The sequence below is a fragment of the Stieleria mannarensis genome, from assembly GCF_014154935.1.
Classification (GTDB): domain Bacteria; phylum Planctomycetota; class Planctomycetia; order Pirellulales; family Pirellulaceae; genus Stieleria; species Stieleria mannarensis.
The window spans coordinates 57,672-115,342 of record NZ_JACEHH010000027.1; the positions used below are offsets into that span (position 1 = coordinate 57,672).

Below are 57,671 nucleotides of genomic sequence, written 5' to 3' on the forward strand. Positions count from 1 at the left end.
CAGCGTCTGCAATCCCCTGACGATCTGATTCAGTTCGTTTCGTGCCCGAAAGGTTGCTTCGGTGATCGCGGCTGCATCATCGGGGCGGACGCCATATTCGTGATTCATCATCACCGAGGCGATCGAGCCGCCCATGTGAAACACGGTCGGCTTGGTGTAGCTCGGTTTGTAGCCGCCGCGTTCGATTTCGGCGCGGAAGCGGTCCTTGTGTTTTCCGTCGCTGCTGCCGGCACGCGTGTACTGGTGCAGCAATTCGGGCGGCGCCGAGATCACTCCCATCAACGACATCGGTTGGCAGGGACAGTCGTCTGCGCCAGCGCTATCACCAATTTCAAACTCACAACCGGCCAGCGCCCCGACGTCTCCGTCGCCCGTCGCGTCGATGACCACATCGGCCATCCAGGCTTGTCGGCCCGATTTGGATTCGGTCATCACACCCCGAATCCGATTGTTCGGGTCGAGATCCACCGCGACGACACGGGTGTGCAATTGGACGCCGATGCGAAGTTCGCTGACGAGCGTTTCCAACACCCACTTCATCGTTTCCACGTCATACATGTACGACAGCCACGTCCGCGGCCTCAGCGGGACGTGTCCGTACTGGTTGTTCGCCTGGTCCAGGCGGCGGATGAGTTCTTTGTTGAACCCCGGTTTGTCGGCATCGATGACATACGACAACATGCCGCTGGTCCAGACCCCGCCGAGACATCCGTGACATTCCAACAGTTGCACCGACGCACCGGCTCGGGCGGCGGCGATCGCCGCGCTGACGCCGGCCGGACCGCCGCCACAGACCAGCACGTCGCTGCGGCCGGCGATCGGTGTTTGGCGTTGTGGTTCGGTGATGGAATGGGGGGCGTGTCCCGATCCCGGCGCTTTCGAATCGGCTTCTGCCGACACCGCGAGTGCGTTCGCCGATCCGAGCACCGCGGCGGTTCCGAAAAGCATCTCACGTCGCTGTAGGGGCATGGTATTCTCTGGGAAGTGATTCTGCGATTGCGATTCGTTGACCCGCAATTGTAGCTGGCCGTGGTTTCTTCGGTGAACGCCGGTGTAAAATGCTCGACGGCAATTCTTTCGTATCAGAGCTTACCGAATCAGCCAGTGAAGCATCGCAGACCCACCGTCGCGTTCGGCAAATTGCTTTCGGTGTTGCCGCCGGTCTTGCTGGCGTTATTGCCCCGGCTGGCCTGTCCGTGTCAGTATCCGGCTTATGCGGGCTTGCTCGGTTGGTTGGGGCTGACGTTCTTGATGCAGGCGGTATACCTGTTTCCGATCACGGCGGCGTGTTTGACGTTTGCCGTCGGCGGGTTGGCGGTCGGTGCCCGGCACCGCCACGGTTACGCGCCGTTCGGCATCGGATTGTTGGCGGCGATCGGATTGATCGTCGGCAAGTTTGTGATCGCGTTTGATCCGATGGTCTACATGGCGATCGCGGTGTTGTTGGCCGCCTCGGTTTGGAATGCGTGGCCGAGCAATAAGCGATCCAAATTGCGATTTGACGCTGATGGTCATGTGACGGAGGGTGACCACTGAGTCGTTGCGGAGATCGGGTACGAAGATTTAGGAGGTAAGAAGATGATGAAATGCATCAGCCCTTCGAGATAGATAATTTTCCTACCCCAAAAAACTTCCTACCAGTCCGCTCAGCGACGGTGCCCGATCAAGTCGGTGGGAATCACGAGACGGTTGGCAGAATGATACGGGGCAGAATGATACGGGGCAGAATGATGGTGGGGCGGGTCGGCTGGCGACAAACCGTTGCTCTCACCGTCAACGTAAGAGGCAGGAAACTGACAGGCTGGAAGCCTATCCCACTATTTGTTCGCCTTGATGCGGCCGGGGATCTCAATTTGTGTCAGTTCCGGTGGCTGGCGACTGGGGGCGAATGACAATGCGGCGGTGGGACAGGCGTCGACACATTCTTCGGCCACTTTGGTCAACGCTTCATCGAGCTGACCTTCAAACGGCACGCTCAGCAAGACATCAAAGCCGCGACCGACGAAGGACAGTCCCAACGGTTCTTGAGCCCGCTCGGCGATCTTGATGCACAGTTCGCACTTGATGCACTTGCCCGGTTCGAACAACACCGACGAGGCCCGTCCGACAACTTCGTAAGGCCGTCGCACTCGGGGAAACCGATTCGGGTTGGCACCGTAAAATTCCGACCAGCGTTCCAGTTTGCACTTGTTGTGCGCCACACACCCACAGCCCAGACAGCGTTCGGATTGTTCCGTTGCATCACAGGAAACGTAGTCCGTGCCGGCGGCGGGGACGGAGCGCGGGGCGGGGGTGGAATTGGCCAAGAACTCGTCGATCTCGCCCGATTCCAAACGGCCGATGCGTGATGCAAAGTCGTGTCCCAGGCCGAGCTTTTTCCATCCGGCCAGGAATTGATGGATGATCGTTGCAGCTTCCTTCCCATCGGCCGTACTCCGCACCACCATTCCCTTGCCCCGCAATGCGTTGCCGACGGCGAACACGCCTCGACGGTTGGTCGCGTAGGTTTTCGAGTCGATGTCGATGCCCTTGCGACTCGACTTGATCCCCAATTGTTCGACCTGTGCCGGCGTCGTTTGGCCGATTGCCAGTAGCACCGCGTCAAATTCATCACACAACGCATCGAGTTCCTCTTTCGTGGTGATCGCTGTTTGCAATCGAACATCAACGCCCAGCCGGATGATCTGGTTGATTTCGGCATCCAAGATGTCGCGTGGCAAACTTCGTTCATCTTCTTCGCTGCGGAGTCGACCGCCCAACGCATCGTTTCGCTCGATCAAGGTGCAGGTGTGTCCGGCACGGCGCAGGTAAAACGTGCCGGCCAGGCCACTGGGCCCGGCGCCGACGATCGCCACCCGTTTCCCCGTCGCCGGCTTGCAGGGCGGCAGATAGGGATCGTCGCTGGCCAAATCGACATCCGCGACGTAGCGTTTCAGATCGCAGATCGCCACGGGACCGTCGGCGGTCTTGCGCCGACATCCCTTTTCACACGGCTTGGGGCAGACGCGGCCGAGCACCGCCGGCAAGGCGATGTCCGCTTTGATGGTGACGATGGCATCACGCAAGTTTTCATGGCTGATCTGGTCCAACATCAGCGGGATATCCATGTGTGCCGGGCAGGCAAAGTCACACGGGGCACGACAGTCACCGACGTGTTCGCTGAGCAGCAACTCCAGCGCCGTCCGTCGCACGTCGCGAATCTCTTCACTCTCGTTTTCGATCTCCATCCCCTCGACGACCTTGGTCCCACAGGCCGAGATCAACCGGCCGGACCGGCAATCCTTGACCGTGCAGACCTGGCACGAATTGGAGGGCTCGTAGCCTTGGAGATAACACAGCGTCGGGATTTCAACACCCACAAGCGCGGCGGCATCGACGAGGTTCGATCCCGGCGGGACGTCGATTTCGCGATCATCGATTTTGATTTTCACCACGGCGGGGGACCTCGTTCAGGACGCGATGTTAAAACGTGATGGCACGGGCATACGTGTTGGTGTCCAGGCTTTCGCCGCCCACTGTCGCTGCATCGCAGCGACCGGGAATCGCCTCAGGGCTAAACACCAACGTTTTTCGGTTCGGAGGTGATGTAAACAGCGTCTTCGGGACAGACCTGGTAGCAACTGTCACAACGTGTGCAGCGATCCAGGTCAATGGAGTGTCGGTCGTAGGGAGTCATCGGGATGGCGTCGACGGGACAGTGTTGGGCACAAAGCGTGCATCCGATGCATTTGTCGTTGATGCGGTAGTCGATCAGATCGACGCACTTTCCGGCCGGGCAGTAGCCATTGATGTGGGCTTCGTATTCGTCGCGAAAGTACTTCAACGTGGACAGGATGGGGTTAGGCGCCGTCTTGCCAAGACCGCAAAGGCTGCCGGCGCAGACCGACGTCGACAACGCTTCGAGCTGTTCCAGATCACCTCGCTTGCCTGCTCCGGTGCACAGCCGATCCAGGATGTCCAGCAAGCGTCGCGTGCCGACACGACAGAACGTACACTTGCCGCAGGATTGGTCTTGGGTAAATTTCAGGAAGTAGCGGGCGATGTCGACCATGCAGTCTTTGTCATCGAGTACCACCAAACCGCCGCTGCCCATGATCGAGCCGACCGCCGACAACGATTCATAATCGATTTGCGTGTCGGCCAGTTCCGCGGGGACACAGCCGCCGGAGGGCCCGCCGATCTGGACGGCTTTGAAGGTTCGACCGGGCTCCACTCCGCCCCCGATGTCCTGGACGATCTGACGGATCGTGATTCCCATCGGGACTTCGATCAGACCGCCGTTGCGGACCTTGCCGGCCAGGGCAAACGCTTTGGTGCCCTTGCTGGTTTCCGTCCCCAGCTTGGCTAGCTCTTTGCCGCCGTGTCGCAGGATCCAGGGAATCGTGGCGTAGGTTTCGACGTTGTTGATCAGCGTCGGTTTTTCCCACAGTCCGCTCTCGGCCGGAAACGGTGGTCGAATCCGCGGCGTCCCGCGTCCGCCTTCGATCGAGTGGATCAGCGCCGTCTCCTCGCCGCAAATGTAGGCGCCGGCCCCTTCGCGAATCTGAAGCGTCAACTTGAAATCGGTTCCCATCACCGAGTCGCCGAGGATCCCGCCGCGCTGGCAGAGGTCGATCGCGCCACGAATCCGCTCGACCGCCAGCGGGTATTCGGCCCGCACGTAAAAAATTCCTTCGTGGGCGTCGACGGTGCAGGCGGCGATGGCCATGCCCTCGATCACGCGAAACGGAATCGATTCCAACAGCACCTTGTCCATGAACGCACCGGGATCGCCCTCGTCGCCGTTACAGATGACGTACTTGGTCGGGCTATCTTGGGCGCGAACGGTGCGCCACTTGGCATGCGTCGGGAACCCGGCACCACCGCGACCACGCAGCCCGCTCGTTTCAAGCTCGTCCAGGATCTGATCGGGTTGGAGTTGTGTCAGGCATTTCTTCAACGATTCGAATCCGCCGTGGCGAATGTACTCGTCCAAATCCAGTGGATCGATCGCGTCCAGCAAGTCCAACGTCAGATGCTTTTGTGGACCGATGAACGCGTCGATCACGCCGTCCCGCGCCCCTTGATGCTTTTGCAAGACGTCCTGGTCTTCATCGGACTGCAGCCAATCGAGTATCCGCGAAGCGGCGTATCGAATTGGCTTGGAGATGCCTTTGGGCCGAAAATGCTTCAAGACGATCTTTCGCGCCATGTCGGGATTGACGTTGGTGTAGGTCTGTGACGCGCCGTCGGGCGAGACCAGTTCCACCAGCGGTACTTTGCTGCAAATCCCGGTGCAGCCGATCTGTTTGACATACGCGTCACCGCCGGATTCATCGATCGCATCGCACAGTGCTTCATGCACCTTGTCGCTGCCCAGTGCCAGACAACAGGATCCCAGACCGACGCGGACTTCAGTTGTCCGGGGACCTTGCGGCTGTGAGACCGGGCGATGGACGGCGGAGAGTTTGACGAAATCGGCTTCGTCGTATTCCTGCAACATCCGCGGCGTCGTTTGGGAACTGACATGACCGAAGATCGCGTCGTCGATTTGCACGACCGGGCCGAGCGTGCAGCACCCCAGACAGGCCACCTTCTGGACCGTGAACTCGCCATCGGGATCGGTGTCTTCGTGCGGAGCGAGCTGAAGCTCGTGACGAATCGCATCGTCAACCAGGTCGGCTCCTTTGACGTGACAAGCCGTTCCGGTGCAGACGCTGATCATGTGGCGACCGACCGGGCGATGCCGAAAGTGATCGTAGAACGACGCCACCCCGGTGATCGATGCCGGTGTGATTTCGGTCAGTTCACAAACCCGTCGCAGCGCCTCTTGGGGCAGATAGCGATATTCCCTCTGCACCGCGTGCAGGATGGGGATGACGGCATCGGGCGTGCGACCTTCTTGTTGGACAATTCGGTCGACGGGCGACAAGTCGATCATGTTGGTCGTGGTGATCATTCGGGAACAGGTCCGAAACTCGTGTCACTGATTCTCATCATTCCCACTCCCGATGCAGAACAAATGCTCGCTTCCTCGGATGAGGATCCGTCCATCGGCAAACGCCGGGCAGGTCACGCAGTCTTCGCCCAATTGAGCCTCCGCGATCTGTTTGCACTCGTCACGAGTCGGTTGCACGATCCATGCCGTCCCGTCTCGGCCGAACAGATAAACGCGATCGCCGACCAGGCTGGGGGAGGAGAGGAAATCGGCGCCAAAATCTTCTTCCCACAACGGTTCACCGCCTTCCTGTTTGTCAAAGCAGAAGAGCGTGCCGTAGGACGCCAGCGTCAACAAGAACTCATCGGCGACCAGGGGGCTGCATGTGTCCGGGAGCCCGTAGTCGGCGGTCCAGACGACATGGGTGTCCGTCACGTCACCGGATCCGCCAGCGCGAATCGCGGCATAGATCGCGGTGTCGTTACCGGCATAGACGATCCCGTCGGAGTACACCGGTGAGGGGCCGACTTCGACCCGGTCGAGACAATTGGCTCGCCACAATTCCGTGCCATCGCGGGGCGAAGACGCGATCACCCAGGGATCGCAGCAGGTGATGATTTGGTGTTGTCCCTCGTGCTCGATCACGATCGGAGACGACCACGACGCCGGTGTCTGGCGAGTCGTTTCCCAGATCGGCAGGCCCGTCGCTCCGTCAAACGACATCAGTTTTGACAGTTCGTCGTCGTCGGATCCTTGGTCGAACTGAACGATCACCGCACCCTGGTGCGTCACCAGCGACGACGCGTGGCCGTAATTGTTTCGCTGCGGCACCCCCAACGAACGCGTCCACACTTCATTGCCGGAAAAATCGAGAGCGACAAGCAACCCATCGGCAAACATCGCAAACACAAACCGCCCATCGGTCGCCATGGTCGGCGCCGCGTAACCGGTGTCCTCGGAGACCTTGATTTTCTGGTCGGCAATGGACGGGTCGACTTGGAATTCCTTGTTCCAAAGGATTTCGCCGGAGTTCAGGTCAAAACAGAAAACGCCACGGACCGCTTCGGTCGCGCCGGAAAGAAACACGCGGTCGTTCCACAGAATGGGTGAATTCACACCGGGCAGCGGCAGCGGTGTTTTCCACACGATCCCTTCACCGGACGGGCCGTCCCATCGCGTCGGAGCGTCTTGGAAATGCGAGATGCCGGATCCGCCGGGGCCCCGAAAGCTGGGCCAATTCGCCTGCACGACTTCGGCGCTCGGCAATTCCGGCAGCACCGGATCGATCTTTGTCGGTTCGACGCGAGGTGTCGCGTCGCCAACCGAAGCTTGGTCGGACGCCAAATCATCCAAGCTTGCCGGCAACACACTCGGGTGATTCGCTTTCATCGCCCAGGTGGTGCCGACCAGGGCCAGCATCACCGCGGCCACCGCCCACGGTCCGCGGTGGCTCAGCCGTTCGTCCGAGTCGGGGCCGGGCAGTTTCGGTTTGGGGCGAGGCAGTCGTCGATGCAGCGTGGCGGCCCATTTGCTGAAGACCAACGTGACGACGATGCCGCCCAGCAGCAGGTACGCCCCCCGCTCGGTGAATCGTTGCTCACGGAAGTACTCTCGTCGCAGTGCCAGATCGAGATCCTGGATCTGTTGACGCAGTTGATTGTCGTCGGATTGCTGCAGGTATTGCTGTCGGAGCTGGATGAATGTGGTCTCCTCCAGCGGAACCTTGTTCAATCGGTTCGCGCCATCGATCACCAGGACGGTGCCGACGAGGGTTGAAAACACTCCGGCCACGATTGCCGAGAGCAGGATCGATCGATGGCTGAACAAGCGACGTTGAAATTCGGTCTGCCTTTGCGTTTCAACTGTCATTGAACGGCGGGCGTTCCACGCTCTGGCGAGCGTAGCTACGAGACCTTGGTGGCGGGGATTCGCGTTCACGGCTTTTTCCCTCCGACGGTCAATTGGACCAGCGGCCCGCCCGGCGTTCGGCCATCGGGCAGCGCTTCGGAGACGTCGGAGATCAGACCGAGTCGGACTTTTTCGACCGGGCAATACCAATAGCAGCGCCCGCAGGAAACGCACCCGGCCCGATCGGCCTGGTAATCCTCGCGGCGACGTCGCACCGACAGATAAATCAGTTTGAACCCGATCACCAAGCCCGTCCAAGCACCCAACAAGCCGCCCAGCGTGACGAAATCATTGCGGCGCGTGAGTGCCGATTGATACAGATCATCGACCGACCGCGGCGAACCTCGAAAGGCATCGCTGGCGTCGGTCGTGGTTTCCGCCACTCCCAACTCTTCCAGCCGCACCTGTTCGGCCAACCGCGATTCCGGGTGCCATTGTGCCAGCGGAACGGCGAGCGTCGTTCCCAGCCACCAGAAACCGGCCACCAGGAAGGGAGCGGCCAGCAGGGCGAATCCGAATTGACGTTTTCCTCGTCGACGAGCCGCGGGCGTTTGCGCGACCGTGGGCGGGTGAATCGCACCGTAGGGACAGGCATCTTCACAAAGTTGACAATTGATGCACGTCCCCGGCGGGATGCTTAAACGCCATTTGGAAAAACACGACAAGACGCGCAGGATCGCGCCATAGGGACATAGGTACCGACAGTACGGGCGGCCGACAAACACGCCGATCAACAAAATGCAGCTGCCAAAGATCAGCATGTCCGCGTTGCCGCCCAAACGGAAAAACGCGATGAACGGATCGTACCGACAGATGATGAATCCCGTCCGGGTCGCCGCGAAAATCACCGCCGCGCCCAAATAGATGTAAGCCACCAAGCCCAAGGAATGATCCAACCAACGCGGCACCGCGACCGAGCGAACGGCGATCAATTCTTGCATCGCGCCCAGCGGACAGACCGAAGCACAGAAGGTCCTACCGAAAAACAGCGTGAACACCAATGGCAAGATGAAAAACGCCACCACCGTAAGCGGCACGACGTAAGTGGGATCGAACACGGCCAACGCGACATTCTGGGTCGCACCGATCGGACAAACGCAGCCTTGCCGCCAAAATCCGAACCACAGCAAACTGGCGATCGTCAGCAGCAGTACGTTACGACGCGAACGCGACACCAAGGTGAAGTACGACGCCAAACACAATGCGGCGAACAGAATCGCCACGTCCAACAACGGTGCGATCTGCCCCTGGACTTCCGGAACCGTGGCGGTGGGGATCGGATGGTCGGAAAACTCGGGGACGGGGAACATCAGCTCCGGCGTCTCGGCCGCCATCGCGTCGCCCACCCACGTCAACGTAGCGACGCTCGCCAGAGCGTGGCAAACGCCGGTGATCCACAACTTCGACGTAGCTACGCTCGCCAGAGCGTGGTAAACGCCGGGGATCCACCTTCTGGCGAAGGCAGCTACGTTTGACCGCCGGTTGTTAGCGTTGCTTGTGCGACTTGGCAATGTCCTGCTACTCATCGGCGTGCACCTGACCGAGCAACTTCTGCGCCGCCGTGTCGGACTTCCCCGCCTTTTGCCGCATCACACCCAACGCGATCCGTTTCAGCCGATAGGGCTTGTCGGCGGAGACGTTGACAAAGGCATCGCTGGGACAGGCGACAGCGATCGCGCATTCATTGCAATTGACACAGCGATCGTGCATCACTTGCAGGTACAGCGATCCGTTCATCAGGGCGCAGCCCTTGACGCACATCGCACAGCCGATACAAGCGTCGGTGTCGATCGTGTACTCGTAGAAATTCTGCCCCGCCTTGCCTTCGACAAAGGTCCGGATGATGGCTTCGGTTGGACACAACAAGTCCTCCGCGGCGGTGTCGCGACTGTCCAGCCCGTCGAGCGTGTAGTAGCCGGTGCATCGGTTGCAAAAACCGCACATGTCGAAACACTGAACGCATTTGACGGCTGATTCATCCAGCACGCAGTGGGTGGCGCAGTTACCGCAGCCGACGCACTTGTCGGGATCGATCTGCCAACGATTCTCTTCCGCTTGGCCTCGTTGGCCGGCAAGGTATCCGCCCAACACACCGGCCGACACCACGCCGACGACCCGAGCACCATCGGCCAGGAAACCGCGTCGGTCGGTTTGTTGTTCGCCGCTCATGTTGGCTCTCCCTCGGTTTCTTCCTGCCGTGCCGCTTCCGCTTTGGAAAGCTCGCAATGGTTGAACAACCCGCAAGTCTGGCAGGGGGAAGTCAGTTGCACGCATCCGAGATTGTTCGCGCGGCGGAGCAGGTTGAGCGTCAAGACGGACAGCCCACCCAAGAGGGCATAGCGTCCGACACGCAGCAGCAGTTGCCGACGATCGGGATTGATTTCATCAGGCATCAGGTTGTTCCTCCCACGAGCCATGCCGGCGGGAAGCGTGAGCGAGCGGCGCGGAAAGTGGGATAGGCTTCCAGCCTGTCGATTCCAGATTGACAGGCTGGAAGCCTATCCCACCGGTGTGCTCATCAAGACGCACAAATACCCGCACCGACTTTCGTCTCGGATCCAGCACCCAAACGCGTCCTTGGCTGTCCGCGGCGACGTCAAAGACCACGCCCGCTTGATGGGGCCGCGGGTCGCCGAGTTCTGATTGGGCGATGCCCAATTGCCGCGGACCGGCGACGACCGAGCGGAATTCACCGTACTCGCTGTACACCTTGATCCGCGGCACGCCCTTTTCCGATGTGACGATCTCGCCTTCGGGCAAGACCGCAAACTGGCTCGGATTGCAGCAGCCGAAGAAGTTCTCGATCGCCACACCGGGATTGCCCCAACGTGCCTGCAACGCACCGTCAAACGTGTAGGTCTCGATCCGCAGTGCACCGGGATTGGCCACGTGCAATTGCCGACCCGGCCCGATCGCGATGTCGAACGTCGTGCTGGGGACGTTGAACGTTCGCCCCCCCGCTTCCGCATTGCCGATCGTTCCCAGCAATTCGCCTGACGGATCGAACCGCCACACCAAGCGGTTGCCGGCATCGGCGACGAAGACGGATTCATCGGCCACGGCGATCGACGCCAGGATCGCGTCGTCGGTCGGGACGTTCCAAGTCGCGACTCGACTGCCGTCGTCATCAAAGACTTCGATCCGGTTGCCGGATCCCACGTAGATGTGACCCGGCGCGACGTGTTGATCGTTGCCGACCGCCAAACAACTCGGACGGCCTTCGGTCGGGATCATCGCCAGTGTGGTGCCGTCTGGTCGATACACGCCGACCGTCTGGTCACCGGCCACATAGATCTGGTCCTCGGGCCCGACGCTGATACCGCGAGGCTGAGCCATCGACACGCTGAATTCCCTCGTCTGCTCGTACTGAATCAGCGCCGGATCGACGTCGTACACGCGAGAGAAATCCATCGTGAACGATCGATCGCGATGACCGGCGAGCGGATCGCTGCTGACGACGGCATAGCTGGCGAGGCCGACCGCCACGGCAAGGACGGCGGTGATCAATGTTCCGCGATAGTGAACCAGCAATTCCATGGATCGTTGAACTCCAAAATCATGTTTCGCTGTTTTCGCCTGTCATGGCTTCGCCCGCAGATCGAGGCAAACCATGCGTGTCATGTCGCGTAGGATCAAACGGCCCGCAACCATTGCCATCGGCCCCCAGGCATCGTGGCCGCCGGGTAGAACACTGTGTCGAGTCAGTCGCTCGTACCCGGCCGGTGTCGCTTCGGCGGCCGTCAGCGTGCCGTCGTCATCCAAAATCAATAGCAGGTCGTCGGCAAACATGTAGGGGCCCAGTCCGAATCGATCGCTGCCGCTGTCCCAGATCTGGTTTCCATCGAGGTCCATGCAAACCATCGTTTTCGCGCCGACCTTGCGAATGCCGAACAGATGTCCATCGCGATAGATCGGTGTCTGTTGTTCGGAACTGAATTGTTTCGGCTTCAGCTCGAACAGACTTTGTGCTCCGATGCCGCTTTCGGTCTCGACCAACTGCAGCATCAACGCGCCCGATCCGTAACCGCGCGAAAGGAACAGTCTGTTGTCCGGCAGCACGACCGGTGACGGGCTGGTGGCGTTGATCTCTTTCCAGGCGGTCGTTTCCCACAGCAGCGATCCGTCATCGGCCGCGACGCCGACGACACCTCCGCTGGCGCAGTAGACATACGTGCGACGCCCTTGAAACTCCATCGGGACGACGGAGACGTGGGTCATGTTCCAGCCCTTGGGATTCGGAGTCTGCCAGATCACGTCGCCGGTGCGATAGTCGATCGCCATCAGCAACGCACTTCCGCAAGGGGCGATAATCAGTCGGTCTTGGTCCACCAACGGGCATTGGCCGGTGTACCATTCCGGCACACGCGTTCCGAAGTCACGTTCCAGATCGATCAACCAGTGTGACAGGCCGGTCGCGGCGTCCCAACACGCCAGATGACAGCGTGGTCCCATCGTGATCACGTAGTCGCCGACGATCATCGGAACGGTCCGTGTCATGCCGTGGTGAAAGGCGACGACGACGGGATAGCTGTTGCGCCAAATCTCCCGGCCGTCGTCCAGTGACAAACAACGCAGCGTATCGGCCTGGGCTTGCTCGTCGTAATCCAGCACATAAACTCGGCCGTCGCTGATTGCGGCCCCGGCGTAGCCTTCGGCGACGTCGATCGACCACCGCACCGGCGGGCCTTCGGCAGGCCAGGATCGCGCCAATTTCGGGCCGCCGGTTGCAATCGAATCGCGATTCGGTCCCAGAAACCCCGGCCATTGGCCGGAGATGTCCGATGCGACCCCGGGCCCGGCGATCGGCTGGCCCGGTTCCGGACGATCGGTCTGGCCGGCGGCGTCGATGGTTCCGTCGCGTCCCGGCGTCCGCGGTTCCAAGTCCCCCGGCGGGCCCGTCGACAACCAAAACGCGAGCGACACGACTGCGAGTGTCGCGGTCAGCGTCGGAAGGATCGCTTCGGGGGCTTGAATCTTCACAAGGCCTACCTGAGGAAAATCAACAAACTCACTTGCCGATGCAGTACAGATGCTCTTCGGTGCGGATAAAGATCTGTCCCTGTGAAAACGCGGGAGTCGCGTTGGTCACACCGTCCAAGTCGTTCTCGGCAATCGATTCGAATTCTTCCGGGTTGGGCTTAAAGACAATGGTCGTGCCGCGTTGGCTGAGCGCGTAAATGTGCCCGCCGGCCAGCACCATCGATGCCCAATGGTCTTTGGCGCGACTCTTCCAACGACTCTCCCCGGTTTCGGCGTCCAGGCATTCCAAGGTTCCGGGCCCAGAGTTAGGACGATAGATGTGGCGGCCGACCATGACGCCCGTTCCAACGCTGCTGGGGTTTCGTTTCTCGACGTACCACATGCGATTCGATGCGGTGACGTTGCCGGTGCCGCCGAGCCGGAAACCCATCGCCGGCCCGCGCAGATCCGCCATGGCGAAACCGATGCCGTCTCCGATCAGCGGTGATGAACTGACCGCGTCGTAACGTGATCCGCTTAGTCCGTCACACCACCACAGCAGATCGCCGCTCTCGGGATCGTAGCCACACACGCGGGTGCACATCGCACAGATCACTTGCGGCTGTCCGTCGACCTGCGCCACCACCGGCGTGCTCCAGGAACCGACGTCGTCGGCATTCTTGTCGCCGGTGTAGGCTTCGTCGGTTTCCCAAAGCGTTTTTCCGCTCGCCAAGTCGATCGCGGTCAGGAAGACGCGGGCACCCGGGCCGGTTTGTAACAGGACACGGTCTTTGTAGATGATCGGCGACGAACCGTAACCCCAGATGTGTCGAAAGTCACCCAAGTCGCGCGACCACAGTGGTTGGCCGGAATAGTCGTAGCAGTACAAGCCGGCCGAAGAGTGCCAGACGACGACGCGCTCGCCGTCGGCAGCCGGAGTCGTGCTGCCGAAGGGGTTTTTGGTATGCGTGGTGTCTTCGCCGAACTCAACCGTCCGTGTCCACAGCAGCGCTGCGTCGTGGCGATCGAAGCACAGCAAGCTGCGCTGGCGACCGTCTTCGCTGGCACTGGCCAGAAAAACACGATCGCCGGAAACGATCGGGCTGCCGGCTCCTGGGGCGGGCAGGTCGACCTTCCACCTGATGTTCTGCTCCGGTCCCCAAGTCAATGGATAGTCGTCTCCGTCGGCGACACCATTGCCGGTGGGCCCGCGGAATTGCGGCCAATCTCCTGCACGGGCGGTCGCGGCCGCCAAGATCATCGCTAGCACCATCGCCAGCGCAGCCAGCGGTCTTGTCACCTCGTCAGCCACTAGGACCCGTTCTAACGCCTTCATCCGCTCGCTCTCCAAGTGATTCTCGGCGGATCCCCACTGGACCCGCTCCTGTCCCACTGCACTAAAGCACGTCGCGTTCCTACACCGGGAAATCTTGATGTGCGGGGCCGTCGGCCAGCGAAAAGGTCTGTCTTTGGCCGAAGGATTGTCCAGGGCCGTTCAAATGGTCCCGTTTTTTACGGTGGACCTTGGGCGATGCCCAAGGCGATGGGTGTGAACGGCCTTTGGCTGAACGTCTCGCGACGCCAACTGGCCTTCGTGCTCGCAATACGGGGAGCTACCAATGCGATTCTGCGAGGAGTGGGCCGGCGGAGCGGGCGTCGGCGTGAATCGTCGGCTGAAAAACGCCGGCTTGCAGGCTAAAAAATCTTTACGAAGAGAAAACGGATCGGTGCGGGCGACGCTGACGCGCGAGACACCGTGTCACGAATTGAAGTTGCACCGCCGATCGGCGTGCGCCAATACGCACGCCGCCGCTTCGTCATCGGGTAGTGGACGAGGCGACGAGTCCATTCGGACCAACGGCGAGGCGGAATCCTAATGAAACAAGAACACCGGCAGGTGCGACGCCTCGATCAACTTTTCGGTGAAGGAGCCCATGATGACTTCGTGGATTCGTGAATGACCACAGGCCCCGGCGACCAACAAGCCGACGTCCAGTTCGGCGGCAAGGTTCAGCAATGCGTGATGGACGTCTGATTCCGACGCGATGCTGTGACGTTGGCCGTTGATGCCATGAAGTTCAAGGAAGTCGCAAGCGGGCTGTGCGATCTCTCGGGCCGATGCGGCCGTCGCGGCGGCGGTCACGACGTGAACCGTTCTGCCGGCGGCGAGCCCCAAGGTGACGAAGGCGAACAGGGATTGGCCGGCGGGACGGCTGCCGTCATAGGCCACCAACACGTCGTCTCCCTGGGGCAGCGACAGCGGCACGGTCATCAGCGGACGGGAGCAGCGGCGGAGCACGTTACCGAGAGTGCTGCCGGCGGCCACTTTCGAATCGAACGGCGTTTCGCGGCCCAGGATCACCAGATCCGCACGCTGCGATTCGGACACGATCTGATCGACCGAATCACCGCTCTTGTCGCAGCACCAGACGGTGAGTTCGGCGTCCCGGCAACGCTGTCGGAACGCATCCATGTGTTGCCTGACCGCGGCCCGCGCGTGTCGGATTTCTTGCCGCCGATCCGCTTCGAACGTCTCGTCGGCGACTCCGTAGATCGCCAGTTCGGTGTCATCATCATCGACGATTTCAACGCCCATCAGCTGGCATCCGTAGCGGTTGGCAAGTTGAATCGAATAGTCAACGGCCACATGCCCATTGGCCGAGCCGCAGACACCGACAAGCAAACGTTGCAGATTGGAATCTTGATTCATCGATCAGCCTTCGGTTTCAAAACGAGAAAGATGAGGCGCGTCGAAGCAAATGGTGCGCCAGGGCGTGGCAGAACGACCGTCCTAAGCTGGACGGTCCCTTTAGGCGAGTCCCCCTCGCTGCGAGGGACGTCGATCGTAAAAGAGACGGATTTGATCGTAGCGGAAGTCGTCAAGGCATTCGTTTTCAGGGGCGGACGAAACTCTTGACGGCCTGTCGATTGATTCCGATCACACGTGGGATCAGTCGTTTCGCGCGAGCGTACGGGCCTCAACATGAGCGCGCACTGGCGCCCGTAGGCTCGCGCCAAACGGCTGATTCAATCAACAAGCCGTTGACGAGGTCCGCCACACGATAGATTCAATCGATCTGCGACGTGTTTTAGCGCCGGCGGCGGATTCGCAACGCGGGCTCTCTCTGGCGTTTGCTTGCTGCGCAAACGCCGACTCTCCCAGAGAGAGAGAATTGAAATGGGTTACCAAATGCTGCAGTAAGACAATCGATGTCCCTAGCAGCGACCATGAGCGGCTAACCCCTGAACACCAGCATTCACACCCACTTTCTGCTCGGTTCTCGACCACGCTGGATTCTTGGCATCCAACGCAATCCGTTTGAAATCGTGATTTACGGGGTTTTAGCGGTCGACCCGCGATGCAATCGCATTTGGCACGGCAATCGCGATGAGGGGCAAGCACTCGCCGAGTGGTGAAGTGCACCGCTGCGAACGACTGAGATTCAAACCGTGGAGATTGCCATGTTGGGCTGGGCTTTAACTTTCTTGATCATCGCACTGATCGCCGGCGTCCTGGGCTTCGGGGTCATCGCGGGAACTGCGGCGACGATCGCAAAGATCCTGTTCGTCGTGTTCTTGGTGTTGTTCATCATCGGATTGATCATGGGGCGACGTGGCCCGGCGGTTTAACTCCGTTTCCATTTTGATAACCGCCAACTGCTATTTCCAGATGCGTTTCGGGTAATCGAGGCCCAATCATGAGAACGATTCACGACATTTACCTGTTCGTCCTGGCGTCCCTGATCGCGCTCGTCGCCAGTGTCTCGGGCTGCCAGCGGAAAGAAACGGTCCTGGATGTCGACACGCCCCGAGGCGGACTTGAAATCCAAAGGGACCGTGACGGTGGGAACGTCAGCATCCAGGTTGGCGAGTGAGTCGTGCGAATCGATCGGTCGGTGAACTCTTGAATGCGTAGGGAGATTTGTGATGCGTGCTGTGATTGGAATTGTCGTTTTGCTGTTGGTGCTTGCCTGGGTCGGCTGGGTTCAATTTAGTTCTCCCGATGGCGACCCAACGCTTCGTGTGGATTCGGATAAGGTCCGCCAAGACACGGCCGAAATCGTGGAGAAATCGAAGCACGTGGTCGAACGCGCTGCCGAGGAAATCGATGAGAACCTGGAGTCGGAACCGGAATTCGAAACGGAGCCGGAGCCGGAGACATAACTGGAAGCCGTTGAACCCTGGTCGTCACATCGCCACGTTGACGTAGCTACGCTTGCCAAAGCGTGGTGGGCGAGGGGGGAACCACCTTCTGGCGAAGGCAGCTGCGTTCACACGGCATTTCACGAGGTTTCTGTTTTAAGTGGCGCTTTAAAATGGCGCTGTCCAACTCGTCGGGCGAGCAACGCACCAACATTTACCATCCCTATCCCAAATAAACTTTTCTATCGGAGGCTCCCGATGAACTTTTCCATTCGCATGTTTGCATTCTTACTGCTCGGCTCACTGTTTGCCGTCCCTGTGGCAGCCGCGGCCGACAAATCGGCAGAAGAAGAAGCGACATCGAGCAAGCCCGCTGCAGAGAGCACGACGGAGACAATCACCGATAAATTGCAAGGCCGCTGGGAAGTGGTCGAAGGCGTCAATCAAGGCCGGCCGCTGACCGAAGCTGAAGTGGCCGGCACCTACGTGACGATCACGATCAATCGGATCGTCACTTATGATCGCGATGATCGACAACGGTTTCGCGCGGTGTTCCGAGTCGATTCGTCGACCGACCCGGTGCAGATCACGATGACGTCGGTGCCGAAGCTGGCAAGACCCAGTACGCTCGATCCGCCGCCCAAGCCCGACAAGGCTGTCGCGCCAGGAATCCTGCGGTTTGATAACGAGCATCAATGGACATTGTGTTACGCCATCGGCGACTCAAAGCGTCCGACCGAATTCGAATCGCCCAAAGGCAGCAAGAACATGCTGATGACACTTCGACGTCGACCGGGCGACCCGGTGCCGGATGTGCGGGCCACCGACCCGAAGTAGGGCCGGGGATGCAGCTACCGTTGATGTCTAGCCTTTAGGCGATTCCCGGTCGTAGCCGGCGATGGTGGGCGGGTAAAGCTTGCACACCAACACTTTTGCCTGCCCCATTGGGGCCGACAGGGTAGACCGACCTCGGCCGCAACGTTCGAGGGGAAAACTGATGCTCGATCTAATTGACTTTGAAAATCTTCGAGCGATTGCCATTGCAGCCGGCTGCGGCGCGGCACTGGGGATCGAACGCGAGATCGCGGGCAAGCCGGCGGGGATTCGGACCCACATTTTTGTCTGTGCCGGGTCGGCGCTGATGATGATCCTGGGACAAGAAGTGGTGCAGCAGTTCCAGCAGCAGGAGGCGGACTCGTTGATCAATGCGGATCCGATACGGATTCTGCAAGCGATCGTCGTTGGGATCAGCTTTCTGGGCGCCGGCACGATTGTGCATGAACGCGATGCAGGCGTCGAAGGCTTGACCACGGCGGCGACGATTTATTTGACCGCTGGGATCGGCGTCGCGGCGGCGGTGGGGCGCGTGGGGTTGGCGTTGACCGTGACCGTTTTTGCCGTCGCGGTTTTGGTGCTGATCGGTTTCGTGGAGCATCGGATTGCGGTGTTCAATGGGGATCGGGAGAAAGAATGATGTTTTTTGCGGGACCGCAACATGGCAACTGATTTAGTGATCGCGATCGCAGTCATGACGATCGTCAGTGCCGTGTGTGGTTGGATTGCCGCTCGCCTCGCCTACTCGGATCGGGGACAATGGAACATCGCGTTTCTTGCCGTCGCGGTGTTGTCGACGGTTTTCTTCTTGTTCTATGGCTCGGGGCAGCTGTTCTGGGCACGCCTCGTTCCGTTATCGGCTGCCATCATCTACACCAATCTATCGGCCATCTTTGCGGCTCTGGCCGCGGGATGGGCTTGGCGAGTACCCGAGACGCCGGCATGGCGACGCGGGTTGTTGGTCGCGGCGTTGGGGGCTGGGGCGATGATGGCGATCACTTGGCCTCTGCTCTCGATCGCAGTGCGTCCACCACCGGCCGGCGGCGACCACTGGGAAAACGGCGTCGCGCTGCAAACATCATGGGCAACGTGCAGCCCTGCGGCGGCCGCGACCCTGTTTCGCGCCGAAGGCATCCCGGTGAGCGAGGCGGAGATGATTCCGCTTTGTCTGACCGACGCCAGCGGCACGCCGACGCTGGGGGTGTATCGCGGGATCAAACAGATCGCCGATCGAAACGCGCGTGAAGTGGTTTTGGTCGGGGGGACGGGCGACGATTTGATCGCAGAGGACGACTGGCCGGTGTTGTTGGCAGTCGAGTTGCCTTATGGAGTCGACGACCGGCGATACGTGGATCAATGGGGGTGGATCCCCGGGATGGGACACTCCGTCGTTGCGCTCGGGACGACTCCCGCCGGCGACCTTCTGATCGGCGATCCGTCCGTCGGACTTGAATTATGGACCGAAGCGGACCTGCGAGTGTTGTGGCACGGCGCGGGGATTCGCGTAAAGTAAAGATTTGAAAGACCAACCGAAAACGACGCAAAAAGTATGACCATCGCAAGTATCAATCCGGCGACCAATGAAACGCTGCAGGAATTCGAACCGCTCGCCAAGGACGACGTGATCGACGCGATCGAAGTCGCCCACCGAGCGTATCAAGACTGGCGACGGGAGTCGTTCGCGACGCGCAAACGTTGTCTCGTGAAGTTTGCCGAATTGTTGCGGGCCGAGGCGGACCAACTCTCCCGAACGATCACGCTGGACATGGGAAAGCGGATCGCCGAAAGCCAATATGAGATCGATTATTGCGCCAAAATCGCTGAGTTTTACGCCAACGGTGCGGAGCGATTTTTGGCCGACCAGCCGATGGACGTCGATGGCGTCGACGCGTACATCCACTACGAACCGCTGGGCGTCGTGATGGGCGTGATGCCGTGGAATTTTCCGTTCTATCAAGTCGTCCGCTTCGCCGCGCCGAACATCATGGCCGGCAACACGGTGATGATCAAACACGCCAGCAACGTTCCTCAGTGCGCCCGGGCGGTCGAATCCTTGTTCCATCGTTGCGGGCTACCCGACGGTGTGTACACGAACCTGTTCATCCCGTCGGAGTTTGTTGAAACGATCATCGCGGACCGCCGCGTTCAAGGTGTTTCGCTGACCGGCAGCGAACCGGCCGGTGCGGCAGTGGCCTCACTGGCCGGCAAACACCTCAAACGCAGCGTGTTGGAATTGGGCGGCAACGACCCGTTCATCGTGCTCGAAGACGCCGACTTGGATCACGTCGTCGAGCAGGCCGTCAAGGGCCGGATCGTCAACGCCGGCCAATCCTGTGTGGCGTCCAAACGGTTCATCGTCGTCGAAGCCGTCGCCGATCGATTCCTGACCGGATTCAAGGAGCAACTGTCGGCGTTAAAAATGGGTGACCCGCTGGACGAAGCGACGACGCTGGCACCGCTGTCGACCGAGGGTGCCGCCGAAAAGTTACTGGAACAAGTCCAAGCCACGGTCAATGCCGGCGCAACGGTGTTGTTGGGAGGCGATCGGCCGGACCGCGAGGGAGCCTACTTCAATCCGACCGTGCTGACCGACGTGACGGCTGACATGCCCACGTTTGACCAAGAGTTGTTCGGCCCGGTCGCAACCGTGTACGTCGTCAAAGACGAGGCCGCGGCGATCGAGTTGGCCAATCACTCGTCTTACGGTCTGGGCGGATGTGTCTTTACCGCTGACGTCGATCGTGGACGTCGGGTGGCCGAACAGGTCGAATCCGGCATGGTGTTTGTCAATCAACCGACTCGGTCGCAAGCCGAGTTGCCCTTTGGCGGAATCAAAAACAGCGGCTACGGCCGCGAACTGTCCCACTTGGGCATTCTGGAATTCGTCAACAAAAAACTGATTCACCTCGGTTCTGTCTGAAATGTCACCGCGAGCTAAAAACTTTCAGGAGTGAAGGTCACGGGCCTGAATCCAACATGTCAACCGAAACGTCTCAAACAACCCAATCAAAGCAAATCGAACTCGTCTCGCGTCCCGATGGCGTTCCGACGGCTTCTAATTTTCGATTGAAAACTGTGGAATTGTCGCCGATCTCCGACGGAGAAATTTTGGTCAAAAACCACTGGATGTCGGTCGATCCATACATGCGCGGCCGGATGAAGGAAGGCGACAGCTACGTGCCGGCCTTCAAAATCGGCAAGCCACTCGAGGGTGGTTGCATCGAGCAGGTCGTCGAGTCTCGGCACAAGGATTTCAAAGCCGGTGAGATGGTGCTGGGCAATCTCGGCTGGCGTGAATACTGGAAATCCAACGGCCAAGGAATCACGGTGGTCGACCCAGAACTCGCACCCGTGCAGGCGTATCTTGGTGCACTCGGTATGACGGGGATGACCGCCTGGGTCGGGTTGAACAAAATCGCCCAACTGCAATCCGGCAGCACCGTGTTTGTCTCCGCCGCTTCCGGGGCCGTCGGTTCCATCGTTTGTCAACTCGCAAAAGCAAAGGACTGCCACGTGATCGGAAGCGCCGGCAAGCCTGAGAAGATCGACTGGCTACGGGACAAAGCGGGGATCGATGCGGTCATCAACTACAAGCAGACCGACGACCTGGCCGGAGAACTTGCCCGATTGGCACCCGACGGAATCGATGTCTACTTTGACAATGTCGGCAGCGATCACTTGGAAGCGGCGCTCGACGTCATGAATGATTTCGGATGCTGTGTCGAATGCGGCATGATCGCGACCTACAACGCCACCGACCCACCCGCCGCACCACGGAACCTGTTCAAGGTCATCGCCAAACGAATCCGCATGCAGGGTTTTATCGTGATGGATCACATGGACGCCCGGCAGCAATTCATCCAAGAGATGGCACCCCTGGTGAAAGCCGGCAAGGTGGTTTGGGAAGAGACGATCACCGATGGACTGGAACACGCACCCGAAGCATTCATCGGCCTGTTCGACGGCGACAACCTGGGCAAGCAACTGGTTCGGATATCCGGGGATTCGGCATAGGTCCCGGAACTCGCGAGATCCACGTTTCTGCTACTGTGCCGTTCGGCCGGCGGTCAGCAACGTGAGTGGTTCGGCACGCGCAATCTTGATCGCGGGCCAGAGTGCGGCCAGAAGGCGCAAGGTGATGGTCAATGTGTATCCGACCGAAAATTAGTATCACGGGATGATGAACGTCGGTAGACCGGCGAACCCGGTCGCATGGGTTGAGCAATGATCAGCGCGTCATAATGACCAAGATACCTCTGTGTGTTGTCGTCCAACCGCGAGGACTCCTCGCGTCGTCCACGACGATTTACCCGGAATTTAAGGCGAGCCGAATTACGAGGCATCATAGCGGACCAGGTACCAGCCGCGGCCGATCGAGGCGGCGGTGCGCAGTTGGTGCGGATCGGCCAATCCGCCGACGAACGAGGCCGGATGACTGTTCGGCGGATGCCATTCCGCCCAGTCGCGGCCGTCGGTTCCGGTCAATTGCAGTTTGATCGCGCCATCGGCACAGCGTTCGATCGCGCTGACGTACACCTGTTGATCGGCTAGCGCCGGCGATTGCAACAGGACCAGCGTGGTCGGCTGTCCGAACGGATAGGCCATGAAGGGGCCGGTCGCTGGCAGTTCCCCGTCGCGATTGGGCCAGCGATTCCGCAGCGGTGCGGCGATCGCTTCGAGTTGGTCGATTCGGCAGGCGAAACGGATTCGTTTGCCTTGCCAGGCGATCCGTTCGTGATGGATGGCTAGACTGCACCACAGCGCGATCACCGTGGTGATCGCCATCAGACGTCGCAGCGAACAGGCACGCTGACTCAGACGCCGGCGGCCCCTGCGTCGGACCAGCAGCGCCGTCATGCTGGCGGCGGCGATGATCACCAGACACGCGAATCCGGCGGCGCGAACCCACTGTGCCGCATCATCCAGATCCGCCGCCCAGGGCCCGCGCAACAGGCTCGGCAACAACGGGTCCAGCGCAGCCCAAACGCACAACGCCAGTAGAGCCGTCAGGTGAATCGCCCAGGTTTGCTTTCCTCGCATCGTCGCGTCGGCCACTATTTGCAATACGCCAACGCCATCAAGGCAAAGCTGGTGGCCAGGTTCTTGTCGTTCTCAAACCAGCGCTGGTTGCTGTTACTCCACGAGCCATCCTCGTTTTGCCGCTCGGCAAGTTCGGCGATCAGATCCGCTTTCCAATCGTGCCGCGTGCCGTCGGCGTCGTCGATGGTTTGGATGCCGGCGACGTTGAGTGCGGCGGCGAAGGTGTGATAGTAGTAATACAGTCCGGCCGACCCCATGCCGGGGTTGCTTTCGACGTCATAGTGATCCCGGATCCACTGTAGCGCGGCTTTGACGCGTGGGTCTTTGGGGGTTAAACCGGCAAAGATCATGCTCTTCAGACCGGTGTAGCCCATCGATCCATAGCTTCGTAAACCGCCGTTCGGTGTGTAACGTTCCTCCGAGGTGCTCGGGTCGATCTTGGTGGTCGGGATCTCGTAGTAGAACCCGCCGTCGTCGACCTTGGCCGCAAAGGCGGTGTCGTTGTACTTGCTGTCCAGATTTTGGCAGCGCGAGACGAACGCCAGCGCGCGCTCAATCGCGGGATCGTTCGGCCCGGCTTCGGCGGCGCGGAGGGCTTCGATCATGTAGGCGGTGTTGGACAGGTCCGGACGTCCTGCGCCGCCATAGCCGACCCCGCCGTACCACGGGTCGGACGGATCGCGTTCTCCTTCGCCGTATTGGATCCCGGTGACGAAATCCTTGGCTCGCTTCAGGAGTTCGTTGTACTTGCCGGACTGGTTGGCTTCGGCAAAGCACAGCATCGCCACGCAGGTTTCATAGTTCTTCAGCCGGCCGTTACCGTAGATGCCGCCGTCGGGTTTGACGTACCCTTCGAGCGCCTTCAATCCCTCGGCGACCATCGGATCGTCAACCGACTTTCCATTTCGCAGCGCCGATGTGATTGCAAGGGCCGTCACCCCCGGTCCGACGCGATCGGAGAACGTCCCGGCGTCCGACTGGCCTTCCTTGGCCAAAAACGCCAGTCCTTTGTCCACGATCTCCCGACGCTGCAATTCGATTTTCGAGATCGCTTTCGTTTGCGGTGTCTCGTCATCTGCCGCGATCAACGGTGTGCCGAAGAAGGCGAGTGTCAGCAGGGGGACAAAAATCCGTCGTGGGCGGTGGAAATTCCATCGTCGTTTCATGGGGGGCTCCGTGAAGTCTTGCTAATTTCGTTGTTTCAGGCCGGCGGCACGCCGGCCGAGGGTTCACCCAAGCAAGTCCGATGCCATGCCGAGCTTGGGGCATACGCCTCAAGTCAAGACGCGAAGTCGTCGAATTCCCGCAGTTGGTTCGGCGTATAATCGGCCCCACGCATCGCACATCCTGCGGTCCAACGTTCAGCCACAACACCGCACCGAGAGTCAACGACCATGCAGCGAATCTTGTTTCCGGTTTTCATTGCACTTGTGATTCCCCCTGTCATCGCGCAAGACGGCTCGGGCGCCGTCAAACTTGATGACCTACGTACACGCATCGCCGCGGTGCCCAACACTCATCCACGACTGATCGCCGATGCGGCACAGTTCGATGCGGTGCGAGCATCCTTGGACGATTCAGGATCGACGCGAGATGTGCTTGCCAATGCCGTCATCCGCCATGCCGATCTGCTGGCGGACGTTCCGCCGATTGAGCGAGAACTGGAAGGGCGACGTTTGCTGGGGCAATCACGTCGCTGCTTGGAGAGGATGCTGAATTTGGCGATGGCCTATCAATTGACGGGCGACGTGCGATACGTCCGGCGTGGTGAACAAGAGATGCTGGCCGTCGCGGGGTTTATTGACTGGAACCCGAGTCATTACCTGGATGTGGCCGAGATGACACTGGGGATGGCGATCGGTTACGACTGGATGTTTGACGCATTGGACGAGGCCAGCCGACGGACCATACGCGGTGCGATCAAAAACAAGGGCGTGGCATTGCCGTTTACGACAAAACACAACAAGTGGGTCCGAGCCACCAATAACTGGGGGCAAGTCTGTCATTGTGGGATGACCGCCGGTGCCCTGGCGATCCTGGATGATGAACCGGAATTGGCCGCCAAAACGGTGCTCAATGCGATTGAGAATGTGCCCCGGTCGATGAAAGCGTTTGCGCCACACGGAAGTTACCCCGAAGGCCCGGGCTACTGGGCTTACGGCACCAGTTTCAACGTGATGCTGTTGGCGATGCTTGATGCCGTCTTGGGAAGCGATTTTGAATTGAGCCAGATGGCGGGTTTTGATGAAACGGGGCAATATTTGTCACTGGTGACCGGGCCTTCGGGGGCAACGTTCAACTATGCCGATGGTGGAGCGGGGCGAAAGCCCCAATCGGCCTTGTATTGGTTTGCTCGTCGCTACCACCGTCCGGATTGGCTGCTCGGTGAACAGGCACGTGTCAAGGCGACCATCGACAACTTCGATTCACACGACGCCGGTTCGGGCAGAAACCGTTTGTTGCCGCTGGCGCTACTATGGATGGATGACGACCAGGCATTGGAGGAGGCTGAGATCCGAATGCCGTTGCATTGGCAAAGTGAAAGTAGCACACCGATTGCAGTTCACCGCAGTTCGTGGACCGACCCGCAGTCGACGTTCGTCGGCTTGAAAGCCGGTTCGCCGTCGGCACCGCACGGACAAATGGACACGGGGTCGTTTGTGCTCGATGCCGACGGGGTGCGTTGGGCGCTCGACCTGGGGGCCGAAGGTTACCATGGCATCGAATCACGTGGCATGAACCTGTGGAGTGCGGCACAAGATTCCGACCGTTGGACGATCTTTCGGCAAAGCAATCTCGGGCACAACACCTTGGTCATCGACGGAAAATTGCAAGTCGCGAAAGGGCACGCCGAGATCACCGACTTTTCAAGTGAACCCGACTTTCCACACTCGATCGTCCATTTGAGTGCCGTCTACAAGGGGCAAGCCCACTCCGTTCGCCGCGGCGTTGGATTGCTGCCGTCGCGGGAAGTTGTGATCCAAGACGAACTGGATGGGGTGATGCCTAGCAGCCGGGTGCGTTGGGGCATGATCACGCCGTCACGGGTTGAATCACAATCCGGTCCGACGTTGCGACTGACGCAGGGCGATCAGCGACTGAGCCTGACGATCGTGGAGCCCGGTGGGGCAACCTGGTCCATCGTCAATACGGAGCGACCGCGGCAGCCGTGGGACTCACCCAATCCCGGCACGCAGATGGTGGCGTATGAAGTCGAAGCTTCGGACAAGAGCAAGCTTCGTTTGGTCGTCGTGGCGACGCCGGGAAGTTGTGATGCGCCCGTGGGCGAGCGATTCAAGCCCGTTTCGCTCGACGACTGGTAGGAGGGCGTGACAAAATCGGGGCATCGCCATCGGACGGGACGGAAATGTGGCACGAAGATTTCGGGGGCAGGAAGATGGAAATGGCGATGGCGCAAGGAACTGCCTGGTTTCGCAACTGGGTTGACGATCGTGTCCGGCGAGCGTCCGATAGAAGGGCGGCAGATTCTGTAATTGGCCCTCTCCTTAAACATTGAACGATAGAGACATCCATGTGCGACCAAGATCACTTTGAAGAAGATCTGAAAAAATACTCTCGCCGCGACATCGGCACTTTGGCCGCCGGCGTCGGAGCGGCGATGATGCTGCCCCGGGCGGCCAACGCCGCGGAGGTCCGCGGTAGCGATGTCACGATTTCGACACCCGACGGCCAGTGCGACGCGTACTTCGTTGCTCCGACAACCGGCGCGCACGCGGCTGTGCTGGTGTGGCCCGATATCTTTGGCCTGCGCCCGGCGTTTCGGCAAATGGGCGACCGGCTGGCCGAATCCGGTTACAGCGTGTTGGTCGTCAACCCGTTCTACCGGACGATGAAAGCGCCCACGGCGGCTGAAGGGGCCAAGACGCCGATTTCCGAGGTCCGGCCGCTCGCACAGACATTGAACGCGACAACCCACACGACCGATGCCAAAGCGTTCATCGCCTGGTTGGACGCGCAGCGCCAAGTCGACACGGACAAGAAGATCGGTACGACCGGGTATTGTATGGGCGGACCGATCGTGATGCGGACCGCGGCGGCGGTGCCCGAGCGTGTCGGTGCCGGCGGCACCTTTCACGGCGGCGGGTTGGTCACCGACGATCCGGACAGCCCCCACCGGTTGATCCCCAAGATGCAGGCACAGTTCCTGATCGCGATCGCTGAGAACGACGACCAACGTGACCCCGATGCGAAGGACGTGCTGAAAAAATCGTTTGCCGATGCCGACCTGGCCGCCGAGATCGAAGTGTACCCGGCCGGGCATGGCTGGTGCCCGCCGGACACCCGCGTGCACAACCCCGAACAAGCGGAAAAGGCCTGGGGACGGATGCTGGCGTTGTTTCAGCGGTCCTTGGGCTAACGACGATCGGACCTGCGCAGTGCTGCGGCAACTTTTAAACTTGGGGTGCCGCGAATTAGGGGACAGGTACCCAAAATGCGAAGCAACCTTCGGGCCAGTTGTTATTTGGTACCTGCCCCTTTTCCGCTCGACAAACGTAACCCCAAAATTAACGCTGACCTTGCACTAGGGTTCCACGATGTTCTGGCTAGTGATTTCGATCGTCGTGTTTCTGGCGTTGTCCGGGCTAATGGCGGCGGTCGATGCGGCGGTGCTGAGCGTGACGCGTCCGGAGATCGAAGTCCTGGTGGAACAAAAATGTTGGGGCGCGCGTCGTTTGCGGCGGGTCAAAGAGGGGATCACGCGGTCGGTGGTGGTGATCGTGATCACGACCAACACCGTCAACGTGTTGGGGCCAATTTTGGTCAGCCGCCAGGGGTTTTTGTTGTTCGGCGATCGTGGCATCGTGGGCGTCACGATCGTGCTGACGATCGGGACGATCATTTTTTCGGAGATCATCCCCAAGGCCGTCGGGCATCACTACGCCCCGTTCTTCGCCCGCGCGTCGTCGCCGGCGATCTTGGCCGGACGCATGTTGCTGTACCCGCTGGTCGAAGCGTTTTCGTGGCTGTCGAATCTATTGACCACGCGTCCGCGTCGGGTCGGGACGGAAGGCCAGATACGATCCCTGGTGCGGATCGGGCGCAGCCAAGGCCACATCGAAGCGGATGAAGGTGTGATGATCCATCGCGCCTTCTTGTTGAACGACAAGACGGCCGGGCAGATCATGACGCCGCTGGAGGATGTCAAGGCGCTGGGGGAACAGTATTCCATTTCGCAAGCGGCGTCGGAGGTGTGCCGCAGCCAGTTTTCACGCTACCCGGTGTTTGGGGAATCGGTCGACGAGGTCAGCGGGACCGTGCTGGGGCGAGACGTCCTGGTCGCGTCGATCGATCAATCGGCGGCCAACGTGTCGTCGATCAAAAAGCCTGCGGTCGTCGTTGCGGCCGCCACGAAGTCGGACGCCTTGCTGGCCATTTTTCGCGACCGCCGGATCCACCTGGCGGTCGTCCAGGACCTGGGAAAAACCGTCGGGATCGTCACGTTGGAAGACGTCCTGGAGCAACTGGTTGGCGCAATCGAAGACGAAAAAGATGCGTTGCTGTAGTGCACTGTCTTTAATCGGCTTAGGACTTCGATTTCCAAACGGGGCCGGATCCGGCGGCACAGGTATCCTTGCTGGTGTCGAGCCTTTAGGCGATTCCGAGTCGCTGCGAAGCAGCGACAGGGGCGGCTAACGCCTGCACACCAACACGTTTGCCCATGTCACTGAGGTCGCACTCTTTTTCAGAAACATTCCGCCGACTTCGCCGCTTGATTCCCTGTCGAGACGCGTGGTCGGGTGTTCCGACCAACGCGAACGCTTCCTTCTCGGCGCACCCTCCGATACGGGAAACAATTCGATGGCTCGCTCCAAAAAACAATCGCGCAAGCAACGACGACTGGGACTGCAGAATCTGGAAACGCGAAAGATGATGGCCGGGGACATCTCGGTCGACGTCGACATTTCCGGCAGCCGGATCGATGTCGAACTGACCGGCGACGGTGCCGCCAACGGCGTCGAAGTCCGGCAGGTCAACGACATGCTCCGGATCAGCGGTTTGAATCACGGCGGCGCGCCGACCACGATCGAAGGCAACGCGGTCCAGTACATTCCGACCAAGCAATTCGTCTCGGGCTCGTGGAGGACCTTGGATGACCTGACCATCAAGCTGGGCAACGGAGACGACTACGTCATCCTGCGCGATGTCAACATGCAACATCATTCGCACAGTGATTTGATAATTGAAACCGGCCGCGGCAACGACCGGATCACGATGATGGATGTCAACGTCCTGGACGACGTGACGCTGGTCGACCATTCCTTTGATGACGGCAATGATTATTGGTGGATGCGAAACGTTGACGTCGGCGACCGGTTGGAAGCCGACATGGGAGACGGGGCGGACACCTTTGTCGCCTCCTACACCGACGCCGATGAAATGGACATCGACAGCGGACGGCACAACGACTATGTCAGCTTGTTCGGAATCGACGTCGACTCGTTGGTCGTCAATCTGCGCAGCGGCAACGACACCCTGCGAATCGACGCCTCGGATGCGGACGCAGCGAACCTGGATGGCGGAGACAACCACGATACGCTGGACGTCAACGGAACGGGCTTCTATGCCAACGCCTTTGATGCCGTGCTGGCCTCGGAAGATTTTGAGACGATCTACGCGTGATCCGAGCGGGGGAATCTGCCCACCGATAGCCGCGCGAACCCGCGGAGGTGACGTGACGCGGGATCACTGCGATCCGGTGGCGTCGTCGCTCTCGGCCATGTTGCCTTCGGCCGCTGCCACCGCCGCTTCGTAATCGGCGATGGCCTGTGCGTCGGCACCTTCAGTGGACGTTTTGGGGCCCGAGTCACCGCAACCGGCGACCAGGGTGATTGAAACGAGCGCGAGCAAGACGTGGAAACGATTCGATTTCATTGATTTTCCTCGGCGGTCGGACGCCGCCGCAGAGAGCCAGGAATGAAGAAAACGTCGATTGATCAAGCGATCAATCGACGCTTGCAGAACGATCGGATGCGACAGCATTCTAGATCTCTTCGTCGATCGTTTCGTTACTCGCCCGCGTGCCGAGGGCCCCCCACAGTCCGTAGGGACTGACCGAGCCGGGGAGTTGCCCGCCGGTTCCATTCAGCCAAACGCTGCCGGCTGTTGAATCACCCGCGTCGATCGAGTCGGTGATGAACTTGACTGCCCCGTCGCCCATCAACACGTGGGCTCCGCCTTGATGGCGACTGGACATGGTCGCGATCAGCGTCGTGCCCAGCGTGTTGTAAGGCCCGCAAAGCTCACGGTTGGGGGACAAAATGGTCAGGCAACCGGTAAAGAATGGTCCTTGGTCGGCCCAGCGATAGCCGCGGGCAAACAACGCTCGCGAAATCATAAAGTACTGCGAATCCCAAAAGTTGGGGCGATCCGGGTCGATCAGCGGTGAACAGATCGATGGATTGTCACGGAGATTCGCCAACGAAACACCGGGGGCGCTCTGGTTTCGCGACGATTCGGTCACCTGTCCGCGATTATCGTTGTCTTGCAGATAGGTGATGATTTCCCCCATCGCAATCGTGTTGGACAATCCGTCCAAAACGTCGCGGAATTTGGCTTCTTGCAGCGGTCGGAAAAAGCCACGGTGCGCCGCGTTGGATTGACGACTTCGACCCGTCGTGATCTGAGTTCGGTTGTTGTTGCGATTGGCTAAGTGAAGGAGCCACGAGGAATCGCCCAGACAGGCGGCGTAATTGGTTCGCCCTAACGCCGGCAGACCGACGCCGGGATCGCTGGGACAGCGGTAGGTCGGCACCTCCGTCGTCCAGGGGATGTACTGAATCTTTTCCGGAGTCGGTCCCATCGGCGGCCAAGGGTTGGTCGGCGTTCCGACCGCCGCGCCCGTGTTCCCGTCGGTGCGTTCCGCGTTCGGATTGCTGATGTCATCCCACAACGCCTGCTGCTCGATGAATGGCAAGATCGGAACCAGCATGCTCAAACGCATCCGGTTGGATACATCGGAACTGCGGAACCAGGGCTCTGGTGTACCCGGCAACGTTCCCGCACCGTGAGTCGGCAGCTGTTTGTAGGCCGCGTGGTAATTGTGGATGCCGATGCCGAGTTGCTTGAAATTGTTGCTGCAACTCATCCGTCGTGCCGCTTCTCGCGCGGCTTGAACGGCCGGGAGCAGGAGCCCGACCAGGATGCCGATGATGGCAATGACGACAAGCAGCTCCACGAGCGTGAAGCCGGCTCTTCGTTTTTGAAAGGGAGGTGTCACGTGAGTACCTAAAATGGAATGAATACAGGTATGCCGACGCGGTTCGTCCGACAGGGTGGAACCATCTACCGCTTCAGATTAAGGCGTGCGCACGGCTACACGCAATCACAATATGCGTCGCGAGGGTAATAAAATGCGTCATCGCGGCTGGGCTCGCGCTTGCCGTTTCCCGTTCAGTTGTCGAGCCGCCAAACGCCCGCTCCTTGCGTGACCAAATAATCGGTGCCGCCAGCCAGTTCTCCGAGCGATTCGTTGATCCCGTCGGGCCACGTCACTCGGACGTTGCGGAGTGTCGCGACGTCGCCGGTGCCGAAGGCGACACAGGCTTCGTTGACGCATTGGAATCCGTTTCCGGCCAACAGCGACTGTTCAAACGTTCCTTTGCTGGTCGTGAATCGGATCCGCGTGCCGATCGCATCGCGATGCGTGGATCTGGCCCGCAGGAAAAAACGCGTTTGTCTATCGGCGGTCTCGGTTTGATTGACCAGCAGCGCAACGGGATCAAAAAGATGGGTGACGATCAAGTCGCAGCGGCCGTCTCGGTTGGCGTCCAGGGTCGCGACGGCGCGGCCAAGTTTGTCGACGCGAAAGTAATCGCCCAGTCGATCGGCCGGCGTCACCTGCCAGCGTCCGTGCGTGACCTGTTCCAGCAATTGTGCTCTTTGGCGAAACGCTCGACCTTGGAACCGGAAGTCGTCGATGTCACCGTTGGCGATGAAGACTTCCAGCGAGCCGTCGTTGTCGACGTCGATCCACTGGGTGCCATAAGCGAGCATGGATTGCGATGATTCGGCAAAACCTGCGACCTGGGACTCATCCGACCAGATTCCCGGGCTGTCCTGGCGATAGTAGGTATTGTGATCATCGACAAAATGGGTCAGCAAGAAATCGATGTCGCCGTCTCGGTCGGCATCGGCTGCGGCAATGCCCATGGAAGCCTGGGCGGCGGATCGGCGGTTGAATGCCAGGCCTCTAATACCCGCCTGTTCGGAAAGGCCGAGTGCGTTTCCGCCGTCCCGATTTGCCCAAAAGTGATTGGCGGTCATGTCATTGGCCACGTAGGTTTCCAAGCCGCCGCGGCCGTCCAGGTCACCGACCACCAACGCAAATCCACGTCCCGGTTCGTGCGGTCCCAGCCAATCGGTTGCGTCGTCAAAGGTGCCATCACCGTTGCCGGCCCAGATTCGATCCGGTTCGGCATCGAAGGCGATGGGATTACAAGACCGGGGCTGGTCGATCGACGGATCGATGCACTCCAGGGTCATCGGCTGCTCGCCTCGGCAGTAACCGACTTCGTAGATGTCCGCTTGGCCGTCACCGTTCAGGTCGGCGATCGCGACCGAGGTCGTCCACCGGCTTCCCCCCGGATCATTTTCACCCAGCCCGCAAAGCTCGGTGACCTCCTGAAACGTTCCATCGCCATTGTTTCGATACAACCGGTTCGGTCCGATGTTGGCGACGTAGACGTCCGGCCATCCATCGGCGTCGTAATCTCCCACCGAGACGCCTTGGGCGAACCCGCGATCGATCAGCGACGCAGCAGCGGTGACATCGGAGAATTTTCCCGCATGATTTCGATACAGACGATTGGGCCGCGAGTCCTGGCGATTGGGCGTTCCGTCCATCACCGTCAGGTAAAGATCAGGCCAGCCGTCCAAATCAAAATCGATCACGCCGGCGCCGCCTGCGCCCGATTGATAAATCATCAGCCCCGCTTCCTGATCGTCGGGTTTGTTAATCGCACAAACATGGCTTAGCGACCGCCTGACGGCTTCGTCACGAAATGCAGCAGCCATCCCGAGGCCGTCTCCGAAGGCGGGAGCCGTTCGCTTCTCCGAAACGGCTGGTCCGACATGCGATCGGTTGGGATCCGCAGGTTCCGCTGACGACGGGGAAACCTCGTCGGACGACTGTCGCCAAACCACCTCCGGAATCGACGACAAGTCCAGTTTGGTGGAAACCAACGCGCCGGGCAGTTGCCACGGCGTGGATCCCTTCAGTTCCGCGCGAATCTTGCGCAGCGTCTGCTCCCAGCGAGGATCGGGATGCTGTTGCATCGAAGCTCCCAGCATCAACCAGCTCGTCGCCTCCCACAGTCGCCCCAGATCGTCGAGCGTGCGAGCGAGATCGACGACTGCGGTTTGCGAGTCATAATCCCAAGTGGCCAGGGTTGTGGTGTGGCTCCGCAGCATGGCGATTTTTTCAGCGCGGTCGGCTGCGATCCGAGCCTGTTCGGTTCGTCCCAGTTTGGCCAGCGAAGCCGATAGCCCCTGGAGCGCTTCGGGATCATTCTCGTCCAGCCGCACGGCCGTCCAATACGCGCGGGCAGCCTGTTCGGTCGCCCCGTGGCGGGATGCCCAGATTCCCGCCGACAACCAGTACTGAGGATCGCCTTCGATCTGCGGCGGCAGCGATTGACTCCATTGCCGGACCGCTTCGGTTCGGTCGAGTTCGACCAACGCGCGGCCGTACAATGCCAGTGCGGGCACGAATCGCGGGTGCCTGGCGAGGACCGCTTGGAGTGCTTGTTCGACCTCGTTCCACTTGGACTGTGAGGCGTCGAGCTGGGCCAACGAAAACATCGGCCGCAGGTCTTCCGGATGACAGCGGAGTGCCGATTCGCAGGTCGGTGCGTGTGTTTGCGGTCGATTCAGATCGGCCAGAATCAACAGAATGCTTTGGCTGCCATATTTATGTTGGACCAGCCAACGCAAATGCTCGGCCGCCTCGTGTTGCAAACCGACGCGGGCGAGCAGGCTGGCCAGGTTTTGACGGATCTCCAAGACGCTTGGGTAATCTTGGACGGCCTGTCGCAAGACCGCGATGGTTTCGAACGGGCGCTGGGCGTTGACCGTCGCGCCCGCCCATTTCAGCCAGACCTGCTTGGTGGGTTGCTCCGAGGCGGCGACGGCGGCCTGATAGAATCCGATCGCGGCGGTCGCATCATCGGCCTGGACCGCGCCGTCGCCAGCCATTTCCAAGGCCAGCGGATCGTTTGGGTGGTCCTGCAGATAACGCGAGATCAATGTGCGCGCGGCATCAAATTGTCCCGCGGCGATCTGCCGACGCGCTTCATCCAGGGTTACTTCGGAGACCTGCGTGCCGGGTGGCGGTTCCTTGACCTCCGGGTCCGGCGTGTCGCGGTTACATCCCGATGAGGTCACCAGGACCACCAGCACAATACAGACCGAACGCCAAGCGGTCGTCACCTCACAATGGCGGATCATCACCGACCAACGCCGTGTCGTTCACTGGTCCGCGTTGTCGCCGTCTGACTTCTGCTTTCGTTTCGCAGCTGCCTCCTGGGCGGCTCCTTTGGCGCGGACGTGAAAACCGGCCTTGTTGAGTGCCTGGACGACGGCCAGGCCATCGAATTCGCCTTCGACGACCAGTGTTCGGCGTTTCGCTTTGGCGGTATCGGCCTGGACGCCGTCGACCGATGCGATCGCCGCTTTGATCGCTTTGTTGCAACCGCCGCAGCAATTGTGGATTCCGACCAGTTCCAGACGTTGGGTGGTGCCTTGCTTAACGCCACTGTTGTCTTTGATTTTCAGTTTGGCGTGGTCGGTGTCGCCATGGAATCCGGCCCGCGCGATCGCACCGAGTGCCCGACGCGCGGTCTTGGCGTCCTCGGCGGTCAGCACGGCGGTTCCGTTTTTCTGATCCGCCTTGACCGATGCGCCCTCGACTTTCTCAAGCGCCCCTTCGACGCCTTTGACACAAGCGCCACAGCAGAGGTGCATTTTCGAAATCGTCACGGTCACTTCCGCTTCGGCGGGTGGGGCAGTCATGAGGACAGCGGCGGCGCCGGCGAGCGTCAAAACAATTCGATGGATCATCAAAGGCTCCGGGTAGAAGAAACTGGGGAATCGGTGTCCAGGCAAGGCAACGCAGCATTTTACACGCCGCGATGCCGTTGGGGGTGTCGCGTGGTTTGATTCGTTCCCGGTCTACTCGTGCCGGAGGGCTTCGATCGGGTTCATCCGTGCGGCGCGGATCGCCGGGTACAGCCCGCTGACCAGACCGACCAGGACGGCGATCAACACGGCCAAGGGAATCGTCTCGTACACGATCGCCGGTTTGGCTTCGCGGATCGCATCGGGAAGGGCGGCGAACTTGTCGGGGAACCCTTCGCGAACGATATAGATCATGCCCTCGTACATGGCCGGGCCGAGAAATCCGAGCAGGATCCCAAGCGCCGCACCACAGAAGCTGAGCACCAGGGTTTCGACCAGGAACTGCCGCACAATGTCGCCGCGTTTGGCGCCCAATGCTCGGCGAATCCCGATCTCCCGCGTCCGCTCGGTCACGCTGGCCAGCATGATGTTCATGATGCCGATGCCGCCAACGATCAGCGAGATACACGCGATCAAGATCCCGATTCCCAAGAACATCAACCTGAGGTTCCGCGCCTGTTCGAGCAATTCCAACGGGAACACGACCGCGACGTCGCCCATCTTGGCATGGTTGCGGTCCAGCAAGCGTTCGATCATGGCCGCACTGGAGCGGACTTCGTCGACGCTGCCGACCTGCAGGGTGATCTGGTTGAGTTCCATGATTTCGATCTGGAACTGGCCGCTGCGGCGGGTGACGATGCGGTCCCCGACGCGGCTGCGGATCGTTTGGATGGGGACGTAGACGTCGGAGGAAAAGTCTTGGGAATCGAGCGATCCGCCGATGGCAGCGGAGGGATTGCGCGGTTCCAACACGCCGACGACGCGATAGTAGTCTTTGCTTTCGGGGATGTAGACGCGTTTCCCCAGCGGGTCTTCGAAGGGGAACAATCGTTCGGCGACGCCGGCCGAGACGACACAAACGGTGTCGGCGCGGATGCCGTCGGCATCGCTCAGAAACCGGCCGCCTTGTTTTCGAATCGCCAGCGTATTGACGTCGGCATAGCCGGGGGTGCAACCGACCAAACGTCCATCGACGGTGCGATCACGAAACGCAAATTGGCGTCGGATTTCGCGAATCGGCACCGCGGTCTTGATCGTCGGGACACTGGCCAGGAGCATGTCCAGGTCTTGCCGCAACAGCCCGTATTGGCTGGCGAACCCGCCGGCAGCCAGCTTTTCTTCCGGCGGTTTCTGGCTGCGGACGATGATCGTGTTGGCACCCAACGATTCGATCTGTTTTTGAACCTGATCGCTCGCGCCCTGGCTGACCGCGGTCAACAAGATCACGGCCCAGACCCCGATCAGGATCCCGAGCATCGTCAGTCCACTTCGCAGCGGGTGCAGGGCGAGGCTTTTGACGCCCAGCCGGAGGGTGCGCAACCAAATCATCTTAACGATCCACCTCTTTCAGCAGTTGCGCGACATGGTTTCGCTGGAACTCACGCGCCTCCTCGCGCGCCGCTTCGTCGTTGACTTCATCCTTGTGCAGTTTTCCGTCCTTCAGCCTGACAACACGCTTAGCACGCGCGGCGACGAAGTCCTCGTGCGTGACCAGGATGATCGTGCGGCCTTCTTCGTTCAGCTGGTCGAAGATCGTGAGAATCTCTTCGGTCGTGACCGAGTCCAGGTTCCCGGTCGGTTCGTCGGCGAGCACAAAGTACGGGTCGTTGACCAGCGAGCGGGCGATCGCCACACGTTGCTGCTGGCCCCCGGACAATTGTGTGGGGCGGTGATCCAAGCGGTCTTTCAGCCCCACACGTTCGGCCAGTTCGATCGATCGCGCGCGTTCTTTGGCGCCGATGTTCCCTTGGTAATACAGCGGCACCTGAATGTTTTCCACGACACTCAGTTGCTGGATCAGGTTGTAGGACTGGAACACGAATCCGATCCGTTCGGAGCGGATCTCGGCCAGTTCGTCGTCGCTCATCGTGGCGATGTCATCGTCGCCGAGCATCAACGAACCCTTGGTCGGTTTGTCCAGGCAGCCGAGCAGGTTCAGCAGGGTGCTCTTGCCGCTCCCCGAGGGCCCCATGATGGCGACGTAATCGCCTTCGGGGACATCGAACGAGACGCCACGGAGCGCTTTAACGGTTTCGCTTTTGAGCACGTAATGCTTTTGCAGATTCCGAATCGACGTTGCCAATCGTTTCGGCGTGGTGGCCGTGCCGTTGGGATCGGAACCGGAGGATCGGTAGGCGTCAGTCATCGACATTCTCGGTTCAGCCTCCCGCCCGTTGGTTGATCATCTTCATGATCTCCGCTCGCGTGACCGCTCCGTCACCGTCGCTGTCGGCGGCGGAGATGCGATCGCGGAAATTGGCGTCCAGGGCTTTGAGTTCGTCGGCACTGATGGTGCCGTCACCGTCTTTGTCGCCATTTTCCATCATCCGGGAAACGATGGTTGCCGGGTCGGGGCGTCCACCGCCGCCGGGTCCACCACCACCGGGACCGCCGCCACCGCCGCGTCGGGCTCCGCTGGGGCCGCCGCGACCGTCACTCGGTCCGTCTTCGATCTGGACCGGCTTGGCATTGGGGTCGACGTCGGCGATCTCACGCATCTCGCTGTTGTCGTCGGCGGAGACTTCGGGCAGGTCCATCAAATTCAGGTGTTCGCGGAGGTTTAACACGACCATTTCGCCCTCGTTCAGCCCTTCTTCGATCGTCGCCATCGTGTCGTTGGTCGCCCCGATTTTCACTTGGGTGGTTCGAAACGACTCGGGGCCATCCTTGACCAGCGCAAACATCCGGTTGTCGTGTTCATACAGCCCCTGGATCGGCATTTGGATCGCGTCTTCGAGTTGCTGGACAAAAATCTGGACCTCCGCCGTCATCCCGGTGCGGATGTTTTCGGGCGGATTGAGGATGTCGACCAACACGGCATATTCCTTGATCCCCGAGCTGGTAAAACTGCTCGGTTCGGCGTATCGATTGACCTTGGTGACGCGGCCTTTGAGGGTCAATCCGGGGATTGAGGAAACGGCGATTTTCACCGCCATGCCTTCGCGGATCAGCGTGATCCGCGATTCGTTGACCTTGCTTTTGACCTGCATCTTGCTGGGGTCGGGCAGGTAAATGATCTCTTGCCGCTCGCGGACCGTGGCCCCGGCTTCGACCACAAATTCCGCGTTTCCGCCACGGCTGCTGTAGCGGTTGGCGTGTACGACGACGCCGGCAGCCGGAGCGGTCATGATGCAGTTTTTGATCTGCTCTTCGGTGTCCTTCAATTGAATTTGCTGTTCCAGCAACTCGCTCTCATAGGCGGACAATTGGGCCTGGGCGGCTTCGATGTCGCTGTCGAATTGGACCAGCATTTTTTTCTTGGTCAGGTTTTGCAGCACGCGTAGTCGTCCTTCGGCGGCTTCCAGTTCGTTGCGTGCCTTGGCGACGGCGAACTTGTCGGCGTCCAGTTGAAGCGACTTGATCAACCCTTTGGCGACCAGACGTTGGCTGCTCTCGAGGGCTTTTTGGGCTTTGACCAAGTCTTGTTCGGCGATCAATTTTTCATTCAAAATCGCCCGCTCGTCGGTCATGTAGACGCCTTCCAGGTATTCCTGGCGAGCGATCTTGGCTTGCTCGACCTGGGCCTTGGCGGTCGTCACGTTGGCTTCGGCCGCGATCACGCGGATCTTGTCCTCGTTGAGCGTCTGTTCCAATTGCGAGGCATCCAGTTCCACCAACTTGTCGCCCTCTTCCACCCGCGTGCCCTCGTCGATCACCCACAGGATTGAGGTCCCGCCGGTGCCGCTGCCTCGCGATTTGACCAGGCAGATGACTTCGATGTTGCTGCTGCTCTCGATCTCCCCCTGCTCGAGCACGATGTGGTCGAAAGGCCCTTTGACCACGTTTGCCGTGATCAATTCGCCGGTGTTGATGCCATCGCTATCGTTAAAAAACAGCGCGTAGCCGATTCCGCCAAGAATTCCCGCGATCACTAAACAGGCGATCAAGGCGCCGAACGCACCCCCGCGACGCGGTCGCAGTGGCATGCTTCGGCCGGGCGGCGTGCTGACAGCAGGACGCGGATTCATTTTCATGAGAAGACCGTTCTCGGGAAGGCAGGGAGTGTTAGGAGGGGTCACAAGGTCAGGGTCACAAGGTCAGGGTCACAAGGTCAGGGGGGCAGCGTCACGGGGGACGGGGGCAACACAGGCAACGATGCGCGCAGACCCTCATCGGTTAAACCGTCGATCCGGCAAATGGTTTCGCGGCGAACCAAAATTGCTGCGATTGTCGCTTCACGAGGGGCGATCGGCAGGCGCAGTTTCCGGCACGCGGCGACGAAAATGGGTGTCGATGCAAGCCGACGGCGACGCGTCGACCGGTTCCCGCTGTACCCCCGCCTCCAGTTAGTTTACTCGGTCGACAAATCTCGCAATCGGAAAACTTGCCGATGACCGGCTGAAATCTCAGTGCCGAAAACGCCAGTCTTCGCAACTATAACGGTTTGACACCAATTCGGACGCCCGGGCCAGGATCGCGGCGGGGATCTGCCCCACCGGCGGACCGAATGGTTCGGCCAAATCATCGGCCAATCGTACCGGATCCAGCGGTGCGTTGGTGACGAACGAACCGTGATCGCGTCCGCGACGGTAATCGGGCTGGCGAGGCGCAAAATCCAGGCAGCGGTCGACACACTGCAAATCGGCCGCGTACAAAATCGTCCCGTGATAGAGCAGGTGGCGACGCGTGATCCGCAGCGCGTTGCCGGAAAACTTGCGATCGCGCCAGGTCAGATCACAAATCCCCTGAAGCCGGACCTGCGGCAATTGTCGCTGCACCGCGGCCAGCACCCGATGCATCACAAAGTCGTGGGCCTCGTCGATCTTTGCGATTTGGGGGTGTTGTTCCAGCGACAGCACCACGCTGTACATCAAACACCCCGGACCGCCGACGATCGACGCCCCGCCGCTGCAGCGGCGGTAGATCTGGATGCCGTGGCGGTCGCAATGTTCGCGGTCGGTTTCGCGGTCCACCTTGGACGATCGCCCCAGCACCACGGTCGCCCTTGTGAATTCCCAGGTCCGAAACGTCGGGCCGACGTCGCCGGCTTCGGCCCCCATCAAAAACGCTTCATCGAGCGCCAGCAACATCGCGGGGTCTCGCAGCGTCTCGGGGGACGCGTCAAAGCGACCTTCATCCAAGTCCATCCGATTCACGTTCCCCTCAGCGATTCCAGCAGTGGCATTCGGACGACTTTCCAGGCGGCGATCAGCCCCGCCAGCAGGCCGAACAGGACGATCCCCAGCACGACCAGGATCGGTTCGACGATCGGCGGCGTCATCCCACCGGACAGCGCATGGGGCAGCACCGCGACCACGGCACAGACGACCCCACAGCCGATTCCGATCAGCAGCAACGACGCGGTTTCGCCCATCACCATCGCCGCCAATCGGGCTTGGGTGAATCCGATCGCACGCATCACCGCGAGTTCATTGCGGCGTTCGAGCACGTTGCGCAGTTGTGCGATCGCCAACCCGACCGTCCCCAACAGCAACCCCAGCCCGCCCAGGCTTTGGAACGTCCGCAAGTAGGTGTTCTGCACCGCCATCATGCCGCTGAGGACCTGGCCTGCGTCGGAGGCGTCGAAACCGACATCGCCCAACCGGGTTTCCAACGCCGAGGCAACCGCGCCTGCCGGCTGGTCGTCGCTGCGGATCAACAGGGATCGATAGCCGCTGATCTGGGGAAACGCGGACTGGAAATTCGATTCCCCGATGATCAACCGACCTTGCAGCAGGGAGTTTTCCAGCAACCCGACGACCTGGAAATGAATCGTGCGGGTGTCATAGACGAACGCCTTTCGCTCCCCGATCCCCTGGATCATCTGCAAGCTCCACATCGCCGTGTTCTGATCGACGATCAACGGAATCGGGTCCTCTTGGCTGCCACTTGCCCGCCGGCTGAGCAGTGACCAAGCCGTCTGGTCTTCGTCGTCAGGTGCCGCCGACGCATAGAAGCGGAATTTGCCCAGCGATTCGGCCGACCGGTCGGGAACGCCCAGCACCGTCGGCTCGGTGGCTTGGTACAGATTGTTGCAACTGGCATCCTGTCCGCTGCGGACACGCATGGAAACGATCGTGGCCGAGGAGACGAGTGGAGCATCGTTTCCCAGCAATCCGGTCTGGACGGCCGGGTCGGTCAGGTCTTCGTACAGGGGCTGGGCCGTTTCGGCGACCAAATCAAACCCGCCGGTGCCTTCGTCGGATGGTTGCAATCGAAACGCGGTGATCGCGACGATCAAAAACGATGCGGTCGCCATCAATCCGATCGTCAGCGTGCTGCGCAGCGGCGACCGGGTCGAATTGCTGCGAGCCAATCGCCCCAGCGAATAGCCCGCCGCCGAATCACCGTGCCGTTTGGATTTGCGCAGCGAGTCGTAAATCAGCATCAAGACGGCGATCAACAACAGCATCCCGCCGCCGACAAATCCTCCGGCAGCCGTCTGACCGCCCGACATCGCACCGCCGATGCCTGCGCCGATCGCCATCACGATCATCACGATTGCCAAGCGCTGCGGCCAGGGACTGACGCGGACTCCCGGGCGGACTTGATCGGAAGACTCTCCGCCCCGTAACAACGTGACGGCTTGATGCCGTAACAACGATCGCAACGTCCACCACAACGTCCCCGCCCCGATCAACAAACCGATCACCCCGCCCCCGACCAGGCTTTTGAGCGTCCAGTGAAACGTCAGAAAAGGAACCGTGACGGCGCCGACCCAATACGTCCGTAACGCCGCCAACACCACGTGGGCATAGGCGATGCCACCGGCCACCCCCAGCAACACACCGACCAGCGCGATCACGACGCCTTCACCGAGAAAGAACTGCGAGACTTGCTTGCGTTCCAAACCGATCGCCATCAACGTTCCCAGCTCACGCGCCCGGCGGGCCAAGCCCAACCGAAACAGCATCGCGATCAGCATCACGGCAGAAAAGATCACGAAGAAACTGAGCGCCAAGAACAACCCGTCAAACGGCGTCGTGCCTTTGGATGCGGCCAACTGATCGCTACGAATCGGACGCGGATGCCAGCCGAGTTCGGGCAAGACGCCTGCGAGTGCCGCGACCAGTGTCGATTGCAATGCGTCAACATCTGGGGCAACCGACGGATCGATTCTCAACCCCGTCGTTTCGCCGAACCGGCTGCCGAACAGCCGCCGTCCGGCCGCAAGCGGAATGAACGCTTTGGGAGTCAGCCGGTGATTCTTCCAGTAATCATCGTCCGCGGCCGGCACGTCGCGTGTCAGTTCGAACGGCGTGTCCCAGTCGCTCATCGAATCCTGGTCGGTCACGCCGGGCACCGTCGGGGTCAAATTCGGATCGTTGTAGCGCGTCGGCGCGGTGTCAAACACGGCCGGGCGACTGCGGAAGTAGCGTCGGGTCGGCTCGGTGATCGGAACCACGCCCGTCACCACAGCCTGGAACGTGCGTTCGATTTCTTTGCCGTTTTCAACCTCGGGTTCGAAGTAGGCGATCTGCAATCGCGCCCCCACGTCGACGCCCAGTCGCCCGGCGGTCCAGGAGTTCAGCACCATCGGGACCGCGTCATCGGGCAAATCGGTATCGAGTGGATCGGTATCACCAAAGTCCAACGGCAATTCGGGCGATGAATCGATCGCCGTGATCGTGCTGTAGGTCACCGTGGACACCGCATCGGCATCGACATCCTCGGGCTGGTCAAGGCGCTCGATCGCATTGGCCAGGTAGGTCATCGCCGGGGTGACCGAGCCCGGCGGCAGGGCGGCGGTGATCGTGTCGACCGCGGTGTCGTCGAGCAGCAACCGATCGCTGGTGACGCTGTAATAGTCAAAGATCGTGGTTCCTTCGAAGGTCTTGGTGACACGCTCGAGTTGCAGCCCCAGATCGGACAGGTTCACGCGGAGTTTTTGGGGATCGATCGAAACGGTCGACAGCGCCACGTTTGCCTGGCCGGCTCTTTCCAATACGTCACCGATGACGTCCCGCGACAGGAACACGTTTTTCGGTGTCGCTTGGGCCGGGGAGAGTGAGAATCGGGCCAGCCCGCGATCGGGCAGGATGTCGACGACTTCCAACCGCGGAATCCCTTCGGTCTGCACATCGCGTCGTCCGAGCGGGCTGTCAGCCGGAACCGCTTGTTCGACCGGCAACCGCACCGTGACCTGGTCACCGACCTGGACACCCAGCTCGGCGGCCAGCCCTGCGGTCAAGACAATCGAATCCTCACCCGGCAGGATCGTCGGCGCGATGCCGGCGACGTCCAGGTTCCAAAACGTTTCGTCGCAGCCGATCGTTTGGACCGCGCCGGCGCGACGTGAGTCGGCCGCGCCGACGGTTTCGATGACGGCGCGATCGAACAAGATGATGGTCGCCAATTGCGACGGATCCACGCCCAGCGTCGTCGCGGCATCGTCGGCGGAAAAGAACCCGCCCGGGGCGACCACCGATTCAATCTTTCCCAATCGCTCGACCGTCAAACCACGCAAACTGCCACGCATCGAATCCCCGACCAGCAACGCGCCGACGATCACCGCGGTGGCGATCGCCACCCCCAACGCGACCGCCAACGAGGTCCGCCAGTTAAACCGGACTCCGGAGAGGACCATCGAGCCGGCGCTCAAGCGGGCCGGCGTGGCAGGAGGCGAAGGGGACATCGCAGGTGAGTTGGGTGACGGGGAAATCCGGACGTGTCATTCAGACGGATTGTCCGCCAACGAAGGCGATGACGCAACGCGGGAGGGAAGTGGCGGGGAGAGACGCGGGAGGAGAGGACAGAAAAATGGGGCGCAGAAAAATAGATGTGAGACAATTGGAGACAAGAAAATGGGTGACGAGAAGAACCAAGAACCAAGAACTTGCCCCCTACTCCACCACCAACGTCCCAGGCGTTCCCGATCCGATCCGGCCGTCGGGGTTGTCGACGGTTGCCCACAGCCGGACTTGGCCGGTGACCGGGTGCAGTTCTCGGGAGACGAAGGAGACGTGACCGGTCAGACTTTCGTCTTCGTCCGCTCCGGCGGGGGTGAAGCGGACGTTGCGTCCGATCAGCCCGGGGCCGTGCTTGCGGCCGTCGATGAAGCCTTCGACACGCAGTGGGTCCAGCGAGATGACGCGGACGAGTTTGGTGCCGGCTTCGACCCACTGGCCCGGTTGCACATCGACTTGGGCAACCTCGCCTGCGACGCGAGATGTCACGCTGTGTTGATCCAGTCGGGTCTGGGCGATCGAAACGGCCGCCTGTTTCTCCACCGCCGCTGCCGCGGCGATCATCAGCTCGTGGCGAGCTTGTTCGATCGCCAGCGCCGCCTGGTCGACTTTCAAGCGGATCTCTTCTAGTTCAAAGTCGCTGACCGCACCGGCATAGGTGTCGTTGGCCAATCGGCTCTGCTTCATCTCATGCTCGCGAACTTGCAAGGTCCGCTGGGCGAAACGCAGGTTGACGTCGTTGTCGCTTTCCAAACGTGCGGCGTCCAAGGCGGCTTTGGCGGCAGCCAGTTCCTCTTCCGCAAGGTTGTCTTCGAGCGTGACCAGCGATGTGTCGGCCTGGACACGATCACCTTCTTGCACCTGAACCACAGAAACCACGCCGGACACCGGTGTGGCGATCGACACGTTCTGGATCAAAGAGGTTTGAGCTTCCTTGATGACCAGAGCATCCGACGGCGAGGCATCGGCGGCATCGTCACGTGTCTCTGCATCAGCCTGGGCCACGACGTGCGGACCGAAACACAGCGACAGCAGGGCAAACGTGAGACCGGCGAGTACGAGATTCGGCTTGGGCATGGGGGGCACGTCGTGGCGACGGGAGAGATTCGGATCGAAACGCGTGAGGTCACAATGGCGGGTGCGACGTGATAAAACAACGTATTTGAGCGAAACGAAGATACAAGCGAGGGCAGCGACGCAAGTCATTCCGGCGGCAGCCGATCGAATCGATTGTGACGGATGACGCGGTTGTTCCGCGCCCGGCGGAGGGTGTACGACGTCTTTTCGAGGTCGTCGCGCGGAGCCCCACGGGCGACGGCCCGGAAGGGCCGGGGCAGACGAGAAAAGCGATCGCCTTCAGCTGGACGGTCCCTCAAAGCGAGACAGCAACCGATGCGGTGGTCAGGGGAGTCGCTTGAGCACGGGGAATTCCAGCGTGAACTTGGTCCCCCGGCCGACTTCGCTCTGCACGCTGATGCGGCCACCGTGGGCTTCGATGATTTTCCGTGCCGTCGGCAACCCCAGACCGCTGCCGCCTTCCTTGGTCGTGTAGAAAGGCTGGAACATGTGCATGATCGTGTTGTTGTCCACGCCGCGGCCGCTGTCGATCAGGTCCAACGCGACGCTGGACTGCGTGCTGTAGGTGCGTGCGAGCAGTTGGCCGCCACGCCCGGTTGCTTCGAGTGCGTTTTTGACCAGGTTCATCAAAGCCGCCTGCAGCGAGTCGCTGTGCAGGGCGATCGACGGCAGATCGCTGTCCAGGTAGCGTTTGATTTCGATCCCCCGTTTGGACGCCTCGGCTTTGTAAGCACGCAACACCGTGTCGACTTGGTCGTTCAACGATCCGGAAACCAGATCGATGTCCCGAAGCCGGGCGTAGCGCAGGAAATCTCGCAGCAATCCCTGCATCCGCTCGCATTGTTCGCGGACGATATTGACGCGTTCGATCGACCGCCGGCTCTGTGGCGAATTCCACTCGACCAGATCTTCGCTCAGCAGATCGATGTTCATGTGGATCACCGACAACGGGTTTTTGATTTCATGCGCGAGCGATCCGGCGAGTTCGGCCAGCTCTTCGTACTGGGCCCGCAGTTCGTCGATCGGGGAGGTTTTCTCGTTGGCGGTCATTGCTGGCGGCTGGGGGCGAGTTCAATCGATGGGGGCGAAGAGTGGCGACCATCGTCGGTGTCCGGTACGATTGTAACGGCGGTCCCACTGCCAGATAGTCGGCGATCGATTTGCTTTGCCGTTTCCCAGCCGGCTTTACACCATGATGCACGACTCTGATGGCCAGCCGACCCCGCTGAACCCGTTCGCCCCGACGTCTCATTTGGGGTCGGAGGAGCATGACCCAGCGGGGCTGAAATCCAAAACCTTCTCGGCCAGGCGGATCATCGGGTCGGTGATCGGCGCGGTGACGATTTCCGGAGGGCTGTTCGGCGTATTGCTGTCGACGGTCGTCGTGGGGACGATCACCCTGTCACGCAGCGTGTCGGAGGTTCATGAAGCGGGGTTTGTGTTCCTTTACGCGTTTCCCCTCTCCATTCTGGTCGGAGTGGTTGCAGCCGGGCTGGTTTCGATCGTCCTGGTTCCGTTGTGTTTTTTGCTGCGGACCAGTCTGGCGGCCTTGCAAGACCAGCCCTGGGACCGCCGATCGGTCTTTATGTTCGGCAGAATCTGCGGGTTTCTATGCGGTCTGGTCGCCGCGGTCTTCCTCGGCGGGTTTGGCCTGACGGGCGCGATGGTGGGGCTGATCCCCGGCGGATTCAGCGCGGTGGTGACCCCGCTGTTGCTGCGGCGCGTGTTTCGATAGCGACCGCAGCGCGATCGCAGTGAATCCGAACCCCATCTGAACATTTGAGGTCTGAGCGATTATTGTTTCTGTTCGTCCTCGCGCAATCGCTTTGGCTCAAGACCGCTACGTGAAGCATGTTTTCCACAGGTAGGGGCCCGTAGGCGAGCGCCAAACGGCTGATATTCATTTGACATCAGCCGGTTCACGCCAGCGCGAGCGGCCTTTTCGCTGAGCTTAACGTAGCGGTCTTCCGCTTTGGTCTGCACCTCCATCTCACCCTTTAGTTCCACCGGTCCATGATCTGGGAAGCCTGGTTATCGCTCGCCGTCTCGCTCGGATTGCTGGCCAGTTTGGCGATGCGGGTCGCGTCGACGGACCTGTTGGCGCTGGCGTTTCTGGCGATTTTGGTGATCGTCCAAGATTTGACCGGCACGCCCCATTTGCCCAGCCCGGGTGATGCGGTCGCGGGGTTTAGCAATCAGGGGTTGTTGACGATCGGTTTGCTGTTTGCCGTCGTCGCGGGGTTGGAGATGACCGGGGGGACGAAATTGGCGACCGGCTGGTTTTTGGATCGGGCGAAAACCTTTCGCTCGGCACAGGCGAGAATTCTGGTGCCCGTGGCGGTCGGCAGCGGTTTTTTAAACAACACACCGGTCGTCGCGGCGCTGATGCCGATCGTCGACGACGTCTGCAAGCGATTGGGAGCCAGTGCCAGCCGCTTGCTGTTGCCGCTGTCTTATGCGGCGATCCTGGGTGGGATGTGCACGGTGATGGGGACCAGCACGAATCTGATCGTGCGAGAGGAGTTTCAAGCCAAGCACGGCGGCGAGATCACGTTTTTTGCCCCCGCCGTGGTCGGGATTCCGGCGTCGGTGTTGGGTGTCGCCTACATGATGCTGTTTTCGACCAAGCTGATTCCCGAACGGAAGGCGGCGGTCAGTGTCAGCGACGACCCGAAACAGTACACGGTCGAAATGTTGGTCGACCCCCACGGACCGCTGGTTGGGAAATCGATTCAAGACGCGGGGCTGCGAAGTTTGCCGGGGTTGTACGTTGCCGAAATCCAACGCGGCGACACGGTCATTCCGGCCAAGCCGATCGAACGGCTGCAAGGGGACGACGCGTTGATTCTGGTCGGGGCACTCGAGTCGGTGGTGGATCTGAGAAAGATCCGCGGGCTGCTGACGCCCGACGACCAGGGCCGCAAGTTGGAAGTGCCGGCCTGGCGTCGGACGTTGATCGAAGCGGTCGTCAGCCCGCGCTGCTCGCTGTTGGGTAAAACGATCCGCGAAGGCCGTTTTCGCAGCAACTACAACGCCGCCGTCGTGGCGGTCGCACGCGGCGATCGTCGGCTGCAAGGCAAGATCGGTGACGTCGCGTTGGAAACCGGTGACGTGCTGTTGTTGGAAGCGTCGCCCTCGTTTCTGCATCGGGCCAAAGAACTCCGCGATTTCTATCTGGTCAGCCGGGTCGGTTCGGATGTCGTCCGCCGGCACGAACGGGCGTGGTACGCGATCGCGATCATGGTGGCGATGGTGTTGATCGCCGCACTCAAGATCGCCTCGATTCTGACCGCCGCCATGGCCGCCGCCATCGCGATGATCCTGTTTCGATGTTGCACGTCCAGCGAAGCCCGGCGTTCGGTGGACTGGAGTATTTTGATCGTGATCGGGGCGACGATCGGGATCGGCAGCTCGATGGAAACCAGCGGGGCGGCACAGGCGATCGCGACGGAGATGATCCGTTTGGCCGGCGGAAACCCCTTGCTCAGTTTGGCGTTGGTGTATCTGGCCACGATGCTGTGCACCGAATTGATCACCAACACCGCAGCGGGATTGATCATGTTGACGATCGCTCTGGGAGCCGCCGGGACGTTGGGCGTCAGCGAGTTGCCGTTCGTGATCGCCGTCATGATCGCCGCATCGGCAAGTTTTCTGACCCCGTTCGGCTATCAAACCAATTTGATGGTCTACACCGTCGGCGGCTATCGCGCCAGTGACTACCTGCGATTCGGGTTGCCACTGTCCTTGATCGTGTTTGCCGTTTCGATGATCGTGATCCCGATCGCGTTCCCATTCGTCGTGCCGCCGGCCGGTCCCTAGCGATTCACGAGAGGAGTGACACCTGTTCTCACACGACGTGGTCGGCCAGATCAGCCTGCCAACGTAGCGGAACTCGCCAAGAGTTTCGCCTCCCGACGTTGAACCGGCGCGTGGTCGGGCGGCGAAAGCCTTGGCGGCTTCCGCTTCCGTGTGGTGGTTTCGATGCATTACGATATCGCGATCCAATTCGGACTCCCTCCCACCGTTTGATGTTGATGATGTTCCGCCCCTTTGTTTCGACGTCTCTCCTGCTGCTCTGCTTGACGAATTTCGCATCCGGCGATGCGAACGACGGGGGCCGGGGCGACGGAGCGACCTCGACGACACGCGGCATTTACCGATTGGATTGGTCCCGCGTCGGCGACCATGTGAACCAGTTGCGCATTTCGCAACAGGACGGCGTGGTGACGTTTTTGACCCAAGGATCCGATCCGTTCTTTCGCTTTCAACTGCCTCCGCTCGAAGCGGCCGAGCGGGACTGGATGCTTGAACTGGAATACTTTTGCCCCGATGGAATTCGCGGGATCCAGTGGCGGAGCGGAGCGGGGATTCATCGGCCCGACGCCACCGCACTGCCGAACCTGCCCAGCGCCGAAGGCTGGACCAAGTATGCGTTCTCACTCAGCGAACTCGCTCCCGAGGCGATCGGCAGTGCGGTCGAAATCCCCGTCCGAATCGACTTGGGCACCCGTCCGAACATTCAGCTGCAAGTGCGCCGCGTGATTGTTCGGCCGATCAACGATGCGGAATTGAAACGACGCAGGGACGCCGCCGAGCGCAGGATGAAGAAAACGGCGTTGGCCGAGCGAATCAATGACTATCGAACGCGTCGCTGGCCCGCGGAATTCGAATCGGTCACCCTGGACGCAGCCCAGCTCCACGTTGCCGGAATGGTTTCGGATCCCGAGTCGATCGACGGCGCGTTTTTGATCGCGCGGCATGCCCAGAGCGTCTCTGCCGATCCGCCGACAGACACGGAACTGGCGCGGCGTTGGCCGGTGTCGATCGATCCATCGGGGCAACGATTCCGTGCGGTGATCCCTTCCCCGCACGGTTCGCCCTGGTTGGATGCGGGGGTTCGGTTTCAATTGGTTGGTCAACGTGGCGCAGTGGCCACGCCCGTCTCGGCCGCCCGGTACCGTGATCTGGTTCATCGCGAAAACGCCCCGGCATCGAACTCGCTTGCGGCCGCCAAGGGATTGACGTGCATCACGTCCAGGTTCACCCCCGACCAGCTTCGTGAACTCGGGATCGGGCACGCCTCGGTCAACATCCTCGTCAGCGGCTTGGTCAGCGAAACCGAGCGTCCCGGCTGGCCGACGATCGATGTCAACGGACGCACCTGGTGGCTGAACGAGCCGCGGCTACGACAGCAAGATCGCGACATCCAAACCATCAGCGATGCGGGCGCCGTCGTCGCCGGCATCTTGTTGATCCCCACCTCGTCGCACAGCCGATCACCGATCGCACATCCCGAATCGACCGACGCCGGCACCTATGCGATGCCCAACCTGACCGAACCGGAGTCGGTCGCCCGGTATTCCGCCGCACTGCATGTCCTTGCACAACGCTACAGCGGAACCGATCAACAACATGGTCGGGTGGACCACTGGATCGTTCACAACGAAGTCGACTACGGATGGCAGTGGACCAACATGGGGCAACAACCGATCGAAGTCTTCATGGACCATTACATCCGGTCGATGCGACTGGTCGATGCCGCAACCCGGTCACTCAACCCCAACGCCCACGTTTTTATCTCTTTGACCCACCGCTGGAACACGACCGACAACCAGCACTGGAAAACCTACGCGCCGAAGGTAATGCTGCAGCGGCTGATCCACGACAGTCGACTCGAAGGCGACTTTCCATGGGGCGTCGCCTATCATCCCTATCCCCAAAGTCTGTGGAAAGCAGACTTTTGGAACGACACGCAGGTGTCCGATGATTTTGACACGCGTTTGATTACGATCAAAAACCTGCACGTGCTCGATCGCTTCATGCACCTCGATTCCAGTCGAACGGTCGATGGTCGCGTTCGCGCGGTGATCTGCAGCGAGCAAGGGTTTCACGCCGACGAGCAGGATGAAGACCAGTTGCGGACCCAGGCCGCCGCGTTGCTGTTGACCTGGCAGAAGCTGCGCCAGTGCCCGTCGATCCTGGCGTTCGATTACCACCGCCCCAGCGACCATCCCAATGAAGGCGGGCTGCGGTTAGGCTTGCGCGGATTGCCGAGCGAGACGCATCCGCTGGGGCGGAAGAAACCGGCATGGGATGTCTTTTCGGCGATCGGGACCGAGCGTGAAGCGGAGCTGATCGGAGAGTACCAGTCGGTGTGGGAAGGACAGCAGGAGTGACCGTAGCGGAACTCGCCAAGAGTTTCGCCATCGCGGCGAAGCCGCGCGGGGAGGGCCGAAAGCCTTGGCGGCTTCCGCTACCCTGTACAACTACTACCTTTCCGGGGCGTCGTCGTAAACGACTCTCCGCAACGACCTACTTCGCCAACGACACCACGATCTGCACCGGCAGGTGATCGCTTGCGAATCGGCCGCGGTCGGTCTTGGGGTCGTGGACCGCCAACTGCTGCACGTCGATCGAACGGACGAAGATGTGGTCGATGATCCGGTCGGGAGCGATCGCTTTGAAACCGTTCCAGGTGCTGTTCGGTCCGGTGGGCTCGGACTCGCTGACGTTTCTCGCGTCGGCGAGCGACGTCACCATCGCGTTGTACGGTTCGGAACCAATCGTGCAATTGAAATCCCCCATCAGAATGACCGGCAGATTCTTCGGCAGTTTCCCGAGACGCTCGGCCAATAGTTTTCCACTTTCGGTTCGCGCCTTCGCGCCTCGGTGATCGAAATGAGTGTTTGCCACGTACAGCTGGGCCCCGCTACGTTTGTCGCGAAAGTGGATCCAGGTGCAGGTCCGTGGCAACGCCGCATCCCAGCCCTTCACGCCGACCATTTCAGGCGACTCGCTCAACCAAAACGTCCCCTTGTCGATGATGTCGAATTTTTCTTTGCGATAAAAAATTGGCGCGTGTTCTCCGCCGCTTTTCCCGTCGTCTCGGCCGACGCCGTAGGAATCAAAATCGGGCATTCCGGCTCGCAAGAAAGCAAATTGGGGTTCGGTGACCTCTTGCAGCCCGATGATGTCGTTGCGTTTGCAGTACTCGGCGACGAATTCCTTGCGATTCGGCCAAATGTCTTCGCCGTCGCCCGGGTTGGCGTAGCGGATGTTGTAGGTCGCGACTTTCAACGGTTGCGCCACCGGGCCGTCGTCGGTTGCCTCTTGGGCCAGGGTGGGAACGATTGGCAACGCAACTAGCAATGTGAAAAACAGTGAACGAATCATGATGGGCTTAGGTAAGTTGAGGGATCCTGGCTCACGTCGTCGGGATTCGGCCAAAGGCCGTTTACACCCCTAGCCTTGGGCATCGCCCAAGGTTGGAAATGAAAATCGAGAACGTTTGGCCAACGGCCATAAACAAGTTCTGGGGCAAGGCGGCGGCAGTCGATGGCCGGCCAACGGCATCCATCGGTTCGGCAAAAGTCAGGGGAAATCAGCTCGAAACCGACGGACGAGCGCTTGCGTGTCCGCCGGGACGACGTACAGCTTACCCTGAATGTGTTTCGTTTGTCCCGGCGCCAATCCGCCGATGCGAAAATCGTTGTGCATGCACGTGATCACGCCTTGAAAGATCTCTTGGTATGGGTGCCAAACGACGGCCAGGATCGTTTTCTCGTCGGCGGAATAGCATCCGGTCAGGCCGCCTACGCCACAATCGGTTCGATCAGGTGACCGTGGACATCGGTCAAACGAAAACGACGGCCTTGAAAACGAAAAGTCAGCCGCTCGTGATCGATCCCCAACAGATGCAGGATCGTGGCTTGGAAATCGTGAACGCTGACGCCATCGGACGCCACGCTGAATCCGAATTCATCGGACTCACCGTGGGTGACGCCAGGCTTGATGCCGCCGCCGGCCATCCACAGTGTGAACACGTACGGATGATGGTCGCGGCCCCAACGCTTTGTGTCTTCGATTTTCCCCTGCAGGAACGGAGTCCGTCCGAATTCGCCGCCCCAGATCACCAATGTGTCGTCCAGCAGCCCACGCTGTTCCAAGTCCTTGACCAGTGCCGCCGAGGGTGCGTCGGTGTCGCGGCACTGGATTTCCAATTGGCTGTTCAAATTGCGGTGCTGGTCCCAGCCGGCATGCATCAATTGAATGAATCGTGTCCCACGCTCGGCCAACCGACGGGCGATCAGGCAGTTGTAAGCATACGATCCTTTCCGTGTGACGTCCGGTCCATACATCGCAAGGGTCGATTCCGATTCGGTCGACAGATCGGTCAGCTCTGGAACCGACGCTTGCATGCGGTACGCCATCTCGTACTGTTTGATCCGGGTGGCGATCTCCGGATCGCCGACCACATCGAGTTGTTCTTGATTGAGCGCCGCCAAGTCATCCAGCATGCCACGGCGGCGATCGCGGTTCATGCCGGGCGGGTCGGAGAGATAGAGCACCGGATCGCCGCTGCCGCGAAACTTGACGCCTTGATGCACCGTCGGCAGAAAACCGCTGCCCCAGTAATAGTCGTAAAAGATCTGTCCGCAGGAAGCTTCTTTGTCGCGTGACGTCATCGCCACGAACGCGGGCAGTTCCTCGGTTTCGCTGCCCAGGCCGTAACTGAGCCAGGATCCCATGCTGGGCCGGCCGGGGCGTTCATCACCGGTCAGAAAGAACGTGATCGCCGGTGCGTGATTGACCTGGGTCGTGTGCATCGATTTGATGAAGCACAACTTGTCGACGATCTTGGCCGTTTCGGGAAGAAAACTCGAAACCGTCGCGCCGCTTTGTCCGTGACGCGCGAACTTGGTGATCTCCTTCAAACAAGGCCGCGCCGTCTGGCCGCCGGTCATCGTGCTGAAGCGGGCTCCGCCGACGACCGAGTCGGGAATCTGTTGGCCGTGCAGTTTCGTCAGCGTCGGTTTGTGGTCGAACAAATCGATGTGCGACGGGGCACCGTTTTGCAGCAAGTAGATCACCCGTTTGGCCTTGGGGGCAAAGTGCGGCAGCGTCGGCAACCCGCCGGCACCGATCGCCCGGTCTTGGCCTAACAGCGTTGCCAAAGCCGCCAGACCGATACCGGTCCCGGCCGAACCGAAGAACTGGCGCCGAGTTTGTTGGATCGGATGGATGTATGATGGGTGTGGCATGGGTTGGTGCGGATCTCAATGAAAACGTAGCTGCCTTCGCCAGGAGGTGGATCCCCTGCGTCATCCACCGTGGGATAGGCTTCCAGCCTGTCGGCTCCGAAAAAACAGATCCGAAATGACAGGCTGGAAGCCTATCCCACCGTGGGCGTCGTCAGTGTTTGGACAGGGTTTCATCCAGGTTCAACAGAATCGAACAAACGATGGTGTAGGCGGCATGCTCGGCGAGGTCGATTTCGGGATCACGCGGCGCTTGCCCCACCGAGACCAACTCCAGCGCGTCGTCGGGGTTGGCCGCGAAGTCGTTGCGAAGTTTTTCGACGCGACTTTCCAGGACGTCTAACTCACGCTTGGTCGGCTTTCGCGCTGTCGCCAATCGAAAGGCATACGTCAGACGCGAGGATCGTGACTGCTTTTCGCGAAGCACCCGCTCGGCCATCATCCGCGCCGATTCGACGAACGTGGTTTCGTTGAGTGTCGTCAGCGCGTGCAGCGGTGTGTTGGTCCGCGTCGGTTTGACTTCACAGGTCTGTCGTTTGGCGCCGTCAAAAAACATCGTCGGTCCGACGATACGCCGCCAGAAAATGTACAGACTACGACGGTACAGTTTCTCGCCGCTGTCGGGCGTGTAGCGGATTTTGCCGAACGTGGCTTCCGCCCAGATGCCCTCGGGTTGATAGGGTTTGACCGCGGGGCCACCGATCTTCGGCGTCAGCAGCCCACTGACCGCCAACGCCTGATCACGCAGCATCCAGGAGGGCAGACGATAGCGTGGCGCGCGGGCGAACCACTTGTTCTGCGGGTCGCGTTCCACCGATGCCTCGTCCAGATTCGACGACTGACGATACGTCGCACTCATCACGATCAATTTGTGCAATTGTTTGACATTCCATCCGCTCTGCACAAATCGAACGGCCAGCCAGTCCAACAGATCGGGATGCGTCGGACGATTGCCTTGCAACCCAAAATCTTCGGTCGATTCAACGATGCCGCGTCCGAAAAATGTCTGCCAATAACGATTCACCGTGACTCGCGCGGTCAGCGGGTTCGTCGGATCGACCAACCATCGGGCCAGCGTCAAACGGTTGCGTGGTGCATCGGCCGGTAGCGGCGGAAGCGCGGCCGGGGTGCCGGGATCGACGGCCACGTCGGTCGGTTTGTCATAACCGCCGCGTTCCAACACCAGCGTTTGACGCCGCCGATCGTCGGGCAGGTCGTCCATCACCATCACGGTGACGGCTTGTTTTTCCAGGTTGGCGAGTTGTTTCTTCAGTTGATCGCGGCGCTCCGAAAGCGTTTTCCACTCGGGCCAATGCTTCGATCGAAAATGCTCGCGCAACTTGCGACGTTGCTCCGGCGGGCGATCGTTCGGATCTGTCTTCAGTGCCGCACCGGTGTGATCGGCCAGTTTGTCCCGCATCTCGACTTCCCAGACCGCTTGTTCGGCGTCCAGGTTGGGAAGCGGGGCGGTCAATTCGGATTCGACGGTTTGCAATTCGGCTGCAAGGTCATCTCGCCGCCGACGTTGGTCTTCGTCCAGGTAGTCCAGCACCGGCGCCGTCTTGCCGCGACCGCTGCGTCCGGTTTCCGAAGTGTTGTCGAAGAACGCGTAAAACTGGAAGTATTCTTCAAGCGAGATCGGGTCGAACTTGTGATCGTGGCAACGGCAGCAGGTCATCGTCAGACCCAACCAAACGGTCCCCGTCGTTTCCGCTCGATCGAAGACGTTTTCCACCCGCGTCTCTTCGGCGATCCGTCCGCCTTCGCCGTTGAACATGTGATTGCGGTTGAACCCGGTCGCCAAGATCTGTTCGGGGGTCGGGTGGTCCAGCAAATCGCCGGCCAGCATCTCGATCGTGAACTGGTCAAAGGGCATGTTGTCGTTGAGAGCATCGACCAGCCAATCGCGCCAAGGCCACATCGTCCGCGTCGGGTCGCCTTGGAATCCGTCGGTATCGGCGTAGCGTGCCGCGTCGAGCCACTCCCACGCCATCCGCTCGCCATACCGCGGCGATGCGAGCAAGCGATCGACCAGCCGTTCGTACGCGCCATCGGACTCATCGGCCAGAAACGCGTCGACTTCGGCCAGCGACGGTGGCAACCCCGTCAGGTCCAAGCTCACGCGACGGATTAATGTTTCCCGATCGGCTTCGGCTTGCGGGGCGACCCCGACCGCGAGCGCGCGGGAGCGAATGAACCGATCGATTTCGTTGTGCGACCAATGGGATGGATCCTCGGGGACGGTCGGCAGCTGTGGGGGAACGAAGGACCAATGTTCGGACCAGTGGGCGCCCGACTCGATCCATTCTTGCAAGATCGACTTTTCCCGCGCCGACAGCGTGAGCTTCGATTCCGGCGGAGGCATGACTTCGTCGGGATCATCCGACAACACCCGCCGCAGTGCTTCACTGTTTTCCAGGTCGCCGGGGACCACCGCGGCATAGCCGCCACGATCTTCCGTGGCACCTTCGACGGTATCCAACCGCAGGTCCGCTGCACGGGTGGCTTCGTCCGGACCGTGGCAATGAAAGCATTTGTCCGACAGGATCGGGCGGACTTGCGAGTCGAAATCGACGTCGGCGGCGGGGCAGGACGTAATCGCACCGATTGCGAAAACAAGCCAGATCAGGCGATACATAACGGTAGACAGACGTGCGGTGGGAGGGGAAATCAAACATTATAGCCTGACGGGACGCCGCTGATCTTCCAGTCGGCTCGGGCAAGACGCTGGAAATCCCCCACCGATGGCAGGGAGTCCCCACGGATTCGTGGCTGTCTGCCTCCTTGGGGACGCCCTGCCATCGGTGGACTCACTCAAATTCCGTTCAAGTGATTCGCGCGGCGAACCCTCGACGGTCGACCGCTGTCCCAGAGTCATCGATTCGGTCACGATCGCCGTGATCTCTCCGATGGTCCCTTCTTGGCGGCATTCCCGTGCTTCGCGATTACATCCAATTACCGCTACCGGTGCGGATTCTATGTCTCGGATCCTTGATCAACCGAGCCGGGTCGTTCGTATTGGTCTTCTTGGCGATTTACGCGAGCGAACAACTCGGGTTCGGCGTGCCCTTTGCCACCGCTTGTATCGGCGTATTGGGTTTGGGGTCGATGGCGGGTTCCTTCTTCGGCGGTCATTTGGCGGACAAAGTCGGGCGGCGCGGGGTGATGTTGTTGGCGCTGTTCGGCGGCGCGGCAATCTTGCTGTTTCTGTCGACGGTGACCAACCGCTGGCTGTTCATGGTGTCGGTCGGGATCTTTGCGTTGGTGGCGGACCTGTATCGGCCCGCCGCGGCGGCGATGATCGGTGACTTGGTCGCGATCGACCGGCGTCCACACGCGTTCGCCCTGATGTACATTTCCATCAATCTGGGCTTTGCCATCGCGCCGCCGATCGGCGGACTGCTGGCCGGATACTCGTTCGAGTGTCTGTTTTGGATCGATGCGGCGTCGATGATCGTGTACGGATTGATCATCGCGCTGACGATCGAAGAGACGCGTCGGCGGCAGCCGTCGGTCGACCAGGAAGGATCGCGTGCACCGCACGAATCTTGGGTCGGGGCGCTGCGAAAGATCGGACTGGATCTTCCGTTCTTGTTGTTTTGCGTCTCGACCTTGTTGATCGCGTTGGTGTTCGTGCAAGGCTTGTCGACGTTGCCGATTTACATTCGGCAGCTGGGGTACAGCAACCTGCAATTCGGATTGCTGATGTCCGTCAACGGGTTGTTGATCGTGGTGCTGCAATTGCCGCTGACGCATTGGTTGTCGCGTTTCAACGCGATGACGATTGTGTTGATCGGCGGCGTGTTGATTTCGATCGGGTTCGGGCTGACGGCCACCGGCAGCGGTCTGGTCTTTGTCGCTTTGTGCATCGCGATTTGGACCTTGGGCGAGATCCTGCAGGCGCCGTTCAACCAGGCGATCGTCACCGACATG

At 60.4% G+C, this 57,671-nt stretch carries 44 protein-coding genes (2 of these 44 cut by a window edge); 17 read left to right on the forward strand and 27 right to left on the reverse strand.

Annotated elements, in window-relative coordinates; all coding sequences use genetic code 11:
• Window positions 1-969, reverse strand: the 5' portion of a protein-coding gene (locus tag H1B37_RS18605) for an FAD-dependent oxidoreductase (protein ID WP_182868166.1). It extends 459 nt beyond the left edge of the window; only the first 969 of its 1,428 coding nucleotides appear in the window; its start codon is at window positions 967-969; its stop codon lies beyond the left edge, outside the window.
• A gap of 135 nt (window positions 970-1,104) precedes the next feature.
• Here H1B37_RS18605 and H1B37_RS18610 point away from each other — a divergent pair, with 135 nt between their 5' ends.
• Entirely contained in the window at window positions 1,105-1,536 is a 432-nt protein-coding gene (locus tag H1B37_RS18610) for a hypothetical protein (RefSeq protein ID WP_182868167.1), read from the forward strand.
• A gap of 281 nt (window positions 1,537-1,817) precedes the next feature.
• Here H1B37_RS18610 and H1B37_RS18615 read toward each other — a convergent pair whose 3' ends face one another.
• From H1B37_RS18615 to H1B37_RS18660, 10 genes are all read right to left on the reverse strand, one after another.
• Window positions 1,818-3,434, reverse strand: a complete 1,617-nt coding sequence (locus H1B37_RS18615; RefSeq protein WP_182868168.1) for a 2Fe-2S iron-sulfur cluster-binding protein — start codon at window positions 3,432-3,434, stop codon at window positions 1,818-1,820.
• Between the two features lie 119 nt (window positions 3,435-3,553).
• Complete coding sequence (locus tag H1B37_RS18620; protein ID WP_220498262.1) at window positions 3,554-5,938, reverse strand: NAD(P)H-dependent oxidoreductase subunit E; 2,385 nt, start codon at window positions 5,936-5,938, stop codon at window positions 3,554-3,556.
• A 24-nt stretch (window positions 5,939-5,962) separates the two neighbouring features.
• Window positions 5,963-7,786: an outer membrane protein assembly factor BamB family protein gene (locus H1B37_RS18625; RefSeq protein ID WP_182868169.1), complete on the reverse strand. Its 1,824-nt coding sequence runs from the start codon at window positions 7,784-7,786 to the stop codon at window positions 5,963-5,965.
• Window positions 7,787-7,851: 65 nt separating this feature from the next.
• Window positions 7,852-9,171, reverse strand: a complete 1,320-nt coding sequence (locus H1B37_RS18630; protein ID WP_353620865.1) for a 4Fe-4S binding protein — start codon at window positions 9,169-9,171, stop codon at window positions 7,852-7,854.
• A gap of 172 nt (window positions 9,172-9,343) precedes the next feature.
• Window positions 9,344-9,994 (reverse strand): 4Fe-4S binding protein, encoded by a 651-nt coding sequence (locus H1B37_RS18635; RefSeq protein WP_286177886.1) that lies wholly within the window; start codon window positions 9,992-9,994, stop codon window positions 9,344-9,346.
• A complete protein-coding gene (locus H1B37_RS18640; protein ID WP_182868171.1) occupies window positions 9,991-10,218 on the reverse strand; it encodes a hypothetical protein in 228 nt (75 codons plus the stop codon). The genes H1B37_RS18635 and H1B37_RS18640 overlap by 4 nt, the downstream gene beginning before the upstream one ends.
• Window positions 10,211-11,362: an NHL repeat-containing protein gene (locus H1B37_RS18645; RefSeq protein WP_182868172.1), complete on the reverse strand. Its 1,152-nt coding sequence runs from the start codon at window positions 11,360-11,362 to the stop codon at window positions 10,211-10,213. Before H1B37_RS18645 ends, H1B37_RS18640 begins: the two co-directional genes overlap by 8 nt.
• Before the next feature lie 42 nt (window positions 11,363-11,404).
• Complete coding sequence (locus H1B37_RS18650; protein ID WP_353620863.1) at window positions 11,405-12,805, reverse strand: outer membrane protein assembly factor BamB family protein; 1,401 nt, start codon at window positions 12,803-12,805, stop codon at window positions 11,405-11,407.
• 28 nt (window positions 12,806-12,833) lie between these two features.
• Window positions 12,834-14,120 carry an outer membrane protein assembly factor BamB family protein gene (locus tag H1B37_RS18655; protein WP_182868173.1) on the reverse strand — a complete coding sequence of 429 codons (1,287 nt, stop codon included), beginning with the start codon at window positions 14,118-14,120 and terminating at the stop codon, window positions 12,834-12,836.
• Window positions 14,121-14,657: 537 nt separating this feature from the next.
• On the reverse strand, window positions 14,658-15,494 hold the full coding sequence (locus H1B37_RS18660; protein WP_182868174.1) for a universal stress protein: 837 nt from the start codon (window positions 15,492-15,494) through the stop codon (window positions 14,658-14,660).
• Between the two features lie 752 nt (window positions 15,495-16,246).
• On the opposite strand from H1B37_RS18660, the gene H1B37_RS18665 reads away from it, so the two are divergent.
• The 8 genes from H1B37_RS18665 to H1B37_RS18700 all read left to right on the forward strand — a co-directional run bounded on the left by H1B37_RS18665 (window position 16,247) and on the right by H1B37_RS18700 (window position 21,775).
• Complete coding sequence (locus tag H1B37_RS18665; protein WP_182868175.1) at window positions 16,247-16,414, forward strand: DUF1328 domain-containing protein; 168 nt, start codon at window positions 16,247-16,249, stop codon at window positions 16,412-16,414.
• A 68-nt stretch (window positions 16,415-16,482) separates the two neighbouring features.
• A complete protein-coding gene (locus H1B37_RS18670; protein ID WP_182868176.1) occupies window positions 16,483-16,659 on the forward strand; it encodes a hypothetical protein in 177 nt (58 codons plus the stop codon).
• Window positions 16,660-16,711: 52 nt separating this feature from the next.
• Window positions 16,712-16,948 carry a hypothetical protein gene (locus tag H1B37_RS18675; RefSeq protein WP_182868177.1) on the forward strand — a complete coding sequence of 79 codons (237 nt, stop codon included), beginning with the start codon at window positions 16,712-16,714 and terminating at the stop codon, window positions 16,946-16,948.
• A gap of 237 nt (window positions 16,949-17,185) precedes the next feature.
• Window positions 17,186-17,764, forward strand: a complete 579-nt coding sequence (locus H1B37_RS18680) for a TIGR03067 domain-containing protein (RefSeq protein ID WP_182868178.1) — start codon at window positions 17,186-17,188, stop codon at window positions 17,762-17,764.
• A 160-nt stretch (window positions 17,765-17,924) separates the two neighbouring features.
• On the forward strand, window positions 17,925-18,401 hold the full coding sequence (locus H1B37_RS18685) for an MgtC/SapB family protein (RefSeq protein WP_182868179.1): 477 nt from the start codon (window positions 17,925-17,927) through the stop codon (window positions 18,399-18,401).
• Between the two features lie 21 nt (window positions 18,402-18,422).
• The gene (locus H1B37_RS18690) at window positions 18,423-19,274 is read left to right on the forward strand and encodes a cysteine peptidase family C39 domain-containing protein (protein WP_182868180.1); all 852 of its coding nucleotides are present in this window, start codon (window positions 18,423-18,425) and stop codon (window positions 19,272-19,274) included.
• Between the two features lie 36 nt (window positions 19,275-19,310).
• Complete coding sequence (locus H1B37_RS18695) at window positions 19,311-20,681, forward strand: NAD-dependent succinate-semialdehyde dehydrogenase (RefSeq protein WP_182868181.1); 1,371 nt, start codon at window positions 19,311-19,313, stop codon at window positions 20,679-20,681.
• A 56-nt stretch (window positions 20,682-20,737) separates the two neighbouring features.
• Window positions 20,738-21,775 carry an NADP-dependent oxidoreductase gene (locus H1B37_RS18700; RefSeq protein WP_182868182.1) on the forward strand — a complete coding sequence of 346 codons (1,038 nt, stop codon included), beginning with the start codon at window positions 20,738-20,740 and terminating at the stop codon, window positions 21,773-21,775.
• A 318-nt stretch (window positions 21,776-22,093) separates the two neighbouring features.
• Here H1B37_RS18700 and H1B37_RS18705 read toward each other — a convergent pair whose 3' ends face one another.
• Both H1B37_RS18705 and H1B37_RS18710 read right to left on the reverse strand, forming a co-directional pair.
• The gene (locus H1B37_RS18705) at window positions 22,094-22,801 is read right to left on the reverse strand and encodes a hypothetical protein (protein WP_182868183.1); all 708 of its coding nucleotides are present in this window, start codon (window positions 22,799-22,801) and stop codon (window positions 22,094-22,096) included.
• Between the two features lie 14 nt (window positions 22,802-22,815).
• Window positions 22,816-23,967: a prenyltransferase/squalene oxidase repeat-containing protein gene (locus tag H1B37_RS18710; RefSeq protein WP_182868184.1), complete on the reverse strand. Its 1,152-nt coding sequence runs from the start codon at window positions 23,965-23,967 to the stop codon at window positions 22,816-22,818.
• Window positions 23,968-24,195: 228 nt separating this feature from the next.
• Between H1B37_RS18710 and H1B37_RS18715 the strand changes: the two genes are divergently transcribed.
• The 4 genes from H1B37_RS18715 (at window position 24,196) to H1B37_RS18730 (ending at window position 29,443) form a co-directional block, all read left to right on the forward strand.
• Window positions 24,196-26,124, forward strand: a complete 1,929-nt coding sequence (locus H1B37_RS18715) for a heparinase II/III domain-containing protein (protein ID WP_182868185.1) — start codon at window positions 24,196-24,198, stop codon at window positions 26,122-26,124.
• A 209-nt stretch (window positions 26,125-26,333) separates the two neighbouring features.
• A complete protein-coding gene (locus H1B37_RS18720) occupies window positions 26,334-27,179 on the forward strand; it encodes a dienelactone hydrolase family protein (RefSeq protein WP_182868186.1) in 846 nt (281 codons plus the stop codon).
• A 178-nt stretch (window positions 27,180-27,357) separates the two neighbouring features.
• A complete protein-coding gene (locus tag H1B37_RS18725; RefSeq protein ID WP_182868187.1) occupies window positions 27,358-28,326 on the forward strand; it encodes a CNNM domain-containing protein in 969 nt (322 codons plus the stop codon).
• Between the two features lie 295 nt (window positions 28,327-28,621).
• Window positions 28,622-29,443, forward strand: a complete 822-nt coding sequence (locus tag H1B37_RS18730; RefSeq protein WP_182868188.1) for a hypothetical protein — start codon at window positions 28,622-28,624, stop codon at window positions 29,441-29,443.
• 63 nt (window positions 29,444-29,506) lie between these two features.
• Here H1B37_RS18730 and H1B37_RS18735 read toward each other — a convergent pair whose 3' ends face one another.
• From H1B37_RS18735 to H1B37_RS18785, 11 genes are all read right to left on the reverse strand, one after another.
• Window positions 29,507-29,695 carry a hypothetical protein gene (locus H1B37_RS18735; protein ID WP_182868189.1) on the reverse strand — a complete coding sequence of 63 codons (189 nt, stop codon included), beginning with the start codon at window positions 29,693-29,695 and terminating at the stop codon, window positions 29,507-29,509.
• Between the two features lie 109 nt (window positions 29,696-29,804).
• A complete protein-coding gene (locus H1B37_RS18740) occupies window positions 29,805-31,040 on the reverse strand; it encodes a DUF1559 family PulG-like putative transporter (RefSeq protein WP_182868190.1) in 1,236 nt (411 codons plus the stop codon).
• 173 nt (window positions 31,041-31,213) lie between these two features.
• Window positions 31,214-34,267, reverse strand: a complete 3,054-nt coding sequence (locus H1B37_RS18745) for an FG-GAP-like repeat-containing protein (protein ID WP_182868191.1) — start codon at window positions 34,265-34,267, stop codon at window positions 31,214-31,216.
• A 21-nt stretch (window positions 34,268-34,288) separates the two neighbouring features.
• Window positions 34,289-34,879: a heavy-metal-associated domain-containing protein gene (locus H1B37_RS18750; RefSeq protein ID WP_182868192.1), complete on the reverse strand. Its 591-nt coding sequence runs from the start codon at window positions 34,877-34,879 to the stop codon at window positions 34,289-34,291.
• A 111-nt stretch (window positions 34,880-34,990) separates the two neighbouring features.
• On the reverse strand, window positions 34,991-36,325 hold the full coding sequence (locus H1B37_RS18755) for an ABC transporter permease (RefSeq protein WP_182868193.1): 1,335 nt from the start codon (window positions 36,323-36,325) through the stop codon (window positions 34,991-34,993).
• A 1-nt stretch (window position 36,326) separates the two neighbouring features.
• Window positions 36,327-37,148, reverse strand: a complete 822-nt coding sequence (locus tag H1B37_RS18760; RefSeq protein ID WP_436298471.1) for an ABC transporter ATP-binding protein — start codon at window positions 37,146-37,148, stop codon at window positions 36,327-36,329.
• A 7-nt stretch (window positions 37,149-37,155) separates the two neighbouring features.
• Window positions 37,156-38,970 carry an efflux RND transporter periplasmic adaptor subunit gene (locus tag H1B37_RS18765; RefSeq protein WP_286177887.1) on the reverse strand — a complete coding sequence of 605 codons (1,815 nt, stop codon included), beginning with the start codon at window positions 38,968-38,970 and terminating at the stop codon, window positions 37,156-37,158.
• 372 nt (window positions 38,971-39,342) lie between these two features.
• Window positions 39,343-40,083, reverse strand: a complete 741-nt coding sequence (locus H1B37_RS18770; RefSeq protein ID WP_182868195.1) for a lipoate--protein ligase family protein — start codon at window positions 40,081-40,083, stop codon at window positions 39,343-39,345.
• Between the two features lie 5 nt (window positions 40,084-40,088).
• Window positions 40,089-43,571: an FtsX-like permease family protein gene (locus H1B37_RS18775; RefSeq protein ID WP_182868196.1), complete on the reverse strand. Its 3,483-nt coding sequence runs from the start codon at window positions 43,569-43,571 to the stop codon at window positions 40,089-40,091.
• 208 nt (window positions 43,572-43,779) lie between these two features.
• Entirely contained in the window at window positions 43,780-44,700 is a 921-nt protein-coding gene (locus tag H1B37_RS18780) for an efflux RND transporter periplasmic adaptor subunit (RefSeq protein ID WP_182868197.1), read from the reverse strand.
• A gap of 324 nt (window positions 44,701-45,024) precedes the next feature.
• The gene (locus tag H1B37_RS18785; protein WP_182868198.1) at window positions 45,025-45,750 is read right to left on the reverse strand and encodes a two-component system sensor histidine kinase NtrB; all 726 of its coding nucleotides are present in this window, start codon (window positions 45,748-45,750) and stop codon (window positions 45,025-45,027) included.
• Between the two features lie 142 nt (window positions 45,751-45,892).
• Here H1B37_RS18785 and H1B37_RS18790 point away from each other — a divergent pair, with 142 nt between their 5' ends.
• The 3 genes from H1B37_RS18790 (at window position 45,893) to H1B37_RS18800 (ending at window position 50,876) form a co-directional block, all read left to right on the forward strand.
• A complete protein-coding gene (locus tag H1B37_RS18790; RefSeq protein WP_182868199.1) occupies window positions 45,893-46,435 on the forward strand; it encodes a hypothetical protein in 543 nt (180 codons plus the stop codon).
• Between the two features lie 278 nt (window positions 46,436-46,713).
• The gene (locus H1B37_RS18795) at window positions 46,714-48,519 is read left to right on the forward strand and encodes an SLC13 family permease (RefSeq protein ID WP_182868200.1); all 1,806 of its coding nucleotides are present in this window, start codon (window positions 46,714-46,716) and stop codon (window positions 48,517-48,519) included.
• Between the two features lie 215 nt (window positions 48,520-48,734).
• A complete protein-coding gene (locus H1B37_RS18800) occupies window positions 48,735-50,876 on the forward strand; it encodes a DUF5722 domain-containing protein (protein WP_182868201.1) in 2,142 nt (713 codons plus the stop codon).
• Window positions 50,877-51,012: 136 nt separating this feature from the next.
• Here H1B37_RS18800 and H1B37_RS18805 read toward each other — a convergent pair whose 3' ends face one another.
• The 3 genes from H1B37_RS18805 to H1B37_RS18815 all read right to left on the reverse strand — a co-directional run bounded on the left by H1B37_RS18805 (window position 51,013) and on the right by H1B37_RS18815 (window position 56,376).
• Window positions 51,013-51,873, reverse strand: a complete 861-nt coding sequence (locus tag H1B37_RS18805; protein WP_182868202.1) for an endonuclease/exonuclease/phosphatase family protein — start codon at window positions 51,871-51,873, stop codon at window positions 51,013-51,015.
• A 419-nt stretch (window positions 51,874-52,292) separates the two neighbouring features.
• Window positions 52,293-53,741 (reverse strand): DUF1501 domain-containing protein, encoded by a 1,449-nt coding sequence (locus H1B37_RS18810; RefSeq protein ID WP_182868203.1) that lies wholly within the window; start codon window positions 53,739-53,741, stop codon window positions 52,293-52,295.
• Between the two features lie 151 nt (window positions 53,742-53,892).
• Window positions 53,893-56,376 carry a PSD1 and planctomycete cytochrome C domain-containing protein gene (locus H1B37_RS18815; protein WP_182868204.1) on the reverse strand — a complete coding sequence of 828 codons (2,484 nt, stop codon included), beginning with the start codon at window positions 56,374-56,376 and terminating at the stop codon, window positions 53,893-53,895.
• Window positions 56,377-56,672: 296 nt separating this feature from the next.
• Here H1B37_RS18815 and H1B37_RS18820 point away from each other — a divergent pair, with 296 nt between their 5' ends.
• Window positions 56,673-57,671, forward strand: partial view of an MDR family MFS transporter gene (locus H1B37_RS18820; RefSeq protein WP_182868205.1) — the 5' portion only. 213 nt of this gene lie beyond the right edge of the window; 999 of the gene's 1,212 nt are visible here — the first part of the coding sequence; it begins with the start codon at window positions 56,673-56,675; its stop codon lies off the right edge, out of view.

Coding starts and splice junctions, on each gene's coding strand:
- H1B37_RS18810 (WP_182868203.1), bottom strand. CDS start 53,741: ATGCCACACCCATCATACATCCATCCGATCCAACAAACTCGGCGCCAG.
- H1B37_RS18750 (WP_182868192.1), bottom strand. CDS start 34,879: ATGATCCATCGAATTGTTTTGACGCTCGCCGGCGCCGCCGCTGTCCTC.
- H1B37_RS18805 (WP_182868202.1), bottom strand. CDS start 51,873: ATGATTCGTTCACTGTTTTTCACATTGCTAGTTGCGTTGCCAATCGTT.
- H1B37_RS18685 (WP_182868179.1), top strand. CDS start 17,925: ATGCTCGATCTAATTGACTTTGAAAATCTTCGAGCGATTGCCATTGCA.
- H1B37_RS18775 (WP_182868196.1), bottom strand. CDS start 43,571: ATGTCCCCTTCGCCTCCTGCCACGCCGGCCCGCTTGAGCGCCGGCTCG.
- H1B37_RS18680 (WP_182868178.1), top strand. CDS start 17,186: ATGAACTTTTCCATTCGCATGTTTGCATTCTTACTGCTCGGCTCACTG.
- H1B37_RS18690 (WP_182868180.1), top strand. CDS start 18,423: ATGGCAACTGATTTAGTGATCGCGATCGCAGTCATGACGATCGTCAGT.
- H1B37_RS18730 (WP_182868188.1), top strand. CDS start 28,622: ATGGCTCGCTCCAAAAAACAATCGCGCAAGCAACGACGACTGGGACTG.
- H1B37_RS18780 (WP_182868197.1), bottom strand. CDS start 44,700: ATGCCCAAGCCGAATCTCGTACTCGCCGGTCTCACGTTTGCCCTGCTG.
- H1B37_RS18695 (WP_182868181.1), top strand. CDS start 19,311: ATGACCATCGCAAGTATCAATCCGGCGACCAATGAAACGCTGCAGGAA.
- H1B37_RS18635 (WP_286177886.1), bottom strand. CDS start 9,994: ATGAGCGGCGAACAACAAACCGACCGACGCGGTTTCCTGGCCGATGGT.
- H1B37_RS18645 (WP_182868172.1), bottom strand. CDS start 11,362: ATGGAATTGCTGGTTCACTATCGCGGAACATTGATCACCGCCGTCCTT.
- H1B37_RS18660 (WP_182868174.1), bottom strand. CDS start 15,494: ATGAATCAAGATTCCAATCTGCAACGTTTGCTTGTCGGTGTCTGCGGC.
- H1B37_RS18675 (WP_182868177.1), top strand. CDS start 16,712: ATGCGTGCTGTGATTGGAATTGTCGTTTTGCTGTTGGTGCTTGCCTGG.
- H1B37_RS18665 (WP_182868175.1), top strand. CDS start 16,247: ATGTTGGGCTGGGCTTTAACTTTCTTGATCATCGCACTGATCGCCGGC.
- H1B37_RS18735 (WP_182868189.1), bottom strand. CDS start 29,695: ATGAAATCGAATCGTTTCCACGTCTTGCTCGCGCTCGTTTCAATCACC.
- H1B37_RS18670 (WP_182868176.1), top strand. CDS start 16,483: ATGAGAACGATTCACGACATTTACCTGTTCGTCCTGGCGTCCCTGATC.
- H1B37_RS18765 (WP_286177887.1), bottom strand. CDS start 38,970: ATGAAAATGAATCCGCGTCCTGCTGTCAGCACGCCGCCCGGCCGAAGC.
- H1B37_RS18620 (WP_220498262.1), bottom strand. CDS start 5,938: ATGATCACCACGACCAACATGATCGACTTGTCGCCCGTCGACCGAATT.
- H1B37_RS18655 (WP_182868173.1), bottom strand. CDS start 14,120: ATGAAGGCGTTAGAACGGGTCCTAGTGGCTGACGAGGTGACAAGACCG.
- H1B37_RS18790 (WP_182868199.1), top strand. CDS start 45,893: ATGATGCACGACTCTGATGGCCAGCCGACCCCGCTGAACCCGTTCGCC.
- H1B37_RS18725 (WP_182868187.1), top strand. CDS start 27,358: ATGTTCTGGCTAGTGATTTCGATCGTCGTGTTTCTGGCGTTGTCCGGG.
- H1B37_RS18755 (WP_182868193.1), bottom strand. CDS start 36,325: ATGATTTGGTTGCGCACCCTCCGGCTGGGCGTCAAAAGCCTCGCCCTG.
- H1B37_RS18745 (WP_182868191.1), bottom strand. CDS start 34,267: ATGATCCGCCATTGTGAGGTGACGACCGCTTGGCGTTCGGTCTGTATT.
- H1B37_RS18785 (WP_182868198.1), bottom strand. CDS start 45,750: ATGACCGCCAACGAGAAAACCTCCCCGATCGACGAACTGCGGGCCCAG.
- H1B37_RS18815 (WP_182868204.1), bottom strand. CDS start 56,376: ATGTATCGCCTGATCTGGCTTGTTTTCGCAATCGGTGCGATTACGTCC.
- H1B37_RS18800 (WP_182868201.1), top strand. CDS start 48,735: ATGATGTTCCGCCCCTTTGTTTCGACGTCTCTCCTGCTGCTCTGCTTG.
- H1B37_RS18720 (WP_182868186.1), top strand. CDS start 26,334: ATGTGCGACCAAGATCACTTTGAAGAAGATCTGAAAAAATACTCTCGC.
- H1B37_RS18770 (WP_182868195.1), bottom strand. CDS start 40,083: ATGGACTTGGATGAAGGTCGCTTTGACGCGTCCCCCGAGACGCTGCGA.
- H1B37_RS18715 (WP_182868185.1), top strand. CDS start 24,196: ATGCAGCGAATCTTGTTTCCGGTTTTCATTGCACTTGTGATTCCCCCT.
- H1B37_RS18625 (WP_182868169.1), bottom strand. CDS start 7,786: ATGACAGTTGAAACGCAAAGGCAGACCGAATTTCAACGTCGCTTGTTC.
- H1B37_RS18640 (WP_182868171.1), bottom strand. CDS start 10,218: ATGCCTGATGAAATCAATCCCGATCGTCGGCAACTGCTGCTGCGTGTC.
- H1B37_RS18705 (WP_182868183.1), bottom strand. CDS start 22,801: ATGCGAGGAAAGCAAACCTGGGCGATTCACCTGACGGCTCTACTGGCG.
- H1B37_RS18760 (WP_436298471.1), bottom strand. CDS start 37,148: ATGTCGATGACTGACGCCTACCGATCCTCCGGTTCCGATCCCAACGGC.
- H1B37_RS18795 (WP_182868200.1), top strand. CDS start 46,714: ATGATCTGGGAAGCCTGGTTATCGCTCGCCGTCTCGCTCGGATTGCTG.
- H1B37_RS18710 (WP_182868184.1), bottom strand. CDS start 23,967: ATGAAACGACGATGGAATTTCCACCGCCCACGACGGATTTTTGTCCCC.
- H1B37_RS18700 (WP_182868182.1), top strand. CDS start 20,738: ATGTCAACCGAAACGTCTCAAACAACCCAATCAAAGCAAATCGAACTC.